Below are 57,671 nucleotides of genomic sequence, written 5' to 3' on the forward strand. Positions count from 1 at the left end.
CCGTCCGGCTCCTGGCCGCGCTCCTGGCACCGGTGCAGGGCAAGTTCGCCGGCGCGGCCGCGGTGGGCACGCTGGCGGCGGTATTCGCCGTCGCCCTGTCCGGACTGTCCGGCTGGCTGATTATCCGGGCCAGCGAGCAGCCGCCCATCCTGTACCTGCTCTCCGCCATCGTGGGGGTCCGGTTCTTCGGCATCGGCCGGGCGGTTTTCCGCTACTGGGAGCGGCTGCTCCTGCACGACGCCGTGTTCGCGGCCCTCACCAGGCTCCGGGGCAGGCTCTGGGAATCGCTGAGCCGGCGGGCCCTGGCACTCCGCCGCCTGCTGCAGGGCGGCAACGTGCTGGGGACGGTGATTGACGACGTCGATACCGTCCGGGACCTGCTTCCCCGCGTGGTCCTGCCGCCGGCGACCGGCGTGGCGGTGTCAGTGCTTGCGCTGGCTGCCACCTGGCTGCTGTTGCCGTCCGCGCTGCCTGCCGTCATCGCTGCCGCCCTTGCCGGCCTGCTGCTCGCGCCGGCGGTTGCCTGTGGGGCGACCGGAAGTCGGCAACGGCTGAGCAGCTCCTGCGCTCCGGCGTGCTGCGCCGGATTTCCGCGGCGCTGGACGCCCGTGCGGAACTGCATGCCAACGGCGTGGCACCCCTGGTCCTTGAGGACCTGCAGCGCCAGGACCGCAACGCCACTGCCGCGTCCAGGCGTTCCGCCTGGGCGGACGGGCTGGGCCACGCCATCACGACGGCCGCCTGCGGCGCCGCTGCCCTCGCGGCCGCCTGGCTCGCCGCCCCGGCAGTGCTGGACGGCCGGATCGAGCCGGCCACTGCGGCGGTGGTGGTCCTGCTCCTCCTCGCGCTGGTGGAACCCTACGCAGCCATGACGACGGCGGTACGCCAGTTCCCGGCGCTGCGGACAGTCCTGGAGCGGGTGGCGGAGTCCGGCGCGCTGGCGGGGCCGGACCCGGCAGCGGACGGGTCCGACGGGCTGCACCCGGTGCCGGCCCGCGCCGGAAACCGCCCCGGCGTCGAACTGGACAACCTTGCCGCCGCGTGGCCGGGCGGCCCGCCGGTGTTCACCGGGCTCACTGCTGTTGCCGAACCGGGGCGCTGGCTTGCCGTGACGGGTTCCTCGGGGTCGGGGAAATCGACCTGCTCTCGGTCCTGCTGGGGTTCCTTCCCGCGGCGGAGGGCCAGGCGCGCGTGACGGGCCGGGCCGCCTGGTGCCCCCAGGAGGCACACCTCTTCGACTCGACCATCCGCGGCAACCTGCTGCTGGGACGCCCCGCTGACCGCGGCGGGGACGGCATGGAGGCGGAGATGGACGCCGTCATCGGGGCCGTGGGTTTGACCAGCCTCATGGAGCGCCTGCCCGACGGCCTGGACACCCGGATCGGCCCGGGCGGCGCGTTCCTCAGCGGGGGAGAGCGCCAGCGCCTTGCCGTGGCGCGGACCCTGATGACGGGGGCCGACGTGATCCTCCTGGACGAACCCACGGCACACCTCGACGCCGCATCGGCACGCCACATGCTGGCGGACCTGCGGGACGGGCTGCGCAGCCGCACGGTGGTGCTGGTGACGCACAACCCGGCGGACATCCAGCCGGAGGATGCCCGGCTCGTGCTTGCTGCCGCGGCCGGCGGCGAAGAAGCCCTGGTGGCCTCCCGGAGGGGAGCAAACGCAGGGAACGCTTAGCCGTCCACGTCGTGGAGGTGATGGATGACGTCGTGCAGGAAGTACCGCGCGAGCGTCAGGACGGTGAACTCGGAGCCGTTGCTGCGCAGCCCCTTCCTGCCCCACTCCGATTCCCGCACGCCGGCGAAGGACTCGGCCACCTGCTTGCCCTCGGCCGTGAGCTCGGCACTGACCACCGCCGGGTCCGCGTTGGCGTAGTCCTTCTCGATGGCGGTCCGGTCCTGGTCCCAGTTCTCGAACCGGGCGTCATCCGTTTCCAGCATCAGGTTCAGCCGCTGGTCGAACAGGCTGAAGACGTCCCGCACGTGGCAGGCGTACTCCAGAGCGGACCAGGTGTGGTCGTCCGGGCGCTCCGCCGCATCCGGCCGGCGGAGGACCGCCCGCCACCGCGGCAGCATGTTTTCAATGGTCCCGGGGACCGTTGACGGCGTGGCGGTGGAGGCGTCGAAGGAGCATTCCGGGCAGGGGCGGGTCAGGACCCAGGTCCAGTCCTTTTCATCAGGAACGATAGGCATGGCAGCAGTCTAGGCGGGATCCGCCCACGCCATCGCCGGACCCACCGCTTCCACCGGCTGGGACAGCGGCACGCCCGAGCCGTCCCGCCGGCCGTGCTCCTGCGGCAGGGACCTGGCCACACCTGCGGCGGAGGATGCCTTTGCCGGGCCATGGCCGGCCCACGCGAGCAGCAGCGTGTCCTCGCCCTTCAGGAAGCGGTGCGCGCGGACGCCGGCGGTGGCACGGCCCTTGACCGGGTATTCCGAGAAGGCCGTCACCTTGGCGGTGCCTGGGGCGGTGCCGGGCAGGGCGCCGTTGCTGCCGGCGATGGTGACCACGACGGCGGCTTCGTCCTTGGGCTGCACGGCGCCGAAGAAGATCACGCGGTCGTCCGCGCCCAGCTTGATGCCGGCCATGCCGCCGGCCGTACGGCCCTGGGGCCGGACGTTGGCTGCCGGGAATTTCAGCAGCTGGGCCTGGCTGGTGAGGAACACCAGTTCGGCATCGTCTGCCCCCGCGGGGGCCACGCCCACCACGTAGTCCTTGTCTTTCAGGGCGATGACTTCCCAGTCCTCGCGGTTCAGGGGGTAGTCGGGCTGGACGCGCTTCACCACGCCCTGGGCGGTGCCGATGGCGAGGACCTCGTCCAGGGGGACGAACGCCACCAGGGTTTCGCCCTTGACCAGGGTGAGGAAGTCCTTGGCCGGCACGCCGCCGGCGAGGTTGGGCAGTCCTGACATGGCCGGGAGGACGGGCATGTCCATCACCTGCAGGCGCAGCATCCGCCCCTGGGAGGTGAGGGCCGCGATCTCCCCGCGGGCCGACGTCTTCACGACGGAGGTGAAGACGTCATGCTTGTTCCGCGGCCCCGCCTCGGCCAGCGGCTCCTGGTTGGTGGTGCGGCCAATCTGGCCGGAGGCGGTGAGGATGGCCCAGCAGGGATCGTCGGCGATTTCCAGGGCCAGCGGTGCGGGCTTGCCCTTTTTGCCGTTGGCGCCGGCCAGTTCGGCGGCCACCGTGGGGGACACGGCCTCCGATTCCAGCAGCACCGTGCGGCGCGGGGTGCCGTGCTGTTCGGCAATTTGGCCCAGTTCGTCGGACACCACACCGCGCAGGAGTTCCTCGGAGCCCAGGATGGCCTCCAGTTCCTCGATCTCGCGGCGCAGTTCCTCCTGCTCCTTCTCCAGCTCGATCCGTGAGTACTTGGTGAGCTGGCGGAGCCGCAGCTCCAGGATGTAGTTCGCCTGGACCTCGGAGAGGTCGTAGATGGACATCAGGCGGGCGCGGGCGGCGGCTGCCTCGTCCGAGGACCGGATGATCTGGATGACCTCATCGATGTCCACGATGGCGATGAGGAGGCCCTCCACCAGGTGCAGGCGGTCCTTCTTCTTGCCCAGCCGGAACACGGTCCGGCGCCGGACCACGTCAATCCGGTGGTTCACGTACACCCGGAGCAGGTCCACCAGGCCGAGGGTCTGCGGCTGGCCGTCCACCAGGGTGACATTGTTGATGCCGAAGGAGTCCTCCATCGGCGAGTAGCGGTACAGCTGCTGCAGGACCGCGTTCGGGTTGAAGCCGTTCTTCAGCTCGATGACCAGGCGCAAACCGTGCTTGCGGTCGGTGAGGTCCACGATGTCGCTGATGCCGGTCAGCTTCTTGGCGTTGACGGCGTCCTTGATCTTCTCGATCACCTTCTCCGGGCCCACCATGTAGGGGAGCTCGGTGACCACCAGTCCGGTGCGGCGCGCGGAGAGCTGTTCCACCTCGACCTTGGCACGGGTCTTGAAGGAGCCGCGTCCGGTGGCGTAGGCGTCGCGGATGCCGTCGAGGCCGACAATCCGGCCGCCGCTGGGCAGGTCCGGCCCCGGCACGAAGCGCATGATGTCATCCAGTGTGGCGTCCGGGTGGGCGATCAGGTGCCGGGCGGCGGAGATGACCTCCACCAGGTTGTGCGGGGCCATGTTGGTGGCCATGCCGACGGCGATGCCGGTGGCGCCGTTGACCAGCAGGTTGGGGAACGCCGCCGGCAGCACATCCGGCTGGGTCAGCTGGTTGTCGTAGTTGGGGACGAAGTCCACCACGTCTTCGTCGAGGTGGTCGGTGAGCGTGAGGGCGGCGGCCGCAAGCCTGGCCTCCGTGTACCGCGGGGCTGCGGGGCCGTCGTCGAGCGAGCCGAAGTTGCCGTGCCCGTCGATCAGCGGCAGCCGGAGCGAGAAGTCCTGCGCCATGCGCACCATGGCGTCGTAGATGGCGGTGTCGCCGTGCGGGTGCAGCTTGCCCATCACCTCGCCCACCACGCGGGCGCTCTTGACGTGGCCGCGGTCCGGGCGCAGGCCCATGTCGCTCATCATGTAGAGGATGCGGCGCTGTACCGGCTTCAGCCCGTCGCGGGCGTCGGGGAGCGCGCGCGAGTAGATGACGGAATAGGCGTACTCCAGGAAGGAACCCTCCATTTCGGAGGTCACATCGATGTCAACGATGTTCTCCGTGTAGGGGGTGGTGTCCACGGGAGGGGCTGAACTTTGGCGGCGGGCCATGGGGTTGGTGAATCCTTCTGGGGGTTACTGAGCAATCGGTCTTTCGGGCGCGGGCGGCGGTGCTCCGGAAGTTTTTGGCTAGGCTAAGCCTATGGTGGATCAGCCCGGGGACGGCGAATATCCGGAACATTGGGAAGCCGATGTCGTCCTGCGTGACGGCGGAACAGCACACCTGCGCCCCATCCATCCCTCGGATGCCGATGCGGTCCAGGCGTTCCATATGCGCCAGTCCCAGGATTCAATTTACATGCGGTTCTTCGCTTTCAAGGCCCGGCTGTCCAGCAAGGAGCTCAAACGCTTCACGGAGGTGGACTACAAGGACCGGGTGGCGTTCGTCATCACCAGCCGCGGGGAAATCATCGGGATCGGCCGCTACGACCGGCTCGATGATCCAGCGGAGGCGGAGGTCGCGTTCAACATCGCCGACGCGCACCAGGGCAGGGGACTGGGCTCCATCCTGCTGGAACACCTCGCCGCCGCCGCGCACGAAAACGGGATCCGCCGGTTCACCGCCGAGGTGCTGCCGGAGAACCGCAAGATGCTGATGGTCTTCTCCGATGCCGGCTATGACGTCAAGCGGCATTTCGACGACGGGGTGGTCAGCCTCGAGTTCAACATCGACCCCACCGAGAAATCCCGGGCCGTCATGGAATCCCGCGAGCACCGCGCGGAGGCGAGGAGCGTGCGCGACCTGCTGACGCCGTCGTCCATTGCCGTCATCGGTGCCAGCCGCAAGTGGGGGACAGTGGGCTACCAGTTGCTCGAACACATCATCGAAGGCAAGTACCCGGGGCCGGTCTACGCCATCAACCCCGAGGCCTTCGAGCTGGCCGGCATGCTGTCCTACGGCAGCCTGTCCGAAGTGCCGGACCCGGTGCACCTGGCCGTCGTGGCAGTGCCCTACGAGGAAGTTCCGGGGGTAGTCGCCGACTGCGCTGCGGCCGGGGTGAAGGGCCTGGTGATTGCCTCGGCAGGCTTCGCGGACGACGGCGAACGCGGCCTCCAGCGGCAGCGGGACCTGGTGCGGCAGGCCCGGGCGAACGGGATGCGCGTCATCGGCCCGGCCTCGCTCGGCATCGTGAACACGCACCCGGACGTCTCCCTCAACGCGTCTATGGCGCCCACACTGGCCCTGCGCGGCAGCCTGGGCCTCTTCAGCCAGTCCGCCGCCATCGGGGTCTCGCTCTACGCCGCGTCCAGCCGGCGCCGGCTGGGCCTGTCCACGTTCCTCTCCGCGGGAAACAGGGCGGACGTCTCCGGCAACGACATGATGCAGTACTGGGAGGACGACGCCGACACCTCCGCCGTCGGCCTCTACCTGGAATCCATCGGCAACCCGCGCAAGTTCTCGCGGCTCGCCCGGCGGCTGGCCCGGACCAAACCGGTGATCGTGGCCAAATCGGACACCATGGGACTGCGGCTGCCCCCGGGGCACGCCGTACGCACCACTCAGGCGCCGGTGGGGGCGCTGGATGCCATGCTGCGCCAGTCCGGCGTCATCCGGGTGGAGACCATCGAGCAGCTGGTGGACGTGGCGCAGGTTGTGTCCGGCCAGCCGCTGCCGGCCGGTCCCGGCATCGCCATCTTCAGCAACTCGCAGGCCCTGGGCAAGGTGGTGGCGGACAGCGCCGCCGACCAGGGGCTCAGCGTCGCGCAGCTCGTGGCCGGGGTGGACCTGGACGCCGGTCGGTCCGTTGCCCTGCCTGCCCTGCGCTCGGAGCTGTTGAAGGCACTGGAATCTGAAGCCGTGCACGCGGCGGTGGCTGCACTCCTGCCCGCGCGGGGACTCACGGTGGACAGTATCGCCGAGGTGCTGGCCGAATGCTCGGCCACTGCCGGGAAACCCGTGGTCGCTGCGTTCACCGGCATACTGGACCCCTCCGTCTATGTCGAGGGCATGGTGGGGTCGCCTGACCACACCGTTCCGTGCTATTCGAACCCCGGCGCAGCGGTGGCCGCGCTCGCGGCCGTGGTGCGGTATGCAGAGTGGGTATCGCGGGACCACGGACATTTCGTCGAACCCGCAGGCTGCGACCCGCAGCAGGCACGCGCCGAGATCGAGGTCCTCCTGCGGGATGTCCGGGGCGAGCAGCTCAAGCAGCTGGACCCGGCGGCGGCGGCGTCCCTGCTGGGCCACTACGGCATCCGGCTGCTCCCGTCCGTGGGCTTCGATACCCCGGAGCAGGCCGTCGAAGCGGCTGACGCGCTGGGCTGGCCAGTCGCTTTGAAGACCACCGCCCCGGCGCTGCGGCACCGGCTCGACCTGGGCGGGGTACGGCTCGACATCCAGGACCCGGAGTCGCTTCGGCAGAACGTCCTCCAGATGCGGCGGGCGCTCGCCGCCTATGGCGACCCGGCGCTGGAGGTTCAATCCATGGCGCCCGTCGGCCAGGCGTGCACGTTCCGGGCCATCGAGGACCCGCTGCTGGGCCCGGTAATTTCGTTCGGCCTGGCCGGTGACGCCACCAGCCTGCTGGATGACTGGGCGCACCGGGTGCCGCCCCTGTCCGCCGCCGACGTGCACGACTTCATCCGCGCTCCACGGGCCGCCCGGAAGCTGTTCGCCTACCAGGGACTTCCGGCGGTGGACGTTGAAGCGCTGGAGGACCTGGCCGGCAGGCTTGCCTGGATGAAGGACAACCACCCGGAAATTGCCCTGGTGGAATTCAACCCGGTGCTGTGCGGCACGTCGGGCGCCACCATCCTCGCCGCGGACGTCCGGATCGGCAACGCCGCGCAGCGGACTGACAGCGCCCGGCGGGCCATGCTGGGCTGAACCGGCCCGTGCCGGACCGGCGCGGTTCGCAATGTGGATGGCCGATCTGTGAAAATGGGGTCATGAGCTCACAGCCTCCCGCGTCGGCGCCCGAAACGCCCGGCAATGACAACCAGGCCGTCCGCCACCACAGCTCACACAGCCACGGTGCCCAGGGCCAGAGCCTGGACGATGCCCTGCAGAAGGCCGGCTTCTACCCCCGCCTGGTGGCCGACGTCGTGGACGATGCCCTGGACGGCCGCGACTGCGTGGCCCACCTGGTGCACCTGGAAACCCACTTCGACCGTGCCGAGGTGCGCCGCCACATTACCGTCCTGGTGCTGACCTCGGACATGCTGGTGATCACGCATGTTGATGACCAGCAGCTGGACGACGCCGGCGAGCAGATCGTCGCCCAGATCTCCACCGAATCGGTACCCGTGGCGCAGATCCGTTCCGTGGTCCTCAGCTACATGTACTCCCAGCCGCAGAACTACAAGCCCTCCGATCCCGTCCGCGAACTCACGCTCTCCATCGCCTGGTCCGGCGGCCAGCGGCTGGACATGGGCCCTGCCAGCTGCGGCGATCCGCAGTGCGAAGCGGACCACGGCTACACCGGCACCATCGCCCAGGAGGACATCGTCCTGCGGATCAGTGCCGAGGCGGACGGCCTGCAGGCGGTCCAGGACGCCAAGCTTTTCGCCCGTGCCCTTCGCGCGGTGAACACCGGCTCCAGCGCCCCGGTACCCCACGTGCAGTCGCTCCCGCCACGCCCGCGCGCCGGTGTCTTCGGCACCCGGCTCAGCCGCGGCCACCAGCAGCGCTGATGCCCGAAGACCGGCACCAGGCTGTCAGCACCCCCCTTGCCCCCGCAGGCCAGGCGCAGGACCTGCCTCCCGCCCCTGCGTACGGCCGGCGCTCCGTCGCGGAAGTCCTCACCAGCGCCGCGGCGAGCATCGGCGTCGGGGGCTTCACGAACACGCTTGGCCTGCCCGACGCCCGGCGCGTCTGCGTGGTCCTGGCGGACGGCCTGGGGCGGAACCTGCTGAAACAGAAAACGGCGCACACCCCCTTCCTGCGGTCGGTGATCCAGGCCGGGCAGGGCGACGTTCCGGTGTGGCTCGATTCTGCCTTCCCCTCCACGACGGCAGCGGCATTGTCGAGCTTCGGGACGGGACTGCCGCCCGGCCAGCACGGCATGGTGGGATACGACGTGCTCGATCCGAAGCAGGACAAGGTGGTCAACCTGCTGGGGAACTGGGACCCGGGGGTGGACCCCGAGGCCTGGCAGCCGTTCCCCACGGTGTTGGAGCGCGCTGCCGCCGAGGTGGACGTCACCACCATCAGCCTGCCGCAGTTCGGTGACTCACCCATGACCCGCGCCGCCCTCCGTGGCGGCCAGTTCGTGTCCGGGACCACCTCCCACGCCCGCACTGCCGCGGCCGCCGAAGCCATGGCCGGCTCCGACCGGTCATTGATGTACTTCTACCTGAACGAACTGGACAAGGCAGGGCACCGCTACGGCTGCGGCTCCGAGCAGTGGGAGCACCAGATCGAGGAACTGGACGCGACCGTCAAGCGGCTGAGCGCCTCCCTGCCCGCCGGCACCACCATCCTCCTCACGGCCGACCACGGCATGCTGGACGTGCCCGAGCAGCACCGCATCGACTATTCCGCGGACCCCCAACTGGTGGACCGTGTCCGGCACACGGCGGGGGAACCGCGGATGGTGCACCTGTACCTCGAAGACGGCGCAGACCGGGACCGCCTGCTGGCAGCCTGGCGTGCCCGCTTCCGCGGCAGGATCTGGGCGTTCACCCGCGAGGACGCACTGTCCGCCGGCCTGTTCGGCCCGGTGCGTCCCGCCGTCGAAGGCAGGATCGGCGACGTCATGATCGCCGCCCGGGACAGCCTGGCCCTGTATGACACGCGGCGCAGCCGCCCCACGGCCATGGAGGTGGTGGGCCAGCACGGCTCGCTGACCAAGGCCGAACGCGAGGTGCCGCTGCTGTGCTTCACCGCCAGCGGCAAGGGCGCGCGCCGTGGCTGAACTCGTCTTTTTCTCCGGCACCATGGACTGCGGCAAGTCCACCCTGGCCCTGCAGATGGACCACAACCACCGCGCCCGCGGGCGGGGCGGGGTCCGGTTCAGCCGCAACGACCGCGCCGGGAAATCCCGCATCTCCAGCCGCCTCGGCCTCCAGACGGATGCGGTGGAGGTCGGGGACGGAACCGACTTCTGGGAGGAAGTCATGCGCCGGCGCACCCAGGGCCAGCGGGTGGACTACCTGATTTGCGACGAAGCGCAGTTCTACTCACCGGAGCAGGTGGAACAGCTCGCCAAGGTGGTCGACGAGATCGACGTCGACGTCTTCGCCTTCGGCATCACGGCCGATTTCCGCACCCGCCTGTTTCCCGGTTCCCAGCGGCTCATCGAACTGGCCGACCGGGTGCAGGTGCTCCAGGTCGAGGCCTTGTGCTGGTGTGGCCGGCGCGCCACGCACAACGCCAGGACGGTCGACGGCGTCATGGTCACCGAGGGTGCCCAGGTGGTGGTGGGCGACGTTGATATGGCCATGGATCCGGCAGCCACTGTGGAGAGCGGGCATGTCCCGGTGGTGGGTTATGAGACCCTGTGCCGGCGGCACTTTATGCGGCGCGTGACAGCCCACGGGGCGAACCTGATGGCGGAACAGGACCAGTTGCTGCCCTTCGAAGTGGATGCCTGCCTCTGGCACGGAACCGGTGGAACGGGCGCTGCGGGGGCTCCGGGCGGGACCGCGATCTAGCCTTCCCGGTTGACGCCACCGCGGGCTGCATCACCCCGCCACTATTTTCCAGATTCATTTTCCCCGCTCGCCCTGAAGGGGCCTGTTTTGTCAGACCCCCTTGGCATGCTGGATTCATGGACGGCACAGCGACGCAGGGCAATGGCAGGGACGCGATTCTCGCTGCCGTTGCGTCGGTGGCCGGGTTTGTCGATGAGCTCGCCGTTGTAGTTGCGGGCCGTTCTGCCGCCGATTCCGCTCATTCCACGGCCGCGGGCAGTTCTGCTGCCCGTTCAGATGACAGTGGTTCCGATGAGGGTGATCCGTTGCGGACGTTCGCGGATGCCTGCCTGGGCGGGTTGGCGTTGATTTCCAAAATAGAGGCATCTACCGCGGCCGCGAAAGCGCGGCTGGTCGCAGGGCATGTGGAGGCCGCCGCTGTGCTGGGGGACCCGGATCCGAGCCCGCTGTGGGCTAAGGGGCAGGAGATGGCCGTGGTGGCCGAGGTTGCCTGCGTCCTGACCATCGGTGAACGGGCCGCGAGTGCCTTGGTTGGTGCCTCGCACGCGCTGACCAGTTCGCTGCCCGCCGCGCTGGATGCCCTGCAGGCCGGGTCGGTGTCGTGGCAGAACGCCCAGGTCATCGTCGACGAGACCACAGGGCTCGACCCAGCTGCCACCGCCAGGCTGGAAGCGCATTTCCTTGGGCTGGACGACACTCCTGACGCCCCCGTTGCCGGCTCTGTGGTTGCCGGTGGTCTGGCGGGGGAGTTGCCGCCGGCGAGGCTGCGGCGGAAGGTCCGGTCCTGGCGGGAACGCCACCACCCCGAATCTATTGAAATCCGCCACGCCCGGGGTGTGGCCCAACGGCGGATGGAGTACACCCCGGACCGGGACGGCATGGGGTGGATCTCGCTCTGCCTGCCCGCGCACCAGGCTAACGCCGCGTGGAACCGTACCCGGGCACTGGCCCGGGGGCTGCAGGGCCCGGACGAGCCCCGCACCCTGGCCCAGCTGATGGCCGATATCGGGGCCGCGGCGCTCCTGGGCGCAGGGAGCGGTGTGGCGCCGGGTGTGGCCCCAAGTGCCGGGGCCGCGGCGCTCCTGGGCGCAGGGAGCGGTGTGGCGCCGGGTGTGACCCCAGGTGCCGGGGCCGCGGGCGGTCTGGCGGAAGTCCCTGCCCCGGGGGCGCAGGTGCTCGTCACAGTACCGGTCTTCTCCCTGCTTGGCCTCACGGATGAACCTGCCGTGCTGGATGGCCATGGTCCGGTCCCGGCGTCGATGGCCCGGCAACTCGTCGCCGAAGGTGCGGCGTCGTTCTACCGGGTACTGGTGGACCCGCGGGACGGGGCGCCGCTGGAGATCGGCCGCAAGAACTACCGGATCCCGGCAGCAATGCGGCGGTGGCTCCGGTTGCGGGACGGGAAGTGCCCGTTCCCGGGGTGCAGCAACGCCGCGCTCGATAACGAGGCAGACCATCTGCTCGCCTGGCACCACGGCGGGACCACCGGGATCAGGAACCTGGGGCAGCTCTGCCCGAAACATCACCGGATGAAACACGCCAGCGGCTGGGAACCCACCCCCGCCAGCAAGGACCGGCCTCCGGGTTGGATCTCTCCGTCGGGCCGCACCTATAGCAGCGAATCCCAGGACTGGGAACCACCACACCTGCCACGAGGACTTCCGGGCGGGCGGGTCCTGCCTGGGGAAGAGCGCTCAGAAGGTCAGTTGCCAGCAGGGATGCCTGTGGGATGGAGTTACCTCGAACACGTGCTGGTGGAGAGCCTGTCCTAGCATCAGAGCCAGTCCCAGTGTGGCCTTTAGTCGCCGCGGGTGCCGAAGACGATCTCGTCCCAGGAGGGCACACTGGACCGTTTCGGCCGGGACGGCTGGCGTTCAGGTGCCTCCGTCTCGGGCAGCTGGCCTGTTGCAGGCGTGCTGTCGTCGTGCCGGGAAACCCGCCGGCGGGGAGCTCCGCCCAGCAGTTCGTTCAGGCCAACGTTCGACGATGCAGCGGCTCCGCTCGTTGCTGAAGATTCCGCATCTTCGCCGGTTTGGTCAGAGCCGGAAGACGTGCCCGGCGTGCTGCCCGAGGGACGCGTGGGGGACGCGACGATGGTGATTTCGCGCGTGTCGGTGCTGACACCGTCGTGCAGGCGCAGGGCCTCCTCCACCGGATCGCGGTGCGGCGGGATGAGGCTGAGCCTGGACATCATCGAGGGGCGGGCGTCGCGCCGGCGGATAAAGGAATCCCCCTTGGCGGCGGGCGCGTCATCCTTGTCGTCCTGCGGTCCGTTCTCCTGCTCCTCCGGTTCCGGGATGACCTCCGACGGGCGGGGGTGGGCAGCCGGAACGCCATGGGTCAACAGGAGTGCAAGGGCGTCGTCGGAATCCTCGTCCACGCCCAGGCGCTGTCCGCGGCGGGAGCGGAGCATGTCCAGCAGCCCGTCAGGGTCCTTGCCAGACCCCTGGGCAGGGCCGGCCTGGTTGCCGGGGCCGGGACGGGAGGTGTCCGCGTCGGCCTCAAAGTCGAAGGGCCTGTCCGAGACGGCCGAGAGCCGCCGCGCTGGGACGGGACCGTCCAGCGGTTCCAGTTCGCTTAGCTGCTGCGCCCACCGGTTGGTGTTCTGCAGGGATTTGCGGACCGGGTTGAACGTCCACAACGCCGGAGGCTCCTCGCCGATGCCGGCTGCGCCGCCGGTTAGGGGTTCGAAGCTGGCGGAGACAGTCCAGGTGCCGTCCTGCCGGCGCCAGGAGTCCCACTCCACTGTTGAAGGATCGATGCCGTGCGCGGACAGCCGGTGGGCGACCATGTCGTCCAGGGTGGCCGGGTTGTCACCGAACGCCGCCCGGTAGACGTCGTGCCCGGGGGAGGGGGTGGCAACTTCCACCTTGCGGGCCTGCTGCGCCACGTACTCGCGCTCCGCCAGGACCGGCCCCTCATAGCGCTCCACTTTGGCAAGCGGCAGCCCGGACAGTTCCGCAACATCGGCGGCCGTGGCACCGGCACGGATCCGGGCCTGGATATCCCGGGGAGACATGGGAATGGCGGGCCGGTCCGCGGGCCGCTTTGCCGCTGACCTGCTTGCCGTCCTCAGGGCTTCATCGATCGGCAGCTGGAACATCTCGCCGCCGGCTCCGCTCAACAGGAGGTGCGTCCCGTCGTCGTGCACGCCCACAAGCCGTAGATCCTGCATCCAAATCCTCCACCCTGGCATTACTATCAATCGAAACTCTGCCACCCGGTGTACGTGTTTTGCCTCAAGGGGCCGGGCGTGCCGCGATTTTCCGCTATATCAGGAGAACCAGGACCGCAACCGTGGACCAAGGGTCGGCGGCAAGGGACTCGGACGCGGTTGCCGCCGGAGCGGGGCCTACCTGCGGGTCAGGGCTGCCGTGAGCTCGGCGGGGTGCCGTGTGGAGGTAAGCCAGTAAGGCGTGTTGTCCGCGGGGTCGGTGATGCCGATCTTCACTACGGGATCGATCCAGCCCCGGATGCAAAGGTAGGCGAGGCCGTTGAGCCGCGTCCCGCGCTCCGCCGTGGCTTCTTCACCGCGGAATTCCTGGACGTCACCCACGAACTTGCGCTCGATTGTCGCACGGCCCACCGTCAGCGTGTCCCCGGTCACCAGGATGGTGGGAGTGGACACCACCAGCAGCACGGCGATGATGACGAAGAGAACCGCCGCCGCCGTAAAACCGGCAGCCGCGCTGATGGGGGCAAACACCAGGATTCCGGCGCCCGAAACACCCGCAGCAATGATCCAGATCCACAGGTTCGGCCAAAGCTTTTCCTTGTAGGTCACCGACGCTCCCATGGAAGAAGAATTGGGCATGGGCGCAGGGGAGCTTGATTCGGGCATACGCCAAGCTTTCCACCTTTGCCCTGCTATTTCATCTTGGCGCCCGGCATCCGGGGGTGCCGCTGGAACGGAGACCAAAGCTGCCCCTGCCCGTGCGTCGGTCGGGGCCGTGATGAGGTGCTGGCAGTAGGTCCGGTGCGGGCGTGCGGGTTAGAGTGAGTGACTGTGACTGATCATCCCGCCACACTCGACACTGCCCCCCACGAAGCACCCGCAGCCCTGGCCGCGGACAACCCGGCACCCACCCTCCAGGTCCAGCTGAAGATGCTGGACCCCGGCCTGGAGGCACCGTCCTACGCGCACCCGGGCGACGCCGGTGCAGACCTTCGGGCGCGGGAAGATGTGGTCCTGCAGCCGGGTGAGCGCAAGCTCGTTCCCACCGGCGTGGCCATCTCGCTTCCCTATGGCTATGTGGCCCTGATCCATCCGCGCTCCGGCCTGGCCACCAAGCACGGCCTCACCATCGTCAACGCCCCCGGTACGGTGGACGCGGGCTACCGCGGCGAAATTTCCGTCACCCTGCTCAACACCGACGCAAGCCAGCCCATCGAACTGCGGCGCGGCGATAGAATTGCGCAGATGGTCATCCAGCGCGTAGAGCACGCGCAGTTCGTCCCCGTCGCAGAATTGAGCGAATCCGTGCGCGGCACCGGAGGGTTCGGGTCAACCGGCGGATTCACCCTTCCCTAACGCCGGTTTCGTGCCGGCGCAGACGCCGGCGGCCGGCACAAGCACGACGGCGGGGCCTCCCCAGGCCGGACCGGAACTTCACAACAAAGGAGACACCCTGATGGTCTTTGGGCTCGGCAGGAAAGCCAAGAAGGAACAGGCGGCCGAACCGGACGAACCGCTGACGCTCGCGGAGCCCGCGGACGTGGAAGCGGGCAGCACCGGACGCCGCGCCAACGGCCCCTTCGATGCATCCGAAATCAGCAGCCGCGACGGCTATGTTGACCTCGGTGCGCTCCTGATCACGCCCAGCGAGGGCCTCCAGCTGCGACTGGAAGTTGAAGAGGCCACACAGCGCGTGGTGGCTGTGACCATGGACCTCAACGGTTCGAGCCTTCAGCTGCAGGCGTTCGCTGCACCCAAGACTGAAGAGCTGTGGGATGAGATCCGCGGCCAGATCGGCCAGTCCGTTGGCGCCCAGGGCGGCCAGGTCGAGGAAGTGGAGGGCGAGTTCGGGACCGAACTCGTTGCCAAGCTTCCCGCCGGCCTGCCCGACGGCAGCCAGGGCTACCGTGTGGCCCGCTTTATCGGCGTCGACGGTCCCCGCTGGTTCCTCCGCGGCGTCCTGGGCGGCGCTGCAGCACTGGACCGCGACGCGGCCGGACCACTCGAAGCACTGTTCAAGAAGGTAGTGGTCATCCGGGGTGACAGCCCCATGCCGCCCCGTGACCTTCTCCAGCTGCGCCTGCCGAAGGACGCCACCGCCACGCCCCCGCCGGCTGCTCCCGGGCTGCAGGAACCGGAGCGTGGCCCCGAAATCACCCAGATTGGCTGATTCCTTGCCGGACGGAGCAGCGCGGGACGGTGGCCGCACCACCCCCCTCAGCCAGTTGCCCGTCAAAGGCCGGGTGCTCTGCCAGGGACGGATTGAGTCCATCACCTACGTCCCCGCGGACCGGACCGCCGCGTTCAGCGCGATTGTCTCCGAGTCCGAGCCCGGCCGGCGGGGACCCGCGGCGGTCCGGCATCCCCGGCTCCGGGTGGTGTGGCTCGGCCGCCGGCGGGTGCCCGGGATCGAAGCCGGCACCGAGCTCCGCCTCGAGGGAATGCTCTCCCAAAGCCAGGGCCTGCCCACCATGTTCAACCCCCGCTACGAGATATTGTCCCGTCAGGAGAACGAATGACTTCGCCCCAGCCCGAACCGTCCTCCGGAGGATCCCGTCCCGGGAGCAACAGCCCGGAGCAGGAGCCGGGGACAGCGCAGGAGCCGGGGACAGCGCAGGATTCTTCGCCCGTGGCCGGCCTCGCGGCCGAATACGCGGCCAAGGCGGGACTGCACAGGACGCATGACGGCAGGGTGGATGTCCTGCGCAGCGCCGGTGGTGTCCAGGGCATCGCCGAAAGCATCATGCCGGGCCTGGTGTTCCTGGTTGCCTTCACCATCACGCAGGACCTCCCGCCGTCGCTGGTTGCCGCACTGGGCACCGCTGCCGTGTTCACGGTGGTCCGCCTTATCCAGCGCCGGCCCCTGACCCAGGCACTCGCCGGCGTTGTCGGCGTCGGAATTTCCGCGTGGCTGGCCAACACCACCGGGAAGGCCGAGGACTTCTACCTTCCGGGGTTCTTCACCAACGCGGCCTACATCATCGCGATGGTGATCTCCATCCTGGTCAAATGGCCGGTGGCAGGGCTGCTGTTCGGGTTCATCCGCAATGAAGGCCTCGACTGGCGGAAGGACCCGGACCGGCTCAAGGCCTACCGGCTGGGGACCTGGATCATCGTGGGAGTCCTGGCGCTCCGGCTTCTCGTCCAGGTGCCGCTGTACCTGATGGGCCCGGACGGCCTTGCCGCACTGGCAACCACCCGTCTGCTGATGGGCGCCCCGCTGTACATCCTGGGCGTCTGGGTGGCCTGGCTGGTAACCCGTCCTGCGCCGGCCAAGGACCTGACGGACGGGGAACCGGCGCCGAAAGCCTGACGGCGCCGGGGTCCGTCAGCCGTCGAAACCGTCGTCCTCAAGGGGCTGCTGTTCCGTGCGGCCTGCCGGCACTCCTTCTTCCTGCTGCTCTTCCTCGTCAGAATCGGCCGCCTCCGCCGCCTCCGGTGACAGCAGTGCCCGCAGTTCATCCTCGGCGGCAATGGTCGTCACGAAGAACAGCTCATCACCCCCGTCAATGACGTCGTCGCGGCTGGGCGTAATGGGGGCGTGGTCGCGCAGGATCGCCACCAGGGTGGAATCCTCCGGCCAGGAGATCTGCCCCACCGTCTGGCCAATCACATGCGAATCGTGCGGGACGGTGAACTCGACCAGGGACGACACGCCGGTTTGAAGGGTCAGGAGCCGGACCAGGTCGCCGATCTCCACGGCTTCTTCCACCAGCGCCGTCATGAGCTGCGGCGTGTTGACGGCCACGTCCACGCCCCAGGAATCATTGAACATCCAGTCGTTCTTCGGGTTGTTCACCCGTCCCACGGTGCGGCCGACGCCGAACTCGGTCTTGGCCAGCAGGGACACCACAAGGTTGACTTTGTCGTCACCGGTGGCGGAAACCACCACGTCCGCCTCTTCCACCTTGGCGCCCTGCAGCGTGCTCAGTTCGCAGGCATCACCCACCAGCCAGTGTGCGCCTCGCAGTCCGCTGCGGCCGATCACTTCCGGCTTCAGGTCGATCAGCAGGATCTCATGCTTGTGGGCCAGCAGTTCCCTGGCGATGGATGACCCGACGCTTCCCGCGCCGACAATAACGACTTTCACTGCATCTCCTTGGCGGGGGCTTTGGCCAGGACCTGGGCAACGTGCGCGCTGCGGTCCACCTGCATCATGGCGTGCACCGTGTCGCCGTCCTGGTAGGCGGTTCCGGCGTCGGGGAGCATGCCCTCGCCGAAGCGCGTGAGGTAGGCCACCCGGACGTCCGCCGCCTTTTCGATGCTGCTGATCCGGTGTCCGATCCAGCCGGCGTCGAGGTCCAGTTCAGCCAGGACCAGGCGTCCGGAAGGCTCACGGAAATCACCCGCCAGGTGCTGCTCCGGGAGGATGCGCCGCAGGACCTGGTCCGCGCTCCAGCGCACCGCGGCCACGGTGGGGATCCCCAGCCGCTGGTAGATTTCCGCCCGGCCGGGATCGTAGATCCGGGCCACCACGTGCGGGACATGGAACGTCTCGCGGGCCACGCGGGTCGCGAGGATATTCGAGTTGTCCCCGCTGGACACGGCGGCGAATGCGTAGGCCTCGGCCACGCCGGCCTGCTTAAGGGTGTCACGGTCAAAGCCGACGCCGGTGACCTTGCGGCCGGTGAACCCCTGGCGCAGCCGGCGGAAGGCGCGGTCGTCCTGGTCGATGATGGCCACGGAATGCCCGGCGTCCTCCAGCGTATGAGCCAGCGTCGCCCCCACCCGGCCACATCCCATGATCACGAAATGCGCCACCGTATCTCCTCTGTAATCCTGTGCAGGTTGTGCAGCTAGAACTCTACCGCCAGCATCCGGCGTTGCCGCTGTCAAGGGACCGTCATGACATCACCCGGGAATCAGACTAGCTTTGTGGGGTGCTGACAATACTGAACGCCGTCAAACGCGTGCTGGTGGGCAGGCCGTTCCGCAACGACCGGATGGCCCACACCCTGCTTCCCAAAAAGATTGCACTGCCGGTTTTCGCTTCGGACGCCCTGTCCTCCGTGGCCTATGCGCCGGACGAGATCCTGCTGACGCTCGCCCTGGCCGGCGTCAGCGCCGTGGCGTTCTCACCCTGGGTGGGGCTCGCCGTGATGGTGGTGCTCCTGACCGTGGTTGCTTCCTACCGGCAAAACGTCCACGCCTACCCCTCCGGCGGCGGGGACTACGAAATCGCCGGCGACAACCTTGGAAAGTACGCGGGCCTGACCGTCGCCTCCGCCCTGCTGGTGGACTACGTGCTGACCGTTGCCGTGTCCATCTCGTCAGCCGCCACGTACCTCACCACGGCCGTTCCGTCACTCCACGGGCAGCAGGCAGCCATCGCGGCGACCGGCGTCGTGATCCTCGCCCTGGTCAACCTCCGCGGCATCAAGGAGGCAGGCAGCGTCTTCGCCATTCCCACGTATATCTTCATGGCGTCAATCCTCGGCATGACGGCGGTGGGCATCTTCCAGGCGGCCACCGGGCAGCTGGGGGAGGCGCCGTCCGCTGATTTCACCATCGTTCCCGCCCCTGGCTTCGACGAGGGGCTGGTGGGGCTCGCCGGTGCCTTCCTGCTGCTTCGGGCCTTCTCCTCGGGTGCCGCCGCGCTCACGGGTGTGGAGGCCATCAGCAACGGCGTACCCAACTTCCGCCCGCCGAAGAGCAAGAACGCGGCCACCACGCTCCTGCTCCTGGGCGTCATCAGCGCCACCATGCTGGCAGGCATCATGTACCTCGCCCAGGCCACCAGGGTCCACATCGTCCTGGACCCTGCCACCGAGTTCCTGGTGAACGGCAATCCGCTGCCCGAGGGCTACATCCAGAACCCCGCCATCAGCCAGATCGCCCAGACCATCTTCGGCCCCGGTCCATCCCGTTCTACATCGTGGTGGCCGCCACCGGCATCATCCTGGTCTTCGCAGCCAACACCGCCTTCAACGGCTTTCCGGTCCTGGGTTCCATCCTGGCCCAGGACGGCTACCTGCCCCGCCAGCTCCGGACCCGCGGCGACCGGCTCGCCTTCAGCAATGGCGTCCTGGCCCTCGCGGCCGGTGCGCTGGTGCTGATCCTGGCGTTCAACGCGGACGTCACCAAGCTCATCCAGCTCTACATCGTGGGCGTCTTCATCTCGTTCACGGCCAGCCAGCTGGGGATGATCCGGCACTGGGGCCGGGAGCTCAAGCTGGCGAAGGACAAGATGGTGCGGCGGCGCATGGTGAAGTCGCGCACCATCAACAGCATCGGTTTCGGCATGACGGCGCTGGTCTTGGTGATCGTGCTGGTCACCAAATTCGAGCAGGGCGCGTGGATCGCGCTGCTGGCCATGTTCGTCCTCTTCCTCGTGATGTGGAGCATCCGCGCGCACTACGACAACGTGGCCAAGGAACTGGCGGTGGACGAGGACGCGTCCCCGCGCGCCCTGCCCACCGGGTGCACGCAGTCCTCCTGGTCTCGCACGTGCGCAAGCCCGTCCTGCGCGCCCTGGCCTACGCCCGGGCGTCACGGCCCTCACGCCTGGACGCGATCACCGTGGACATCGACGCGGAAGAAACCGCGCAGACCGTCGCGGACTGGGAAAAACTTGAGATCCCTGTGCCGCTGACCGTGCTGGCCAGTCCCTACCGCGAAACCGTCAACCCGATCATGGACTACGTCAAGCAGATGCGGCTGGACTCCCCGCGCGACCTTATCGTGGTGTATATCCCCGAATATGTCGTGGGCAAGTGGTGGGAGCAGCTGGTGCACAACCAGACCGCACTGCGCATCAAGACCCGGCTGCACTTCGAACCCGGGGTCATGGTGGCCAGTGTTCCCTGGCAGCTCAAATCATCCGAAGAAGCCAAGAACCTCCAGGACGTCCAATGACCGCCAGAACCTCCACCACCCCCGCCGCCACGCCGGAGGCGGGCGGACACAGCGGCGAGGAAGCCGTCCTCGACGTCGGACCGGTCGCCCATGGCGGGCACTGCGTGGCCCGCCACGAGGGACGGGTCATCTTCGTCCGGCACGCCATCCCCGGCGAAAAAGTCCGGGTGCGCCTGACGGACGCCGAGGACAACGCCAAGTTCTGGCGGGCCGACGTCATTGAAGTGCTGGAAGCCTCGCCTGACCGCGTGGAGCACTTCTGGCGCCCCGCAGATTCAGGCCGCGCCTGGCAGCAGGGCCGCCCACCCGTCGGCGGGGCCGAGTTCGGGCACATCGCGCTCCCGCGGCAGCGCAGCCTCAAGGCCGACGTGCTGGCCGAGCAGCTGCGGCGGCTGGCCGGCGTCGAACTCTCCCCGGCAGTTGAGCCAGTGGGAGCCGGCACAGGCGATGGGGGAGCAGCGCCCGACGGCGGCACGGGCCTCGGGTGGCGGACGCGCGCCAGCTTCTCGGTCACCCCCGGCGGCAAGCTCGGGATGCATGCGCACCGGTCCGGGCACATCGTCCCGGTACGCGAGATGCCGCTGGCCACCGACGCGATCAATGCCCTGCAGCTCTGGAACCTGGACCTGCAGGGGATCGAACGGGTGGAGGTGGCCGCGCCGGCCAACGGGTCACGGCCACTGGTGCTTCTCGCCCCCGCGCCCGGGACAAAGGCGAAGCGGCTGGCCGCCGTGGCAGCGCAGCTGCCCGGGGATGTGTCCGTCGCATCCTTCGATCCCGTCACGGAGGACGTCACACAGCTCCGCGGCCGGACCTGGGTGCAGGAATCGGCTGCCGGCCACGACTACCGCGTCACGGGCGCAGGGTTCTGGCAGATCCACCGCGACGCGCCCGACACACTTGTGGGAGCTGTCACAGATTTCCTGCATGGCGGCGGGTTCCTGCACGCCGGTGCCGTGGTGGCTGACCTCTACGCCGGGGCCGGCCTGTTCACCGCCGTGCTGGCCGACGCCGTGGGGGAGACGGGGTCCGTCCTCTCCGTGGAGGGTGCCCCCGGAACAAGCCGGGACGCCCGCAAGAACCTGCACGCCGCCCCGCAGGTGGAGATCATCCAGGGCCGCGTGGAGCGGGTATTGCGCCAGAAACCGCGGGACTTTGACGCCCTCATCCTGGACCCGCCCCGGGCCGGTGCGGGCAAGGCAGTGGTGGGACAGCTCGTTGCGGCGCACCCGCGCGCCATTGCCTATGTGTCCTGTGATCCGGCGTCGTTCGCCCGTGACGTGGGTTACTTCCGCCAGTCCGGCTGGGACCTGGCCGGCCTGCGGGCGTTCGACCTCTACCCCCACACCCACCACCTTGAAACAGTGGCGCTGCTTGCTCCCCGCCCGTGATGCCGCCGCGGTTATCGACTACGATGGCCGTAGTAGTCCCACGTCGCGCCCGTATTCACGGCCGGCCGTGTGCAATTTCGGGCCCGAAAGTAATTAGGGCGTCCTAACTAGCAGGCGGTCAACCGCGCGACAAAGATGAAACTGTTGCGAGAGGAGTCCTGCGATGAGCACTGTGGACAGCTTCGGTTCAAAAGGCAAACTTAATGTAGCCGGAACCGAGTATGAAATTTTCCGGTTGAACTCCGTTGAAGGTGCAGAAAACCTTCCGTTCAGCCTCAAGGTATTGCTTGAAAACCTGCTGAGGACCGAGGACGGCGCGAATATCACTGCCGATCACGTCCGCGCCTTGGCCGGCTGGGACCCGAATGCCCAGCCTGATACAGAAATCCAGTTCACGCCTGCACGCGTGATCATGCAGGACTTCACCGGCGTTCCCTGCGTGGTTGACCTGGCGACGATGCGCGAAGCGGTCAAGGAACTGGGCGGCGACCCCAAGCGGGTCAACCCGCTGGCACCGGCCGAAATGGTCATCGACCACTCGGTCCAGATCGACGCCTTCGGCAACTCCGGCGCGCTGGAGCGCAACATGGAGATCGAATACCAGCGCAACGGGGAGCGTTACCAGTTCCTGCGCTGGGGCCAGACCGCGTTCGACGACTTCAAGGTTGTCCCGCCGGGAACCGGCATCGTGCACCAGGTCAACATCGAATACCTGGCCCGCACCGTCATGACCCGCGAAGTCGATGGCGCCCTCCGCGCCTACCCCGACACCTGCGTCGGCACCGACTCGCACACCACCATGGTCAACGGCCTGGGCGTGCTCGGCTGGGGCGTCGGCGGCATTGAAGCCGAGGCAGCCATGCTCGGCCAGCCCGTCTCCATGCTGATCCCGCGCGTCGTCGGCTTCAAGCTGAGCGGCAGCATCCCCGCCGGTGCCACCGCCACCGACGTGGTGCTCACCATCACCGAAATGCTGCGCAAGCACGGCGTTGTGGGCAAGTTCGTCGAGTTCTATGGCGAGGGCGTCGCCGCTGTGCCGCTGGCCAACCGCGCCACCATCGGCAACATGAGCCCGGAATTCGGTTCCACCGCCGCCATGTTCCCGATCGACGACGTCACCCTCGACTACCTGCGCCTCACCGGCCGGTCCGAGCAGAACGTTGCCCTCGTCGAGGCCTACTCCAAGGAGCAGGGCCTCTGGCACGACCCGTCCCGCGACATCAAGTTCTCCGAGTACCTGGAACTGGACCTCTCCACCGTTGTTCCGTCCATCGCAGGCCCCAAGCGCCCGCAGGACCGCATCGAGCTCACCGAGGCCAAGGACGAGTTCCGCCACGACCTCAAGAACTACGTCTCCCACGACGCCGATGCCGGCACCCTGGACGAGTCCCTTGAGGAAAGCTTTCCGGCCTCGGACGCCCCGTCCTTCACCACCGGCGGAACCCACGTTTCGGACACCGACCGCGAACCGCCGAAGTACTCGGCAGCACACGGCGGCGCCGGACGCATCTCCAGCCCGGTGCCGGTCAAGATGGCCGACGGTCGCGAGTTCGAGCTGGACCACGGCGCTGTGACCATCGCCTCCATCACGTCCTGCACCAACACCTCCAACCCGTCGGTCATGCTCGCCGCCGCCGTGCTGGCACGCAACGCCGTCGAAAAGGGCCTGACCGCCAAGCCGTGGGTCAAGACTTCGGTCGCCCCGGGCTCGAAGGTTGTCACCGACTACTACGAGAAGTCCGGCCTGACCCCCTACCTGGAGAAGCTCGGCTTCTACATCGTGGGCTACGGCTGCGCCACCTGCATCGGCAACTCCGGTCCGCTGGAAGCCGAAATCTCCGAGGCCGTCCAGGCCAACGACCTCGCCGTCGCGGCAGTGCTCTCGGGCAACCGCAACTTCGAAGGCCGCATCAACCCGGACGTCAAGATGAACTACCTGGCCTCCCCGCCGCTGGTCATCGCCTACGCCCTGGCCGGTTCCATGGACTTCGACTTCGAAACCGATGCGCTGGGCAAGGACACCGACGGCAACGACGTCTTCCTGAAGGACATCTGGCCCAACCCGGTTGAGGTCCAGCAGGTCATCGACTCCTCGATCGACAAGGAAATGTTCGCCAAGGGCTACGAAGGCGTCTTCGACGGCGACGACCGCTGGAAGGCACTGGACACCCCGGCCGGCGACACCTTCGCCTGGGATCCGAACTCCACCTACGTCCGGAAGCCCCCGTACTTCGAGGGCATGCAGGCGCAGCCGGAGCCGGTCAAGGACATCACGGCGCCCGCGTCCTGCTGAAGCTGGGCGACTCGGTCACCACCGACCACATCTCCCCGGCCGGTTCCTTCAAGTCCGACACCCCCGCCGGCCAGTACCTGCTGGCCAACGGCGTGGAGCGCAAGGACTTCAACTCCTACGGTTCCCGCCGCGGCAACCACGAGGTCATGATCCGCGGAACGTTCGCGAACATCCGCATCAAGAACCAGATCCTGGACGGCGTCGAAGGTGGCTACACCCGCGACTTCACCCAGGAAGGCGGCCCGCAGGCGTTCGTCTACGACGCAGCGCAGAACTACCAGGCAGCCGGCACCCCGCTGGTGGTCCTGGCCGGCAAGGAGTACGGTTCCGGCTCCTCCCGTGACTGGGCAGCAAAGGGCACCGCCCTGCTGGGCGTCAAGGCCGTCATCGCCGAGAGCTACGAGCGCATCCACCGCTCCAACCTCATCGGCATGGGCGTCCTGCCCCTGCAGTTCCCGGCCGGCGAGTCCGCGGCGTCGCTGGGCCTGACGGGCACGGAGACGTTCTCCGTTGAGGGCGTCACCGCCCTGAACGAAGGCACCACCCCCAAGACCCTCAAGGTCACGGCAACCGCCGAAGACGGTTCCGCCACCTCGTTCGACGCCGTCCTGCGCATCGACACCCCGGGTGAAGCGGATTACTACCGCAACGGCGGCATCCTGCAGTACGTGCTGCGCCAGATTTCCGCGAACTAGCGGGAACTGCCCAGCAGGCAGCATCTCCGAAGCCCCGGCCGGCCACCGACCTGCCGGGGCTTCGGCTGTGCAGGCGCGTCTGGTACTGCGGTCCGGTCCTTCGGACCGAGGCGTTAGAGTTAAACGGCACGTCTACCACCTGAAGGAGGGGTCATTGGGAATCTTGGACACCATCCGGAATCCGCAGGACCTGAACGAGTTGACCGAAGAGCAGCTCAAGCAGCTGGCTTCGGAGATCAGGGAATTCCTGATCACAAACGTTTCCCAGACGGGCGGTCACCTCGGGCCAAACCTTGGCGTGGTGGAGCTGACCCTCGCCGTGCACCGCATCTTCGATTCGCCGCGCGACAGCATTGTCTTTGACACCGGCCACCAGTCCTATGTCCACAAGCTGCTCACCGGCCGGCAGGACTTCAGCACCCTCCGCCAGGAAGGCGGGCTGTCAGGCTACCCGTCCCGCGCCGAGTCCGAGCATGACATCGTGGAAAGCTCCCATGCGTCCTCCTCACTGTCCTGGGCGGACGGAATCTCCCGTGCGCGCCAGTTGACCGGGGAAGGCGACCGGTACGTCGTCGCCGTCGTCGGTGACGGGGCGCTGACTGGAGGAATGGCCTGGGAGGCCATCAACAACATCGCCGCGGACAAGAAGCGCCGCGTGGTCATCGTCGTCAACGACAACGGCCGGTCCTATGCCCCCACCGTGGGCGGTTTCGCCGATTACCTGGCCTCGCTGCGGCCCACCATCGACTCCTTCCGCACGGCGCCCGCGTATGAGGTGGCGCTGGACTGGTGGAAGAAAAAGCTCCAGAACGGCGGCCCCGTGGGCCAGTTCACTTACAAGAGCCTGCATGCCATGAAGAAGGGCATCAAGGACTGGTGGGCTCCGCAGGGCATGTTCGAGGACCTGGGCATGAAGTACATCGGTCCCGTGGACGGCCACAACCTCCAGGCGATGGAGCACGCCCTCGCCACCGCCAGGCACTACAACGGTCCCGTCATCGTGCATGCCATGACCGAGAAGGGGCACGGCTACGCCCCGGCCCGCGCACACGAAGCGGACCAGTTCCATGCCGTGGGCATCATTGATCCGGAAACCGGCGAACCCACCGGAAAAGCCGGTGCCAAGTCCTGGACCTCGGTGTTCGCCGACGAAATCGCTGCCATCGCTGACGAGCGGCAGGACGTGGTGGGCATCACCGGAGCCATGCTGATTCCGGTGGGGCTGCACAAGTTCGCCGCCAAGCACCCGGACCGCGTCATCGACGTCGGCATCGCCGAGCAGCATGCCCTGACCTCCGCGGCGGGCATGGCCTTCGGCGGCCTGCACCCCGTGGTGGCCGTCTATGCCACCTTCCTCAACCGCGCGTTCGACCAGCTGCTCATGGACGTGGCCCTGCATAAGGCCGGTGTCACCATCGTCCTGGACCGCGCCGGCGTCACCGGCCCGGACGGTGCCAGCCACCACGGCATGTGGGACATGGCCATGGTCCAGGTGGTCCCCGGCCTCCATCTCGCTGCTCCCCGCGACGCCACCCGCCTGCGGGAGGAACTCCGCGAGGCCATCGCCATCAGCGACGCGCCGAGTGTCGTCCGGTTCTCCAAGGGATCTGTCGGAGCCGAGGTTGAAACCCTGGAACGGCTGAGCGACGGCGTGGATATCCTGGCCCGCCGCCCGTCAGGGTCCACCGAGAACGACGTGCTGATTGTCAGCGTCGGCGCCATGGCGGAGCTGGCCCTCGACGTCGCCAACAGGCTCGGCGCGCAGGGCATCAGCACCACTGTGGTGGATCCGCGCTGGGCCCTGCCCGTCCGCCGCTCCATCATTGCCCTCGCCTCGCACCACCGGCTGGTGGTCTGCATCGAGGACGGCGTCCGCGCCGGCGGCGTGGGCTCGCGCATCCGCCAGGAAATGCGTGCAGCCGGGGTGGACACCGCGCTCAACGAGGTGGGTCTTCCGGTCGAGTTCCTGGACCACGGCAGCCGCAGCCAGGTCCTGGAACGCGTGGGGCTTACCGCCCAGCAGATTACGCACGACGTCGTCGCGCAGGTTTTGGGAACAAAGGTTCCGTTCGCCCGCCCGCTGCCGGGACAGCAGCACCCCACCACCGGCAGCCTTCCAATCCAGTGAGGGAAGAGGATGCGCTGAAGATTCCGGGCGCTGCGGGGGAGTCCGGACCCGTCCTTCACACCACCACCACGAGGGTGCCCAGGGGCCTCCAGCCGGGCCAGCTCGTGGTGTCCCGCAACCGGAAATGGAACGGCAAGGCCCACTGGGTGGTGCCGGGACGCTACCTTGGCGAGGACCGGCACGGGTGGTGGATCTTCCAGGGGACCAACGAGTTCTGCTCCCGCCCGGGAGCCGCGTTCTACACCCGGTCCGACGCCGTCCTGCTGGTCCCGCGCCAGGGCGACTGGGTTGCCACCTTCTACGACTCCGCCCATCCGAACGGGGTACGCGTCTATGTGGACCTGGCAGTAGGACATGAATGGACGGACATCCGGCCTGCCGTCACCGAGTTCCACGTCATCGACATGGACCTGGACGTCATCCGCACCGCGGACCGCGGCGTCTTCATCGACGACCAGGATGAGTTTGCCGACCACAGCGTGACCATGAACTACCCCGAACGGCTCATCGGAGACATCCAGGCCGCAGCGGACGAACTATACCGGGCCGTCAAGGCACAACAGGCACCCTTTGACGGCACCGACGTCGAATGGTTCACGGAGGGACGCAAATGAGCGGCATTGTCAGGGTCTACAAGCGCGACGACGAGGGAGTCCTCCACTTCCGCGAGGCCTGGTTCGACGAGGAGTACAGCCAGTTCGTGATGAACTTCGGCGTGGTGGGACACCAGAGCAAGACCGAAGAGACGGACGTCGCGGACGCCGCGGCCGCCGATGCGCTGCTGGACGCCTTCGCCGTGCAGTGCGCCGAAGACGGCTACGCCGAAATTCCGGACGAGGAGCAGTTCTGGGTGGTGGCGCAGTTTGCCCTGAAGACCAAGGAAGGCACCGAACGGGACCGGTACTTGGAGGAGAAGGCGAAGGATGCCCTGGTCAGCCACCTCGCGTGGCGCGGCCTCGGCACTGTGGACCGGTCCGAATTCACGGACTTCAAGCTGAACATCTTCTGCCTCTGCCCGGACGCCAACAAGGCCGCCAACGCCATCAAGGTCTGCGCCCGGGGCGAGGACCTGGACTTCACCAAACTCACCATCGCCGCGGCCCCGTTCAAGGAACCGGAGAACTTCAAGGTGAAGCACTCCGCCAAGTCCGCCACCACGTTCAGCCTCTAGGAGTTTCCGTGACCACCTCCCGCCGTGTTGGAAAATCAGGGCTGACGGTCTCCACGGTCGGCCTGGGCTGCAACAACCTCGGCCGCGCCAACACCGCCACCGAATCCCAGGACGCCACCAACGCCGTGGTCTCCGCTGCGCTCGACGCCGGGATCACCCTGTTCGACGTCGCCGACACCTACGGCCGGGAACCGGGGCTCAGCGAAACAATGCTGGGCAAGGCCCTGGGCAGCCGCCGCGCCGACGTGGTGGTGGCCACCAAGTTCGGCATGGACATGAAGGGCGCCAACGGCCCCGACTTCGGCGCGCGCGGCTCACGGCGCTACATCATCCAGGCTGTGGAGGCTTCGCTGCGACGGCTTGGCACGGACTGGATCGACCTCTACCAGTTCCACACCCCGGACCCGCTGACCCCCATCGACGAGACACTGTCCGCCCTCGATGCGCTGGTCACGGCCGGCAAGGTCCGGTACATCGGCCACTCCAACCGCGCCGGCTGGCAGATCGCGCAGGCCGAGTACGTGGCGCGGGAACTGGGCTGCGCCCGCTTTATCTCCACGCAGAACCACTACAACCTCCTGGACCGGCGGGCGGAGCTGGAAGTGACACCGGCTGCCGGGGAGTTCGGCCTGGGTGTCCTGCCGTATTTCCCGCTGGCGAACGGCCTGCTCACCGGCAAGTACTCGCCCGGGCACGCCCCCGAAGGTTCCCGGCTCAGCCACACCCGGACACACATGGTGCACGACGCCGACTGGGAGCAGCTGGGACGGTTCAGCCGCTTCGCCAAGGAACGCGGGCTCACCGAAATCGACGTCGCCTTCTCCTGGCTTGCCGCGCAGCCGTCCGTGGCCAGCGTCATCGCCGGAGCCACCAGGCCGGAGCAGGTCAGGCAGAACGCTGTGGCAGCCGACTGGATCCCCACTGAAGCCGACCTGCAGGAACTGGACTCGATCTTCCCCGCGGCGCCCAAAGTGGCCCTCTTCTAGAGCTGCGATGCCCGCCTACCTCCTGGACGTCGATACCGGCATCGACGACGCCCTGGCCGTCGCCTACCTCGCCGCCCTGCCGGACACGGAGTTCGTCTCGGTAACGGCAACACCCGGCAACGTCGATGCCGACCAGGTGGCGCGCAACACCCTTGCGCTCCTCGAATTGTGCGGCCGGCGCGGCGTGGAAGTAGCCGTCGGTGCGCGCCAGCCGCTGTCCATTCCGCTGCTGACCACGCCGGAAACCCACGGACCGCAGGGCATCGGCCACGCCGTCCTGCCGGAACCGGAAGGGCGGGTGTCGCCGCGCCACGCCGTCGACCTGTGGATCGAACATGCCAAGGCGCGGCCGGGGGAGCTGACGGCCCTGATTACAGCGCCGCTGACCAACTTCGCGCTGGCACTGCGCAAGGAGCCGGACCTGCCGGAGCTCCTGGCCGGCGTGGTGGTCATGGGCGGCTGCTTCTACTACCAGGGCAACACCACGCCCACCGCGGAATGGAATACCCATGTGGACCCGCACGCCGCGAAGGAGGTCTACGCCGCCTACCGCGGGCGGGCCATGGAGAAGCTTCCCGTGGTGTGCTCGCTGGACACGACAGAGCGCATCGAGATGCGGCCGGAGCATGTCCGGCAGCTGGCGGAAGCGGCCGGCGCCGCCGTCCCCGAGCTGGTGCTCCCGGACCAGCCGGAAGGGCAGCGGAGCACCTCGGACAACGGGATCATCAGGCACCTGTCCGATGCGCTGCGGTTCTATTTCGAGTTCCACCGGCGCTACGACCAGGGCTACCTTGCCCACGTCCATGACTTCTTTGCCGCCGGGGTGGCGGCAGGAACGCTGGAGTACACCGCCCGGCCGGCTACGGTGGACGTTGAGGCGGAATCGCCGCTTTTCGCCGGAACAACGGTTGCCGACTTCCGCGGCCTGTGGGGCATCGGACCCAACGCCAGGATTGTCTCCGGCAACAACCCGGAGCAGGCCTTCCGTGAACTGGTCACCGCCGTCGGCGGCCTCGCAGCCCGGCTGGGCTGAGGGTCCGCGGATAAACCTGCCGGCTACAGCGGGGCGTCCTCCGGAACCTCGACATCCAGTGCGAGCAGGGCATTTTCCACCACTTCCATGAGGGCCGGGTGGATCCAGAAGGGGCCGCGGGCCAGCTGATGCACCGGCACCGAGGTGGCCATGGCCTGGACCAGGGGCTGGATGAGCAGCGAGGCCTCATGCCCCAGGATGTGGGCCCCCAGCAGGCGGCCGGTGCCGCGCTCGGCAACAAGCTTGACCACGCCCTCCGCGTCCTCCATGGCCCAGCCATAGGCGGTGGTGCCATATTCCTGGACGGCAGTCACCACCTCCGTTCCCGCGGCCACCCCGGACCGTGCCTCATCCTCGGTCAGCCCCACTGACGCAATTTGCGGAGTGGAGAAGACGGCGGACGGCACGGCGGTGTAGTCCATGGGCCGGAGCCGGTCCGGGTGCTCGAGGTTATGGGCCACGACGCGCGCTTCCCGGTTGGCCACGTGCTTGAGCTGGTAGGGGTTCGCCACGTCGCCCAGGGCATAGACGCCCTCCAGCGGCTGCCCGCCGGAAAGGATCCGGAGGTGGGGGTCAACGGCGAGTGTGCCGTCGTCGTTGAGGTCGAAGCCAGCGGCCGCGGCATCGAGCCCGTCGGTGTTGGGAACCCGGCCGGTGGCCATCAGGACAATCTCCGCTTCCACCCGCAGCCGGCGCCCGCCGCCGTCGGAAAACACCGCTGTGGCCGTCCCGCCGCCGCTGTCCTCGACCGCTTCGAGCGCCCAGCCCAGCTCCAGCTTCCAACGGTCCGCCGCTGCGGCCGTGAAGCGCCGGGCGATCTCGTCGTCATGCCCCCGCAGCAGGCGCCCGGAACGGTTCACCTGGGTGACCTCGGAGCCGAACCCGGAGAACACGGCAGCAAATTCCGCGGCGATGTAGCCGCCGCCAACAACCACCACCCGGGCCGGCAGCCCGTCGATCCGCATCACGGTGTCCGAGGTGTGGACCTGCGGCAGCCCAACACCCGGGACGTCGGGAAGCGCAGCCCGCGAGCCGGCGGCCACCACCACCTGGTCCGCAGTGATCTCAACCCCCGTGGCGGTCTGCAGTGACCGGGGTCCGGTGAACCGGACGTGGTCCTGGTACAGGTCCACGTTGTCCTGTTCCTCTGCCCGGTAGCGCCGGCCGGACTCGGAAATGGCGTCGATCCGCCCGAAAATCCTGTCCCGGATGCCGTTCCAGTGCACTTTGTCCAGGTTCAGGTCAACGCCCAGTCCTGCGGCTTCGACCGGAACGCCGGCCAGCCCCGACGGATAGACGAACATCTTGGTGGGGATGCAGCCCACGTTCAGGCAGGTCCCGCCGAAGACGCCGCCATCGATCAGCGCCACGCGCCTGCCGTCCCAGAACGGGGTGATCAGCGAATTTCCGGAGCCGGAGCCGATGATGGCCAGGTCATAGTGGGGCATACGGGGCAGTCTATGGCACGGCAGCACCGGTAGAATGGTCCGCGGCCCGCCGGTCCATCCATCCGGCGCGGCTGCTGCCGAGGTGACATAGGCGGCGTCCCGCACGGCCCGGCGTTTTCCGGGCCCTGAAGTGCCGCACCGTGAAGGAACCACATGTCATCGCCCTCCCTGACCTTGCCGTCTCCGGCTCCCGCTGCCGTCCGCAGGCGCAGGCTGCTGGAAATCCTCGGCGCCCTGGCCATCGCCGCCACTTACGTCTACCTGGTGCTCAACCAGCCTGCCGACATCACCGGCGGCCCCGGCAGCGCAGCCGCCCTGGTCGCCCTGTCCGGCTTCCTGGCCGGGGCTGTCCTGCTGATCGTCGCCGTCCTGCCTACCCTTCCGGCCTCGACGGTGGTGCTGATCCCGGTGGCACTGGTCCTGAACATCGTGCTTGGCCAGTTCGTGGGCAGCACCCTGGTCCCGTTCTACCTTGACGCGATCGGCACCGTCCTGATCGCGGTCCTGGCGGGACCGGCGGCCGGTGCCGCCACCGGCGCCCTCAGCAGCATCGTCTGGTCCTTCTTCAACCCCACCGTGCTTCCGTTCGCCGCCGGGGCCGCACTGATCGGCTGCCTGGCCGGGCTGGCCGCCCGTTACGGCCTGTTCCGCCGGTTCTACCTCGCGCCCGTGGCCGGCTTCGCCACCGGGATCATCGGCGGCGTGGTGTCCGCCCCGGTTGCGGCCTTCGTGTTCGGCGGCACCTCAGGGGTGGCCACCGGGGCGATCGTCAGCGCCTTCCGTTCGATGGGTGACACGCTCCTGGCCGCCATCACCAAGCAGGCACTCATCTCGGACCTCATGGACAAGGCCATCGTCTTCACCGTGGTGGCTGTCCTGGTCTACGCGCTGCCGCGCCGTGCCAGCCGGCAGTTCCCGTTCGTCCGCCGGCACCGCGTCCTGGCCGGCAAGGCTGCCGCTCCGGAAGCAACGCGGCCCGACGCGACCGACGCGACCGTGCAGGGGCCGGGCCAGGCGTCCTAGGCAAACCCGTGCGGATTCATCCGCTGACCGGACTGGCAGCCGCCGGCAGCGCAGCAGTGATCACGACGGCGGCGGCGAGCCTTCCGCTGTCCGTCGCCGTGTCCGCCGCTGCCCTGGCGCTTTCGGTGGCGGCAGGCACCGCCCGCCGGATGCTGCCCGCTGCCGCCGCCGTGCTGCTGCCCCTGGGGCTGTCCCTGCTGATAGTCCACGGGCTGTCCTTTCCCGAGGGACTGACAGTCCTGGCCCAGTGGGGTCCGGTCCGCGTCACCGCGGAAGGCCTCTCCTTCGCGCTCGAGCGGGCAGCCCAGGTGTCCGCGGTGGTCCTCATCCTGCTGGCCTGTTCCTTCAGCCTCAGCGTCCCGGACCTGGTGGCGGCCCTGTCCGCGCGCGGCATCCGGGGCCGGTTCGGGTTTGTGCTGGCCTCCACCCTCACGCTGCTGCCGGCCATCGCCGCACGCGCCGAGCGGATCAGGCAGGCCCAGGAGTCCCGCGGACTGGTGATCCGGCGCGGCATCCTGCACCGGGCAGCTGCCTTCCGCCTCCAGGCCGTCCCGCTGGTCCTGTCATTGGTGGAGGACGCCGGAACCCGGGCCGCTGCCCTGGAGGCACGCGGCTTCAGCAGCACCGGCCCCCGCACCAGCTACCGCATCGTGCCGGATTCCCCGGGACAACGCTTCCTGCGCCTTGTCCTGGTGCTCGCCGGCGTGGCTGCTGTTGCCGTGCGGCTGTGGCACTACGCAGGGGGCAGCTGACGTGCACCACCTCCTCCGCCCGGTGCTGGCAGCAGGCATCCGCAGCTTCGCCTACCACGATGGCGACGCGCCCGTGCTGTCCGGCGTGGACCTCGCCCTCGCACCGGGAACACTCACCACAGTCCTAGGTGCTTCCGGCAGCGGCAAAACGACGCTTGGCAGGCTTCTCGCCGGCTGGCTGTCCCCGGGCGCGGGTGGCGTGCTGGCAGGTTTCCTGGAACTGGCCGGGACGCGGCTCGAGTTTGACGGCAGCGCCGCGGACCCGCGGATCGATCCGGCACAGTGGGGCCGGCAGGTGGGTTTCGTTCCGCAGGACGCATCCGCCATCCTGTCCACGGTCAAGGCAACGGTGGCTGAGGAACTCGCGTTCGGCCTGGAAAACGCTGGGATGAGCCCTGCGGACATGCGCGCCACGGTGGAACACACCGCGGGCCTGCTGGGGCTCACTGCACTGCTGGAAAGGGATCCTGCCTGGCTCTCCGGCGGCCAGTTGCGGCGCTGGCCATCGGCTGCGCCATCATCGCCCGTCCGCCGGTGCTTGTCATGGACGAGCCGTTTGCCTCGCTCGATGCCGCCGGCGTCCGCGAAGTGGAGGTGCTGGTGCGCCGCCTCACCGGGGACGGAACCGCCGTCGTCATCCTGAGCCAGGCGCTCGACGCTCCGCTGCTGGACGCCGCAACGTGGATTGTGCTGGCGGAAGGGACCGTCGGCGCCAGCGGACCGCCCGCGAACTTCCAGCAGGGCGGTGCCCTGCCGGCGGGCATCCTCCGGCCGCACGGGCTCCGGCCGCACCAACTCCCGCACCCGGAGACCGCGGTGCCCCGCCGCAGCGGCAGCACGGCCCCCGCCCTGGAACTTCGGAACGTGACCTTCGGCTACCGGCAGGATGGACAGCGGCGCAGGCGGGGCGTCATGCGCCGGGCAGGACAGGCCTCCGCCGCGGGCGGCCTGCCGTGCCCGGTACTGCAGGGGGTCGACCTGGCTGTCCACCCGGGTGAGGTGGTGGCGGTTACGGGCCCCAACGGTGCGGGCAAGTCGACCCTCCTGCGGCACTTCAACGGCCTCCTCAGGCCGGCAAACGGGTCGGTCCTGGTCCAGGGCACCGATATTGCAGAACAGCCCGTGGGCAGCACGGTGGCATCCGTGGGAATGCTCTTCCAGCATCCGCGGGACCAGCTGTTCGAGCGGACCGCCCTGCGCGAAGTCGGCTTCGGCCTGGACCGGCAGGTCGGCAGGGCGGCAGCCATGGACCGCGCGACGGCGGCGCTGGCCGCCGTCGGACTGGAGGGCGAGGCGCAGGCGCATCCCTCGGAGCTGCCCGCATCCCGCCAGCGGCTGCTGGCCCTGGCCACGGTCCTCGCCCGCACGCCGGCCGTCCTGGCCCTTGACGAACCCACGGTGGCGCTCGACGGCAGGAGCCTGGCCGTCCTCGACGCCGCGGTCCGGTCCGCGGCCGAGGAGGGCGCCGCCGTCGTACTCGTCACCCATGACCTCGCCTACGCCCGGCAGGTGGCGCATCGCGTCCTGGTGCTCGACGGCGGCCGGCTGGCGGAGGCCTGACGTGCTGGCTAGGCCGGTACGGAGGGGCCTGAGGCCACGCCTGGCGGCAGGAAGCGCCGGCCGTTGACCCGCTCGGACGCCCCCACCCGGTCCAGGTAGGGGGTGATGCCGCCGAGGAACATCGGCCAGCCGGCACCCAGGATCATGCAGAGGTCGATGTCTTCGGGGCCCGCCACCACGCCCTCGTCGAGCATCAGGCCGATCTCCTCGGCAAGGGCGTCCTGGGTCCGCCGCAGCACCTCTGTGCTTGAGGACGGAGTGGTGCCGAAGGACATCAGTGCCATGGTGGACGCGGGAATAGCGCGGGTTCCGTCCGGCGCCGTTTCCCAGAGGCCCTTGATGCCGTTGTCGATGAGTTTCTGCAGGTTGGCGGAGACCGGGAAGCGGCTGCCGAAAGCGGTGTTCAGGGACTCCTGGACGTGCTGTGCCACCGGCAGCCCCACCATCGCGAGCAGCGTGAAGGGGGTCATTGGCAGGCCCATCGGGCGCAGGGCGTTGTCAGCCACCTCCGCAGGCGTGCCTTCATCGAACGCTGCGGTCACTTCGCCCATCAGCCGGAGCAGGATCCGGTTGACCACGAAGGCGGCAGCATCCTTGACCAGCACACCCGTCTTCTTGAGGGTCCTGGCCAGTTCGAATGCCGTGGCGAGGACCTCGTCACCGGTACGCGGGGCGCGGACGATCTCCAGCAGCGGCATCACTGCCACCGGGTTGAAGAAGTGGAAGCCCACCAGGCGTTCCGGGTGCTGCAGGTCCTCGGCCATGGCGGTGACCGACAGCGAGGACGTGTTGGTGGCCAGGATGCAGTCGGGCCGGACGATGCCCTCCAGCTCGGCGAACACCTGCTTCTTGACGCCGAGTTCCTCGAAGACAGCCTCGATCACGAAGTCGGCATCGGCGAAGGCTTCCTTGGCCACGGAGCCGGTGACCAGCGCCTTGGTCCGTGCGGCGGCATCGGGGCTGATCCGCTCCTTGGCCAGCAGCTTGTCCACCTCGGCGTGGACATAGCCCACACCCTTGTCCACCCGGGTCTGGTCGATGTCCGTCATGACCACGGGAACCTTGAGCTGGCGGGCGAAGAGCAGTGCCAGCTGGCTGGCCATCAGCCCGGCACCCACCACACCCACCTTGGCGACCGGCCGGGCGAGGCTGCGGTCGGGGGCGCCCGCCGGCCGCTTGGAGCGCTTCTGGACGAGGTCCAGGAAGGCGTAGACCGTCGCGCGGAACTCGTCCGTCTGCATCAGCTCCGCCAGGGTTTCGCATTCCAGCGAAGCCGATTCCGCCTGGTCCAGGGTGCGGTTGGCTTCCATGAGGTCCAGCACCTTGCCCGGGGCCGGAGCCGCATCGGACGTCTTTGCGGTGACGAACTTCCGGCCTGCCGCCACCGCCCCAGCCCACCGGGCCGCGGTGTCCGGCGCGGACGGGTCGACGGCGTTGGCACGTTCCGGAACAACGTCCCCAGTGATGACTCCGGCAGCCCACGCCAGGGACTGCTCCAGGAAGTTGTCCGGGCCAAAGAGGGCGTCTGCCATGCCATGTTCGAAGGCCTGGGTTCCGGTCAGCGTCCGGTTGTTGCTGAGCGGGTTTTCGATCATGACCTGGACTGCACGTTCCGGGCCGATCAGGCGGGGGAGGAGGTAGACGCCGCCCCAGCCCGGCACCAGCCCGAGGAATGCTTCCGGCAGGGCCAGCGCCCCCGCGCCCGTCGAGACCGTCCGGTACGTGGACTGCAGGGCGACCTCGAGGCCGCCGCCCAGGGCCGGGCCGTTGACGAACGCGAAACTGGGAACCCCCAGGTTGGCAAGGGTCCGGAACACCTCGTGGCCAAGCTGTGCCATCCACAGTCCGTGTTCGCGCTTCGCCAGGGACTTGACCGCCGAAAGGTCCGCGCCGGCAACGAAGTAGGAGGGCTTGCCCGTGATGCCGACGCCGGCGATCTCACCGTTCGCCGCCCGTGTCCGCAGCTCTTCGAGCACGGTGCCGAGTTCCACCAGGGTGTTCGGCCCCAGGGTTGTGGGCTTGGAGGAGTCCAGGCCGTTGTCCAGGGTGATGAGGGCGAATGTGCCGGCTCCGCCGGGCAGGTCGACGTCCCTGACATTGGAGTGCGTGACGGTCTCGTCGGGGAACAGGCTGGCGAAATCGGTAAAGTCTGCGGCGCTCATGACGGGGCTCCTTAGGACGGGGATGTATCCCAGATGTTACTCACCGGTAACTTTGCCCGCAAGGCCACCGCCGGGCCCTCATTCCCCAGCTGCTGCCACGGCGGCCTTGGGTTCCTTGGGCGGCAGCGGCTGCGGATTGAGGAACGCGCCGGCAATTAGCGGTGCGGCGAGTTCCACCTGCCAGTCCCGCGCACCCAGGGCCCGCAGCTCGGCAGCGACCGATGCCTCGCTGATGTGGGCGGGAGGCCGCCACGCCACGCGCCGCAGGAAATCAGGGGTGAGGAGGTTCTCCAGTGGCAGGTTCAGCTCTTCGGCCTTCTCCTGCAGCAAGGGCCGGGCCGTGGCCAGCCGCGCAGCGGCTTCCGGGTCGCGGTCCGCCCAGACGCGGGGCGGGGGCGGGGCGTTGGTCGCCAGGTGCAGCGGCGGCAGTTCCTCAAGGTCCCGGGCGGCGGCAATGCAGCGCAGCCAGCGCGGAGCCTCCCGCTGCGCCGCCCTGCCATGGAAGCCCTTGGTGCCCAGCAGCTGCGGGACGGTGGCGGGCATGGCCTTCGCGGCCGCCACCAGGGCGGAGTCGGGGATCAGTCGTCCCGGTGCCACGTCCCGTTTCTGTGCCAGCGAGTCGCGTTCCAGCCACAGCTCCCGGACGGCGGCGAGCTGGCGGCGGTCCCGGATCTGGTGCAGGCCGGAGGTCTTCCGCCAGGGATCGACCCGCGGCGGCGCCACGCCGGCGGCGAGGATGGCTGCAAACTCCTGCTCGGCGTAACCGAGCTTCCCGTCGGCTTCCAGGAGTTCCACCAGCTCCTCGCGCAGCTCGCTGAGGACCTCGACGTCCAGGGCGGCATAGCGGAGCCAGGGCTCGGGCAGGGGCCTGGTGGACCAGTCCGCCGCCGAATGCTCCTTGGCGAGGCTGAATCCCAGGAGCTGCTCGATGACTGCGGCCAGGCCAACCCGGGGCAGGCCTGCCAGGCGCGCGGCGAGTTCGGTGTCGAAGAGCTTGTCCGGCCACATGCCCAGCTCCAGCAGGCACGGCAGGTCCTGGGTGGCGGCGTGCAGGATCCATTCGACGCCGCGGAGGGCGTCGTTGATGATGCTGAGGTCCTCGAAGGGTTCGGGATCGATCAGCCAGGTTCCGGCGCCTTCGCGGCGGATCTGGACCAGGAACGCCCGCTGCCCGTAACGGAAACCGGAAGCGCGTTCGGCGTCGACCCCCGCCGGACCGGTGCCGGCGGCAATGGCGGCGGCGCACCGCTCCAGCCCCGCCTGGGTTTCGATGACCAGCGGCACGCCCTCCCGGGGCGCTGCCAGTTCAATGATTTCGGGGATGGGGCTGTCGAAGCCTTCCACCGTGATGTGGGGTGCGGTATCAGCAGCCGGGACGCCGGCCGTGGTGTTTTCCGAAATGTTAGGGGTCATGATGCCCTTAGTTTACCGGGCAGTCCCGGAAAGGCGGCCTGCCTGCGCGCCGGCACCGGTACCCGTGCACTAGTTCCGGCGCCGGTGCGGCAGGGGCGTCACGCCGTCAGGCAGCGGAGGCAGGCCGGCGAACGTGCAGACCATGTCCGACCACGCTTCCAGGTGGGCAGTGACGTCCGGGGACGCCGGGGTCCACGACGCCCGGAGCTCGATGTCGATGGACCCCGGCCGTTCAGCCAGGGTGCCGAAGCTCTCGGAAAGGACCCGCGTGGCCGTGCCGCCCGCCGCCCGGTACGGCGCCTTGTGGTTCTCCAGCGCCTCCACCAGCCAGGTCCAGGCCACTGTTCCGAGCATTTCGTCGTTGCCCATCTCCGGCTCCAACTCGGCCCTGATGTAGGTCACGATCCGGAATTCGCCGTCCCAGACGTCCGAGCCCTCGGGGTCGTGCAGCAGGATGAACCGTCCGGTTGCCAGTTCCGTTTCGGAGTCGTCACCGGATCCCTGGGCGGCGGCCAGGGCCATGGCGGCGGGTCCGTGGAGGGGAGTGGAAGGAGTGGCGGCACCGGGCGCCATGACTTCCGCTCCCAGCGCGACGGCGAAGGGTGCCAGGCGCGCGGGCGCAGGGATTTCCGCGAGGCGGAGTTCCTTGCGGCACCGGGCTTTCCTGAGGGTTCCCAAGGCGTGGAGGAAATCCGGGGGAACCTGGTCAAGTGCGTTCACCTTGGCAGATTACGCAACAGGCCGCGGCAGGGCGGGAAGGCTCGCCGTCACCGGCGGCTAGGTGCCCTGCCCGCTCCGGTAACCGCGGAGTTCGTGGCGGATTGCGGCGGCGAAGGCATCAACATCCTCCTCGGTGGTGTCGAAGGAGCACATCCAGCGGACTTCCCCGGCGGCCTCGTTCCAGTCGTAGAACCGGAAGGACGTGCGCAGCCTGTCCGCCACGCCTGGCGGGAGGATGGCAAAGACACCGTTGGATTCGGTTTTCTGCGTGGGCCGGACACCGTCGATGGTGTCGACGGCGGCGCGCAGGCGGGCAGCCATGGCGTTGGCGTGCGCGGCGGACCGCAGCCAGAGGCCGCCGTCGAGGAGGGCGATGAACTGGGCGGACAGGAAGCGCATCTTGGAGGCCAGCTGCATGTTCATCTTGCGGAGGTAGACCAGCCCGTGCGCGGCCTCCGGGTTGAGCGCCACCACCACCTCGCCGAACAGCAGGCCGTTCTTGGTGCCCCCGAAGGAGAGGATGTCCACCCCGGCGTCGCGGGTGAAATCCCGCAGCGGGACCTGCAGGTGGGCGGCGGCGTTGGCCAGCCGGGCGCCGTCCATGTGCAGCTTCATGCCCCGGGCATGGACGTGGTCCGCAATGGCGCGGACTTCCTGCGGGGTATAGCAGGTGCCAAGCTCGGTGGTCTGGGTGATGGAGACGGCCAGTGGCTGGGCACGGTGTTCGTCGCCCCAGCCCCAGGCCTCGCGGTCGATCAGTTCGGGCGTCAGCTTGCCGTTGGGGGTGGGAACCTGCAGCAGCTTGATGCCGCCGATCCGCTCGGGGGCGCCGTTCTCATCCATGTTGATGTGCGCGGTGGAGGCGCACACCACGGCACCCCAGCGGGGCAGCAGCGACTGCAGGGCAAGGACGTTGGCGCCGGTCCCGTTGAAGACGGGAAAGCATTCGATGCCGGGGCCGAAATGCTCCGCCATCAGTTCCTGCAGCCGTGCCGTGTAGTCATCCTCCCCGTAGGAGACCTGGTGTCCGCCGTTCGCGGCGGCAAGGGCCGCGAGGATCTCGGGATGGACGCCGGAGTAGTTGTCCGAGGCAAAGCCGCGCACGCCGGGATCGTGCAGCCGAGCCGCGTGCCCGGTTTCTGCCGTTGTTGTTGTCATGCTTTTGCTCACGCTTTCAGTCTAGGTACAGTCACTGCGGCGGCTGGCCGGCCAGCCGGAGTCGCGCGCCGTTCAGTTCGTCCGCGGGCGCCTTGAAGAGCCGGACGACGGCGGCTGCCAGCTCCTCCACGTCCGTGGCCCCGGGGAAGGATCGTTCCGGGTTCCTGCGCCGCAGGCCTTCGTCCACCAGGGCCTTCACCACCAGCACGACGGCGGCAGCTGCCCGCCGTCCGCCTTGCGGAAGCCGTCTGCCATCGCCATGGTCCAGGCTTCAGCGGCCGCCTTGGCGGCGACATAGCTGGCCACCCCTGCCGCAGGCTGGTCGAGGGCCGTGGAGGAGACCATGGCGAACCTGCCGTTGGCCGAGGCGGCGATGTCATCGAAGAACACACGGGAGACATTGCGCAGCGTGGTGACCGCGCCCTGGTGCAGGAAGTCCCAGTCTTCGTCGGACTGGTCCGGGATGCCGGTGGCGCCGCGCCAGCCGCCCACCAGGTGGATCACCGCGTCCACCGGCCCGGCGGCTGCGGAAACATCCTCCCGCAGTCGCCGGACGTCGTCGAGCCTGGCAAGGTCGCACACCAGGGGCGTGACGCCGTCGCCCGCCTGCTGTGCCGCTGCCTCGATCCGCTGCCGGTCCGAGCCGACCGTGAAGACCCGGCAACCTGCATGGTTAAGCGCACGGGCCACCGCCACGCCGGAGGCGCCGCTGCCGCCCGTGACCAGGACGTTCAGTGGGGATTCTTCGGCCCGGGGGCTGCTCACAGTGCGGAGCTGCCGGTGATGCCGGCCGTGGACTCGATGACGGGGCGCATTTTCTTCTCCAATGCCTCGTAGAACATGGACAGCGGGAATTCGTCGTCCAGCACCTGGTCGGTGAGGCCGCGCGGCGGACCGGACAGGGGCAGTGCGTCCGGTCCCTTGGCCCAGACCGATGCCGGATTCGGGGTGACCGTTGCGGAGATCAGCTCGTAGGCCGCCAGCCAGTGGGCGGTCTTGGGCCGGTCGATCGAGCGCCAGTACAGCTCATCAATGGCGGTGCCGAGGGCGATGACGGCGTCGGCGACTTCATCCCAGTCGATGGTGAGCCGCGTGTCGGTCCAGTGGAGGACATGGTGCTGGTGCAGCCAGGCGAAGAGGAGCTGTCCGCCGAGGCCGTCGTAGTTGCGGACCCGGCTGCCGGTGATCGCGAAGCGGAAGATGCGGTCGAAGATGATGGCGTACTGCACCAGCTTCGCGTGCCGGCGTGCCTCAGGATCCGCGTCCTCGTCCTGCTCGATCCGCACGGACTCGCGGAAGGCAGTCAGGTCGCAGCGGAGCTCTTCCAGGGAGTACAGGAAGAACGGCATGCGCTGCTTGATCATGAACGGGTCGAAGGGCAGGTCGCCGCGCATGTGGGTGCGGTCGTGGATCAGGTCCCACATCACGAAGGTGGCTTCCGTGAGGTCCTGGTCGGCGAGCATGTCCGCGGCGCCTTCCGGCAGGTCCAGGCAGGTGATTCCGGCGGCCGCCTTCAGGACGCGGCGGAAGCGGGCTGCTTCCCGGTCGGCGAAGATCGCGCCCCAGGTGAAGGTGGGGGTTTCGCTGACTGCGACGGTTTCCGGGAAGAGGACGGCGGAATTGGTGTCGTAGCCGGTGGTGAAGTCCAGGAAGCGGATGGGGACGAACAGCTTGTTGGAGTAGTCCCCGCCTTCCAAACCGGCGATGAATTCAGGCCAGATCACCTCGATGAGGACTGCTTCCACCAGGCGGCTGCTGCTGCCGTTCTGCGTGTACATGGGGAAGATGACCAGGTGCTGCAGGCCGTCCCGGCGCTGTTGCTGCGGCTGGAAGGCGAGCAGGGAGGACAGAAAATCGGGCACTCCGAACCCTCCTGCCTGCCACGCTGCGAAGTCGCTGCAGGCGGCGTCGAGGTATGCGGCGTCGTGCGGGAACGCGGGGGCCAGGGCGCGGACGGCGTCGATGATCGCGTCCACGGAAGCGGAAGCCGCGGCGTGCGCAGCCGTGTCCGGGATTGAACCGTCCTGGGCCTGCAGCGGCTGGAGGGCTGCGGCCGCGGCCTTGAGCCGGAGCCAGTCAGGGTTGGTGGCGGAGATCCCCGTCAGGGCGGTGGTCAGGACTTCAGTCATCGTCGGCTGCCTTTCTGGTTGCTTGCTGTCTACGGGGAGCGTAGCAAGCAATCAGAAGAACTAATCTCAAAAGCGGCCCAGACCAAGAAACACTGTTGCTCGGGGCCGAATCGAAGGGCCTGAGCCCTGCCGGTGCTGGGGGATCAGGCCTCGGGGCTTCCGCCGCTGACCTGCGGTTCTTCCCGCGGAACCAGCTTCAGGGACACCGAGTTGATGCAGTAGCGCTGGTCTGTGGGGGTGCCATAGCCCTCACCCTCGAAGACGTGGCCAAGGTGGGAGTCGCAGGTTCCGCAGCGGACTTCCACGCGGTCCATGCCGAGGGTGCGGTCGTGGATGTAGCGGACCTTCCCCTCAGCCAGCGGAGCCCAGAAGGACGGCCATCCGCAGTGCGAGTCGAACTTCTCGTTGCTGGTGAACAGTTCCGCCCCGCAGGCGCGGCACTGGTAGACGCCCGCGGTGTGGGTGTCCCAGTACTCTCCCGTGAAGGGACGCTCGGTGCCGGCCTGCCGCAGGACGTAGAACTCCTCCGGAGTCAGTTCCTGCCGCCATTCGGCGTCGCTTTTCCGGACGGTACCGGCCCTGTCGCTGGCTTCCGTGGCGGACTCCTCCCGGGCGGTGTCCTGTCCTGCCGCAGGATCCGCGACGGCGTGGGTGGCCCGGTTGCGGAAGATGCTGTTCTCGAAGATGTTCATACGGTTGCCAACGCTCAGGAGTCGCCGATAAATCCCGAACCCGCATACAGGTGCAGCACGGGCACGCCCAGCCGGTCCTGCGCCTTGTTGGCCCAGTCCGTATGGAAGGTGTCTGCCACCGCATGGGGCCGGGTGATCACCACTGCCTGGGACGCGCCGGTCTCGCGGACCTTGGCCACCAGGCCGTCAACAGCTCCGCCCTCAACAACCTCACCCGAAACGCCACTGCCCAGTCCTTCCAGCGCAGCGACCGAAACCGCCAGCGTCTCCGCCGCATGGGCCGCTCGGTACCCGGATCAGGTGCGCCCGCCGTCAGTTCCGGAAGGCCTTGGCAATATCCAGCAGGGAAAGGTTCTCGAGGAAATCCACCAGCAGGTGCCGTTCGGTGTTGGCCGGTACCAGGACAAGGAGCGTGTCTCTGCCCCGTCCACGAGCCGTTCGATGTTCACGCGGTCGTCCGCGCCCAGGGGTTCTTCGGTCAGGATGACGATGGGTTCGCTCATGGCCTTAGCCTAGCCCTGTGCCGGGGGAGCCGCACCCGGCCGGCGGGCGCGTCCGCGGTCCCGGAATGCGGGCTACCGTCCGCGGGCGGTAAGAATAGTGGCATGGCTCTTTTCCAGCGCACCGGCCCGGCCCCCGTACAGTCCGCCAGCGAAACCGGGGGCATGTCACTGCGGACCAAGTGGGCCATCGGCGGCGCGATCGGCGGCGGTGCCCTGGCCGGACTCCTTGCCACCGGCTCCTCGGCCCTGGCGGTCTACTTCGCCCGGCGGGTCATCACCCCCTCCCGGCAGCGGACCGCGGACCAGGAGGTGCTGGCTGTGATCAGGGACGGCCAGAAACAGCAGGTGATCCTTGCCGCCACCGACGACACCACCGTGGACGGTGTGTACGGGTTCTTCTTCGACGGCGGCCAGGGGCACGCGCGGATCGGCCGGATCGTGTCCTATTCCCCATCGGAACGGACGGTGCTGCGCGAGGTGGAAGCCGTGTACGCCGGCGACCTCTCCACCGCACGCTGGGGCTGGTGGAGCGGGGCCGTCCACCCGGACCCGGCCGCCGTCGGGCTTCCCGCGGAGGACGTGCTGATCCCGGTGGACCGCGGCGAGGCACCGGCGTGGCTGGTGCGTGCGGGCGGCAATGCCCGGACGTGGGCGGTGATGGTGCACGGCCGGGGCGCCAGCCGGCAGGAGGCGCTGCGTGCCGTGGGGCCGGCGCTGGAACTTGGCCTGACCAGCCTGCTGGTCTCGTACCGCAACGACGGGCTCGCACCCTCGGCCGGTGACGGGCGGTATGGCCTGGGCTCCACCGAATGGCGGGACATTGAGGCCGCAATCGAGTACGCACTGGCCAACGGCGCCGAGGAGATCGTGCTGTTCGGCTGGTCGATGGGAGGCGCCATCTGCCTGCAGACCGCCGACCTGTCCCGGTACCGGCACCTGGTCCGTGCCATGGTGCTCGATGCCCCGGTGATCGACTGGGTCAACGTCCTGGCGCACCACGCCCAGATCAACCGGATTCCGTCCCTGGTGGGCCGGTACGGGCAGCTGATGCTCGGGCATCCGCTCGGGCGCAGGCTGACCGGGCTCGCCGCGCCCGTGGACCTGAAGGAGATGGACTGGGTGGTCCGTGCCGTGGAACTGCGGACGCCCACGCTGATCATCCACAGCGTTGACGACGAATATGTGCCCTACAAGCCGTCCACGCTGCTGGCCGAACGGAACCCGGAGATGGTCACCTTCGAGCCGTTCCAGCAGGCCCGCCACACGAAGGAGTGGAACGTGGACCCGGAGCGCTGGGAGCGGCTCGTGAAAGCCTGGTTGCGGCAGCAGCTCGCGCCGCGGCTCAATCCCGGGTCCGCTGCCGCGCCGCGCTCGCCGGCCCGGCAAGCGCCGGCGGGGGAATGACGTGGTGGAACGACGGTCCGCCACTGTGATGGACCGCGGCCGCGGACTGGCAGCGGGACTTGAGGGACTGGTGGTGGCAGCACCGGGCGGGCCAAAGCAGGCTTCCTACGCCCCTTTCGACGGCTCCCTGGTGGGCGAGGTTCCCGTCTGCAGCGCTTCCGACGTGCGTGCCGCCGTCGACACCGCGCGTGCGGCGCAACGGCACTGGACATCCATATCCGTGGCCGAACGGCGGGCGGTCATCCGGCGTTTCCGACGGCTGCTGCTGGATCGGGAACAGGACGTCCTGGACCTGGTGCAGGCCGAGAGCGGCAAGGCACGGCTGAGCGCGTTCGAAGAGTTCGCTGACGTGGTCCTGACAGCGGACTACTACGAGCGGACCGCTGAACGGCACCTGCGGCCGCGCCGCCGGAAGGGTGCGGCCCCGGTCCTGACGCGCACCACCGAGTACCGCGTTCCCAAAGGCGTGGTGGGGGTCATCAGTCCCTGGAACTACCCCCTGACCCTCGCTGTCTCCGACGCCCTTCCGGCCCTGCTGGCCGGGAACGGCATCGTCCTGAAGCCGGATGCGCAGACGCCTTTCACGGCCCTGCTGATGCTCAGGCTGCTCCGGGAGGCAGGCCTTCCCGCCGACCTGTTCCAGGTTGTCACGGGGCCTGGCCCGGACATCGGCCCCGTCCTGATCGACCAGGTGGACTTCCTGATGTTCACCGGATCCTCGAAGACCGGCAAGACCGTGGCACGGCAGTGCGGTGAGCGGCTGATCGGCTTTTCCGCCGAACTCGGCGGAAAGAACCCAATGCTGGTGCTCGCTGATGCCGATGTTGGCAAGGCCGCCGCCGGCGCCGTTCACGCCTGCTTTTCCAACTCCGGGCAACTCTGCGTCAGCATTGAGCGGATTTACGTGCACACCGACGTGTACCAGCCGTTCCTGGCAGCGTTCACCGCCGGGGTGAGGGGCATCCGCGTGGGCCCCGGACCGGACTGGGACATCGGCATGGGCTCGCTCATCAGTGCCGCCCAGGTGGAACGGGTGGACCGGCATGTCCAGGATGCCCTGGCAAAAGGCGCGCAGCTGCTCGCGGGCGGACGCCGCAGGCCGGACCTGGGACCGTTGTTCTACGAACCCACCGTCCTGGCCGGGGTCACGCAGGACATGCTCCTGGCCCGGGAGGAGACGTTCGGTCCGGTGGTTGCCGTCTACCGGGCGGTGGACGATGACGAAGCCGTGGCCCTGGCGAACGACTCCGACTTCGGCCTGAACGCCAGCGTCTGGTCCGCCCGGCGGGGGGAGGTGGTGGGCCGGCGGCTCCTCACGGGCACAGTCAATGTCAATGAAGGCTATGCCGCCACCTGGGCGTCCCACGACGCCCCGATCGGCGGGATGAAGGACTCCGGCGCCGGACGCCGCCATGGCAGGGAGGGCATCCTGAAATACACCGAGCCGCAGACCGTCGCCGTGCAGCACCTGCTGAGGGTGGCGCCCACACCCGGCATGTCCAACAGGACCTACGCCCACATCATGAAAGGGGCCATCACCCTGATGGGCAGATTGCCCCGCACCCGGTAAGGACCATTGCCTGCCGCCCACCTACCAGGAGAACTGACATGGCCAGAGGAACCCGCCTTTCCGGTGCAACACTGCTCATCACGGGAGGGGGCAGCGGGCTGGGCCGCCGTGTGGCGCTTGGCGCCGCAGGGCGCGGAAGCCGGGTAGTCATCTGGGACGTGGACGCCGCCCGGGGTTCCGGGGTGCGCGACGAAATCCTGGCTGCCGGCGGGCAGGCCGAAGCGCACGCCGTCGACGTCACAGACCGGGAGTCGGTCCGGTCCGCGGCTGCTGCTGCAGGGCAGGTGGATATCCTGGTCAACAACGCCGGCGTGGTGAGTGGCCGGAAACTCCTTGAGGCCACGGACGAGGACATCGAACGCACCATGAAGGTCAACGTCATGGCCCTCTACTGGGTTACCCGGGCCTTCCTGGGCGGAATGGCACATCGCCGGCGGGGCACCGTAGTCACGGTAGCCAGCGCTGCGGGCCTGGTGGGCGTCGCCCGGCAGACGGATTACTCCGCCAGCAAGTTCGCCGCCTTCGGTTTCAACGAGTCACTGCGCGCCGAGCTCCGCACGGCGCATCCGGGCGTCAATACGCTGGTGGTCTGCCCCTACTACATCGATACCGGCATGTTCCACGGCGTCCGAACCAGGTGGCCGCTGCTCCTTCCCATCCTCCAGGAAGAGCAGGTGGCTGCCCGGATCCTCGACGCCATCGAGACCGGCCGCCGCAAGGTGGTCCTGCCGCCCATAGTGAACCTGCTTCCGGTCCTGCGGATCCTTCCCGTCAGCACCTTTGACCGGCTCATGGACGTGCTGGGAGTCAACCGGACCATGGACCACTTCACCGGCCGCCCGCGCTAGGTTCCGCTTACCAGCGCCGCGTGCTTCATTCGCCTTTATCCGAAGGGGACCCTTGGCCCTACCGTGGCGCCCGTGATCTTTCTACCGTTGCTGTTCAAGGGGGAACCGCCGGCGAAGAAATGGAGCCCCAAACATGCGCATCACAAGACGTCAATTGCTTCAGGCCGGTGCGGTGGCCGGCGCGGGCCTGCTCGTGTCGCCCCGCCACGTTGCCGTCGGGGCGCCCCCGGCGGCGCCGGTAACCCTGTTTACCGAGCAGCTGCCCGCGCTCGCCGAACTTGGCGTCCTCGATATGCAGGGCGGCGGCAGTACGTCCCTGTCCATGATCAACGCCAGCCACTTTTTCCATCAGCAAATGGGCAGGACGCCCACGCTGGCATACCGGCAGGCCGGCTCATCACAGACGTACCTGGGGCCCGTGATCATCGCCCGGAAAGGTACCCCCTTCGACCTGACGGTCCACAATGGCATTCAAGACGGGCATCCCCTTGGCTTCGCCGTGGACGGTGAACTGGTTCCGGCAGGCAGCGACGATGCCAATGCCCCGCGGACGTCCCTCCACCTCCACGGCGGCAACACCAGTCCCGGGTCCGACGGCGGACCGCTGCAGGTATTCAGGCCCGGCGCCTCCTACACGTACCACTACAGCAACAACCAGGATGCGGCCGGGCTGTGGTACCACGACCATGCGCTGGGCATTACCCGGCTGAATGTCTATGCGGGACTGGCCGGCGGCTACCTGCTCCGGGACACACCCGGGCCAGGGGGAACAGGGATCGACACGGGGGACGGCACGCACCTGCCGCCGCCGCCCTACGAGGTCCCGCTCATCATCCAGGACCGCATGTTCAATCCTGATGGCTCGTTGGCCTACCCGCCGAATCCCGACCTCCTGGGGGCTGACGGGAACCCGCGGCCGTGGGCGCCGAGTTCTTTGGCGACGTGGCCACGGTCAACGGCAAATGCTGGCCCGACCTGGAGGTGGCCCGCGGCAAATACCGCTTCCGGGTCTTCAACGGCTCCAACGCCCGGTTCTACGACCTCAAGTTCGTCGCCGGCGGGTCTGCGCTGGTCTTCCACCAGATCGGTTCCGACGGCGGGCTCCTTAACGCCCCCGTCCGGCTCAACAGGCTGGTCATCGGTCCCGGTGAACGGGCGGACATCGTGCTGGACTTCGCAGGCCTGCCGGCCGGGTCCCGGATTGTCCTGCGCAACAGTGCCCCCGTTCCGTATCCTGACGGGCCGGTATCGGTGCGGCGGGGCGGCGTCCCCCTTCCGGACATCATGCAGTTCACCGTCGCTTCACAGACCGGCTACACGGTACCCCTGCCTGCCAGCCTGAGGCCCCAGCCCATCACCAGCCTGCGGGACAAACCCACGGCGGCCACCAGGAGTATGACCCTGGTGGAGGTGGTGGATGCCAACGGCATTCCCGTCATGGCGCTGCTGAACAACAGGATGTTCGGCAGCCCGGACATCACTGCGGTGAAAAGCGACACCCTGGAGCAGTGGGAGCTCATCAACACCACCGTGGACGCCCATCCCATCCACCTGCACTTCACGCAGTTCCAGGTCCTCAACCGGCAGCGGTTCGATGCCGGCGCCTACCTGGCGGCCACCGGCTATACGGACCCCGTGTCAGGCCTCGTGGTACCGGGCCAGGGGAATGCGGTCCCGGTGGATCCATTCCTGATTGGCCGTCCGAAGAACGCCCCCGCCGGCGAGCAAGGGTGGAAGGACACTGTGGTGGCGCTGCCGGGCGAAGTGACGCGCATCCGCGTTCCCTTCGGTGCTGAGGCTGCAGGCGGGGCACCACTGGCTATCGGTGAGTCCTTCAAGGGCGAGTACGTCTGGCACTGCCATGTCCTGGAGCACGAGGACAACGACATGATGCAGCGCTACGTCATTGAGTAGCAGCCGGAGAGCTTCTAGGCCAGGGAACTGATGGGTGCAGTGGCGGCGCTGGTCAGCCGGACCAGGTCCGCCGGGGCGAGCTCGATATCGAGGCCACGCTTCCCGCCGGAGACAAGCAGGGTTTCCAGCGTGAGGGCGCTGGAGTCCAGCACCGTGGGGAGGGCAGCCGCTGGCCAAGCGGGGAGATGCCGCCCAGGACATAGCCGGTGCGGCGCTGGGCCGCCGTCGGGTCCGCCATCGCCGCCTTCTTCGCCCCCATGGCGGCGGCGAAGGCCTTCAGGTCGAGGCTGCCGCTGACGGGCACGATCCCCACCGCCAGCTTTCCCTCCACCTCGACCATCAACGTCTTAAATACCCGGGCCGGATCAATGCCCAGGACTTCCGCGGCTTCGGCCCCGTAGCTGGCCGCCGAGGGATCGTGCGCATAGGGGTGCAGCACAAAGGGAACCCCGGCCGCGGTCAGTGCCGCTGTGGCCGGGGTTCCCGTTGAGGCGCTCTTGCGTGCCACCGGTGCTGGCGGATCAGGCGCGGACGCCGCTTGCAGCAGCGACCTTGCGCTTGATCCTTCCCAGCATTGCCGTCATGCCGCGCATGCGCAGCGGCGTGATGGCCCGGGTAAGGCCGAGAAGTTCGGGCATGTCATCCGGCACCGAGAGGATTTCTTCGGGCGACAACCCGTCGAGTCCCTCATGCAGGACGCCGGCGAACCCGCGCGTGGTGGGGGCCTCGGCCGGGGCCTTGAAGTACAGGCGCACGGCAGGCGCCTGCCCGCCGTCGTTCTTCTCCGTCTCAATGGTGAGGAACAGCGGCGACTGGCACTCCACCACCTGCTCCAGGAGCTCGGGGTGGTCGTTCAGCCGCTCCGGAAGCGCCGGCAGTCCCTCGGAGAACTCCAGCAGCAGCTGCAGCCGCTCGGGTTCGCTGAGGGCCTGGAAGTCGTCGACGATGGCCGCCAGGGCGGACGGCAAGGCTTGAGTAGTCATCAGTCCAAGTTTACGCGGGGCGGTGCCCGCGTCAGACTCCTGCCGGGACGGAAACGGAACCGCGCCCGGCACCCTTGACGATCGGGACGCGGACAGCGTTGCCCCATTCGGTCCAGGAGCCGTCGTAGTTGCGCACGGACTCGAAGCCGAGGAGGTACTTGAGGGCGAACCAGGTGTGGCTGGAACGCTCGCCGATGCGGCAGTAGGCCACGACGTCGTCGCCGGCGGTGAGGCCTGCCTCGCCCAGGTAGATGGCCTCAAGTTCCTCGCGGCTGCGGTAGGTGCCGTCAGCTGCGGCGGCGCGGGCCCAGGGGACGGACGCGGCGGTGGGGATGTGGCCGCCGCGCAGGGCGCCTTCCTCCGGGTAGGCGGGCATGTGCGTGCGCTGGCCGGTGTACTCCTCGGGGGAGCGGACGTCGATCAGCGGCCCCGTGCCGAGGTGCGCCAGGACGTCTTCCTTGAACGCCCGGATGGGGGCGTCATCGCGCTCCACCACGGGGTAGTTGCCGGGGGCGGGTGCGGGCTTGTCCTTGGTCAGTTCCCGGCCTTCGGCAATCCACTTGTCCCGGCCGCCGTCGAGCAGCCGGACGTCCTGGTGGCCGAAGAGGGTGAAGACCCACAGGGCGTAGGCGGCCCACCAGTTGGACTTGTCGCCGTAGATGACCACAGTGGTGTCCCGGGAAATGCCCTTCGACGCCGCGAGCTTGGCGAAGGCGGCGCCGTCCACGTAGTCCCGGGTCACTTCGTCGTTCAGGTCCGTGTGCCAGTCGATCTTCACGGCGCCGGGGATATGGCCTGTTTCGTAGAGGAGCACGTCCTCGTCAGACTCCACGACCACGAGGTTGCCGTTCGCCACGGCACCGTCCGCGAGGGCTGCGGCCAGCCATTCGGTGGAGACCAGGCGCTCGGGGTGGGCGTAGGCGGCGAACTTCTCGTTCTGCTCAACGGGGTAGGGCATTGGTGATGGCCTTTCATTAGAGACACGGGAGGACCGCTGGACCTGGAGTGGCACCGGCGTCGGGACCTGCTCCCACACTAGCCAGCGTCCCGCGCGTTGTCCGTATTCCGTTAACAGGACGAAATGTTGCCTTCGTCACTGCGGCGCCGGCAGCAGGCCCTGGCACCAGGCGCAGCACCGCATTGCCGGTATCCTTTCTGGGGACCTCCTACCAGCAGAACGGACCACCTTGGTACAGATCGAACAGCTTGCCGCCCGCACCCCGGCAGTTTCGGTGGATGAACTCCTCCAGGGCTTCTATCCCTCGCCGCGGTTCGGCCAGGTGTCATTCGCCAGCTACCGTCCGGACCCCAAGCAGCCGAGCCAGGCCGCCGCAGTCCGGGCACTCCAGGGTTTCGCCGACGGCGTGGGATCGGCCAACGGCGGCGGCCTGTTCAAGAAGCTGTTCGGCAAGAAGGACGAGTCCCGCGCAGGGATCTACCTGGACGGCGGCTTCGGCGTGGGCAAGACCCACCTGCTGGCCTCCCTCTGGCACGCCTCCCCGGGCCCCAAGGCTTTCGGCACGTTCGTTGAGTACACCAACCTGGTGGGCGCCCTGTCCTTCCGGAAGACCGTGGATGCGCTCAGCAGCTACAAGCTGGTCTGCATTGACGAGTTCGAGCTGGACGATCCGGGCGACACCGTCCTGATGTCCCGGCTGATGCGTGAACTGGCCGACGCCGGCGTCAAGCTCGCGGCCACGTCCAACACCCTGCCGGGTTCCCTGGGCGACGGCCGGTTCGCCGCGGTGGACTTCCAGCGCGAGATCCAGGTGCTGGCGGACCAGTTCGACGTCATCCGGATCGACGGCGAGGACTTCCGGCACCGCGGGCTGCCCGCAGCACCGGCCCCGCTGAAGAACAGCGAGCTCTCCTCCCACATGAAGGCGGAGTTCGACGGCAAGACGGTGGCCCAGGACGAATTCTCCACGCTGATCCACCACCTCGCGGGCGTGCACCCCAGCCGGTACCGGCAGCTGATCGACGGCATCGACGGCGTGGTGTGGCGCAACGTGGACACCATCACCGAGCAGGCCGTGGCACTGAGGTTCGTGGTGCTCGCCGACCGCCTCTACGACAAGGACGTCCCCATCCTTGCCAGCGGCGTCCCGTTCGACAAGCTCTTCACCGAGGAAATGATGACGGGCGGCTACATGAAGAAGTACTTCCGTGCCGTATCGCGCCTCACCGCCCTGGCCCGCGAGGGCCAGAACCACGAACCCTCCTAGCTTCTAGCCGGCAGCCCGGGGGAGGCGGGGCTTCAGGACGGCCCGGACCAGCAGGCCGGCAGCCAGTGCCCAGAAGGCCGATCCGATGCCCAGGAACGACAGGCCGGACGCCGCTGCCAGGAAGGTGACGGACGGGGCAATCCTGTCCTCGGGATCCGCCAGTGCAGCGGAGACCGCGGCGGCCAGGGTCCCCAGCAGCGCCAGCCCGGCCACGGCTTCCAGCATCCCTGCCGGCGCGGCGTTGACCAGGGTCACGAGGGCCGCCGAGAAGGCAGCCAGGACCAGGTACGCAAGGCCGGAAGTGAAACCGGCAACCCACCGGCGGCTCCGGTCATGGCCTGCCTCTTCACCCGCGGCAAGCGCGGCGCTCAGCGCGGCAAGGTTGATGGCATGGCCACCGAAGGACGCTCCAAGGGCAGTTCCCGCGCCGGTCACCAGCATGGCCGGCCGCCACGGCGTGCCGTACCCGAAGGAGCGCAGGACTGCCACACCGGGCACGTTCTGCGAGGCCATGGTCACTACGAACAGCGGCAGGGCTATGCCCACCATCGCGTGCAGGCTGAACGACGGGGTGGTCCAGGCCAGCGTGGGCAGCAAAGTTGTGTGCGGGAGGGCGGTCCCGTTGGCCGCCAATGCAATGACGATCACTCCGAGGGCCACCAGCAGGGCACCCGGCACGGCCCAGCGGGGAGCGAACCTCATCAGCAGCAGCCAGCAGATGATGACCGGACCCACGAACAGGGGGACGGTGCCCAGGGCCTTGAAGGGCGCAAGGCACAGCTGCAGGAGCACACCGGCGAGCATTGCCTGTGCCAGCGACGTCGGGATCCGCGCCATCAGCCGGCCCAGCGCCGGCACCAGGCCGGTCAGGGCGATCAGTACCCCGGTGCCAAGGAACGCCCCGACGGCGGCCGGCCACCCGCCGTCGGCCGCTCCGGATGCGGCGAGCAGCGCCGCCCCGGGTGTGGACCACGCGAGGGTGACCGGGACCCTGGAACGCCAGGCCAGCAGCACAACACCGAGGCCCACGGCCAGCGTGAGTGCCAGCAGGCCGGAGGCTGCCTGGGCGGGATCGGCGCCCACGGCCTTCAGGCCGGCCAGGACAACGGCGAACGATGAGGTGAAGCCCACCAGGGCAGTGACGATGCCCGCGACAATGGGCCGCGAATCCAGCCTGGATGCTGCGCCGGCCGGATGCGGTTTGAGGGATGCGGGGGACTTCGCCATATCCGCAGGTTACCGGTGCCGGACGGCGTGGCAGGAATTCGGACAGCCCGGGCCCCATCAGGGCGCGGAGGGGGCCGGTTAAACGCCAAAGGCGCGGGTGCCGCCTCCCGGCGGGACCCGCGCCCCGTTGACGTACTAGGGCAAAGCCCTGGCCAAATCCTTTACGGAGTCCTATCAGCCGGCGGAACCGGGTTGACGGGAGGCACCGGAGGAACCTGCCCGGCGGCAGGTGCCTGTCCCGGGGTTCCGTTCTTGTCAATGAGCTTGGAAGCGCCATTCTGGATCTTGTCGACGTGGCCCGAGTACTTGCCTCCGGTCTTGGTATCGACGAAATCACCGGCCTTGTTGATGCCGTTCTTGATGGCCTGCTCGTTGCCACGGATGAGACCCTGAGCTTTGCCCTTTAGATCGTCAAATAGTCCCACGAGCACCTCCCTTCAATCGCGGAGCCAGGTCGCTCCTCGCGCATTCGATCCTAGACCTGCCGGAAAGGCCTGCCAAGGACATCGGGAGCTTTGGCCGTTCGCCGGCAGCGCAATCCCGGGGAAGGAGGGTCACGGACAACAAAAAAGCAGCTCCGGAGAGCTGCTGCAATGTGTGGGCGATACTGGGATCGAACCAGTGACCTCTTCCGTGTCAGGGAAGCGCGCTACCGCTGCGCCAATCGCCCGGAACCGGAAGACCGGCATATGGGTTGTGTAAAAGGTAAGAGAGCGGACGACGAGATTCGAACTCGCGACATCCACCTTGGCAAGGTGGTGCTCTACCAGCTGAGCTACGTCCGCATGTGCGTTCCGGCCGAAACCGGACTGCGTTGTGGCAAGTGACCTTGCCGAGTGGGCGATACTGGGATCGAACCAGTGACCTCTTCCGTGTCAGGGAAGCGCGCTACCGCTGCGCCAATCGCCCATTGCACCGGATTGGATCCGGAAACCATGGTTTTCACCGAGGTGGGTACGGGATTCGAACCCGTGTATACGGCTTTGCAGGCCGCTGCCTCGCCTCTCGGCCAACCCACCGTGTAAGCGCTGATTCCGGGGAACCGTTGCTGTGACAGTGTCCTGCGAGCGGACGACGAGATTCGAACTCGCGACATCCACCTTGGCAAGGTGGTGCTCTACCAGCTGAGCTACGTCCGCATTTTTGGAGGGTGATTCGTTGCCGTTCCCGGCATTTCCTCGCGTTCCAACGAGTAAAAACAATATAGGAGGTTCCGGGAATCTCCAAATCGGGGGTTCCGTGGGCGGCGGCAATGCGCCTGCTTCCCTGTAATGGCGCGGAAGTGGCCGAGTTACAGCTGTGTAATTCCCGACGGTGGCGGGCCGGGGTTCTCCTATAGGGGGCACCTTCCTGCGGGCTTCCCAGTGTCCATCCAGGAAAAGCCGATGCCCGCCGGCCGCCGATTTTTGAAATGGCGGAAACGTGGGCTAGCATTCAAATGCATCAGGGCGATTGGCGCAGTGGTAGCGCGCTTCGTTCACACCGAAGAGGTCACTGGTTCGAACCCAGTATCGCCCACCAAAGATTGGTCCGTTTCCGCTCATTGAGCAGGGGAAGCGGACCTTTTTTGTGCCCGGACCATCGCCCGGAGACTTTGTCGGCCCCCTGTGAAAGAGTCTTTTCATGACTGATCCGCTTCTTGCCCACGCCACGGAATACGGCCGGATGTACGCCCGGTCCACGTCGGAGCAGTTTTCCGTGCCGTCCATTACCACCGTCATCAGCCAGCAGCCCCATGGCATGGACGGGTGGTTCGGATACATGGGGGCCAGCAGCCTGGCGAAAGATCCCCTGCTGGCGGACTGCCTGGGAAGCCCGGCCAAAATCAAGCAGGCCATCAACCGGGCGGCCAAGGCTGCAGAAACCTACAGGGATGAGGCAGCCCGGCGCGGGGACCGGGTGCATTACTACTGTGAACAGGTTGCCCTCCGGGCACTCGGCCGGCCCCACGCCATGAAGGAAGCCCGGGAAGCCCTGGCGGCCAACGGTGAAGAGGCGTTCGCCGTCCGGTTCGACGAATGGTGGGAGCTCTTCCGGGTGGAACCCATCGCCCCGGAAATCACCGTATGGAACAACTCCGTGGGGTACGCCGGAACGCTGGACCTTGTTGCCCGTATCAACGGCCGCGTCTGCCTGATCGACTACAAGACCAAGGGCACAACCCGTGACGGCACGGTAAAACCGCTGGATGACAAGGTGGTCATGCAGCTGGTGGCGGGGATGAAGGCAGAGGAAAGCCTGGTGGACCCGGTCGCGGGAACCTGGGAGCCCTGGAAATACGGTGACAACCCCGTACTGCTGGCAGTGGCCATCGGCGAAACAGAAGTCCGTCCCGTGCGGGCCAACCCCGAGGTCCTCAAGCACCACTGGTGGAAGTTCTGCGCCCTTCGCCGCGTGTGGGAGCTGTCGGCGGACACGATCAGCGCCGGAACAGCGCTGCTGCCCATCGCCCCGCCGCCCCTGGTGCCTGCCCGGACGGCCTGACGGCGGTTACTGCACCTAAACTGTATTGGTCCCCTTTGCCGCAACCGTGAGGAAAAACAGCGCATGGCTATCCTGAATATCCGCATCATTGGCGATCCCGTGCTGCGCACAGTCGCCGAGCCCGTGACGGAATTCGGACCCGAGCTTGCCAAACTTGTCGCCGACATGACCGAAACCATGGAGGACGTGGACGGCGCAGGCCTTGCCGCGCCCCAGGTGGGCGTCAGCCAGCGCGTCTTCACGTACCGTATCGGCGGCGTTGAAGGGCATATCGTCAACCCGGTGCTGGAAAACAGCACCGACTACCAGGAGGACGAGGTGGAAGGCTGCCTCTCCATTCCAGGCCTCGGCTTCCCGGTGCGGCGGTTCCGGGCAACCCGCGTGACCGGCGTGGACATCCACGGCAACCCGGTGTCCGTCGACGCCGAAGGGATGCTGGCACGCTGCTTCCAGCATGAAAACGACCACCTGGACGGCATCCTCTATACCGACCGGCTGGAGGGGGAGGACCGGAAGGCCGCCCTGCGCTCCATCCGCAACGCCAATTACGACGCCGTGACGGAACGGACCACGGCCAAACGCGCCAAGACCGTCGGCTCAAGCTTCGGCGGCGCGAGCTTTGGCGGCTCCAGCTTCGGACCCGGCGCCGCCGGCAGCGCCGGGTGAGGGTCCTTTTCGCGGGCACTCCCGCCGTTGCCGTCCCCTCCCTGAACGCCCTGGTGGAGGCCGGCTTCGACGTCGTTGCCGTGCTGACCCGCCCGGACGCCCCCATCGGGCGTAAACGCGTGCTGACGCCGTCGCCGGTTGCCGCGCGGGCCGCGGAACTGGGCATCGACGTGATCCGGGCGTCCCGCGTCGACGCCGAAGCCACGGCCAGGATCGCGGAAGCCGCACCGGATGTCGCGGCCATCGTCGCCTATGGGGGCCTCGTTCCGCCTGCCGCCCTCGGCATACCCCGGCACGGCTGGGTCAACCTGCATTTCTCCCTGCTGCCCGCCTGGCGCGGCGCAGCGCCCGTGCAGCGCGCCGTGATGGCCGGGGACGATATCACCGGGGCTGTCACGTTCCAGCTCGAGGAAGGGCTGGATACCGGTCCCGTTTTCGGCACCCTCACCGAGACAGTGGGACAGGAGGACACCGCCGGGGAACTGCTGGAGCGGCTCTCCCGCAGCGGCGCTGTCCTCCTGGCGCAAACCCTTTCGGCCATCCAGGCAGGAAAGGCGTCCGCCGTCCCTCAGTCCGGCGACGTTTCCTTGGCGCCGAAACTCACGCTTGAGGACGGCCGCCTCAACTGGACCCACCCTGCCCTCGCCATCTCCCGGCAGGCCCGCGGTGTTACTCCGGAGCCGGGCGCCTGGACAATCCTGGGCGGCCAGCGCGTGAAACTGGAACCGGTCCGGCTTCGGTCCGACGTGGACGGGCTGGCGCCCGGCGCCGTATCCCTGCACGGCAAGAGCGTCCTGGTAGGCA

Annotated in this window: 47 protein-coding genes, 6 tRNA genes and 6 pseudogenes (1 of these 59 running past the window's edge); 32 read left to right on the top strand and 27 right to left on the bottom strand. The window is 68.2% G+C overall.

The window, feature by feature from the left end; genetic code table 11:
* Positions 1–1,683: pseudogene (gene cydC, locus G205_RS10615) on the top strand (thiol reductant ABC exporter subunit CydC); the annotation flags it as partial.
* Here the strand turns inward: cydC and G205_RS10620 are convergent.
* Positions 1,680–2,198: a DinB family protein gene (locus G205_RS10620; RefSeq protein WP_009357953.1), complete on the bottom strand. Its 519-nt coding sequence runs from the start codon at positions 2,196–2,198 to the stop codon at positions 1,680–1,682. The pseudogene cydC and the gene G205_RS10620 overlap by 4 nt on opposite strands.
* A gap of 9 nt (positions 2,199–2,207) precedes the next feature.
* Positions 2,208–4,715, bottom strand: a complete 2,508-nt coding sequence (locus G205_RS10625; RefSeq protein WP_009357954.1) for a DNA gyrase/topoisomerase IV subunit A — start codon at positions 4,713–4,715, stop codon at positions 2,208–2,210.
* 91 nt (positions 4,716–4,806) lie between these two features.
* Here G205_RS10625 and G205_RS10630 point away from each other — a divergent pair, with 91 nt between their 5' ends.
* The 5 genes from G205_RS10630 (at position 4,807) to G205_RS10650 (ending at position 12,031) form a co-directional block, all read left to right on the top strand.
* Entirely contained in the window at positions 4,807–7,491 is a 2,685-nt protein-coding gene (locus G205_RS10630) for a bifunctional acetate--CoA ligase family protein/GNAT family N-acetyltransferase (RefSeq protein WP_009357955.1), read from the top strand.
* Positions 7,492–7,553: 62 nt separating this feature from the next.
* On the top strand, positions 7,554–8,297 hold the full coding sequence (locus G205_RS10635; RefSeq protein WP_009357956.1) for a DUF5998 family protein: 744 nt from the start codon (positions 7,554–7,556) through the stop codon (positions 8,295–8,297).
* Positions 8,297–9,520: an alkaline phosphatase family protein gene (locus tag G205_RS10640; RefSeq protein WP_009357957.1), complete on the top strand. Its 1,224-nt coding sequence runs from the start codon at positions 8,297–8,299 to the stop codon at positions 9,518–9,520. The genes G205_RS10635 and G205_RS10640 overlap by 1 nt, the downstream gene beginning before the upstream one ends.
* Positions 9,513–10,259, top strand: a complete 747-nt coding sequence (locus G205_RS10645) for a thymidine kinase (RefSeq protein ID WP_009357958.1) — start codon at positions 9,513–9,515, stop codon at positions 10,257–10,259. The genes G205_RS10640 and G205_RS10645 overlap by 8 nt, the downstream gene beginning before the upstream one ends.
* A 116-nt stretch (positions 10,260–10,375) precedes the next feature.
* Complete coding sequence (locus G205_RS10650; protein ID WP_083875045.1) at positions 10,376–12,031, top strand: HNH endonuclease signature motif containing protein; 1,656 nt, start codon at positions 10,376–10,378, stop codon at positions 12,029–12,031.
* Positions 12,032–12,057: 26 nt separating this feature from the next.
* Here the strand turns inward: G205_RS10650 and sepH are convergent, their stop codons facing one another.
* Positions 12,058–13,434 (bottom strand): septation protein SepH, encoded by a 1,377-nt coding sequence (sepH, locus tag G205_RS10655; RefSeq protein WP_035752749.1) that lies wholly within the window; start codon positions 13,432–13,434, stop codon positions 12,058–12,060.
* A gap of 177 nt (positions 13,435–13,611) precedes the next feature.
* Positions 13,612–14,100 carry a DUF3093 domain-containing protein gene (locus tag G205_RS10660; protein ID WP_035752751.1) on the bottom strand — a complete coding sequence of 163 codons (489 nt, stop codon included), beginning with the start codon at positions 14,098–14,100 and terminating at the stop codon, positions 13,612–13,614.
* A gap of 165 nt (positions 14,101–14,265) precedes the next feature.
* Between G205_RS10660 and dut the strand changes: the two genes are divergently transcribed.
* From dut to G205_RS10680, 4 genes are all read left to right on the top strand, one after another.
* A complete protein-coding gene (gene dut, locus G205_RS10665; RefSeq protein ID WP_009357962.1) occupies positions 14,266–14,790 on the top strand; it encodes a dUTP diphosphatase in 525 nt (174 codons plus the stop codon).
* Positions 14,791–14,890: 100 nt separating this feature from the next.
* Positions 14,891–15,604 carry a DUF3710 domain-containing protein gene (locus G205_RS10670; protein WP_009357963.1) on the top strand — a complete coding sequence of 238 codons (714 nt, stop codon included), beginning with the start codon at positions 14,891–14,893 and terminating at the stop codon, positions 15,602–15,604.
* Positions 15,605–15,608: 4 nt separating this feature from the next.
* Positions 15,609–15,953: a single stranded DNA-binding domain-containing protein gene (locus G205_RS10675; protein WP_133350966.1), complete on the top strand. Its 345-nt coding sequence runs from the start codon at positions 15,609–15,611 to the stop codon at positions 15,951–15,953.
* On the top strand, positions 15,950–16,747 hold the full coding sequence (locus tag G205_RS10680; RefSeq protein WP_035752754.1) for a DUF3159 domain-containing protein: 798 nt from the start codon (positions 15,950–15,952) through the stop codon (positions 16,745–16,747). Before G205_RS10675 ends, G205_RS10680 begins: the two co-directional genes overlap by 4 nt.
* A gap of 15 nt (positions 16,748–16,762) precedes the next feature.
* Here the strand turns inward: G205_RS10680 and G205_RS10685 are convergent, their stop codons facing one another.
* Positions 16,763–17,524: a potassium channel family protein gene (locus G205_RS10685; protein WP_009357966.1), complete on the bottom strand. Its 762-nt coding sequence runs from the start codon at positions 17,522–17,524 to the stop codon at positions 16,763–16,765.
* Positions 17,521–18,195 (bottom strand): potassium channel family protein, encoded by a 675-nt coding sequence (locus G205_RS10690; protein ID WP_009357967.1) that lies wholly within the window; start codon positions 18,193–18,195, stop codon positions 17,521–17,523. Before G205_RS10690 ends, G205_RS10685 begins: the two co-directional genes overlap by 4 nt.
* 119 nt (positions 18,196–18,314) lie before the next feature.
* Here G205_RS10690 and G205_RS10695 point away from each other — a divergent pair.
* The 8 genes and pseudogenes from G205_RS10695 to G205_RS10730 all read left to right on the top strand — a co-directional run bounded on the left by G205_RS10695 (position 18,315) and on the right by G205_RS10730 (position 29,986).
* Positions 18,315–20,289 (top strand): annotated as a pseudogene (locus G205_RS10695) (APC family permease).
* Positions 20,286–21,680 (top strand): class I SAM-dependent RNA methyltransferase, encoded by a 1,395-nt coding sequence (locus tag G205_RS10700; protein WP_009357968.1) that lies wholly within the window; start codon positions 20,286–20,288, stop codon positions 21,678–21,680. The pseudogene G205_RS10695 and the gene G205_RS10700 overlap by 4 nt, the downstream one beginning before the upstream one ends.
* 163 nt (positions 21,681–21,843) lie before the next feature.
* A pseudogene (locus tag G205_RS10705) lies at positions 21,844–24,668 on the top strand (aconitate hydratase).
* A 154-nt stretch (positions 24,669–24,822) separates the two neighbouring features.
* Positions 24,823–26,796 (top strand): 1-deoxy-D-xylulose-5-phosphate synthase, encoded by a 1,974-nt coding sequence (gene dxs / locus G205_RS10710; protein WP_009357969.1) that lies wholly within the window; start codon positions 24,823–24,825, stop codon positions 26,794–26,796.
* Positions 26,793–27,410 carry a DUF402 domain-containing protein gene (locus tag G205_RS10715; protein WP_009357970.1) on the top strand — a complete coding sequence of 206 codons (618 nt, stop codon included), beginning with the start codon at positions 26,793–26,795 and terminating at the stop codon, positions 27,408–27,410. Before dxs ends, G205_RS10715 begins: the two co-directional genes overlap by 4 nt.
* Positions 27,407–27,967, top strand: a complete 561-nt coding sequence (locus G205_RS10720; protein ID WP_009357971.1) for a hypothetical protein — start codon at positions 27,407–27,409, stop codon at positions 27,965–27,967. Before G205_RS10715 ends, G205_RS10720 begins: the two co-directional genes overlap by 4 nt.
* An 8-nt stretch (positions 27,968–27,975) precedes the next feature.
* On the top strand, positions 27,976–28,953 hold the full coding sequence (locus G205_RS10725) for an aldo/keto reductase (protein WP_009357972.1): 978 nt from the start codon (positions 27,976–27,978) through the stop codon (positions 28,951–28,953).
* A 7-nt stretch (positions 28,954–28,960) separates the two neighbouring features.
* A complete protein-coding gene (locus G205_RS10730; RefSeq protein ID WP_009357973.1) occupies positions 28,961–29,986 on the top strand; it encodes a nucleoside hydrolase in 1,026 nt (341 codons plus the stop codon).
* Positions 29,987–30,009: 23 nt separating this feature from the next.
* Here G205_RS10730 and G205_RS10735 read toward each other — a convergent pair whose 3' ends face one another.
* Positions 30,010–31,434 (bottom strand): mycothione reductase, encoded by a 1,425-nt coding sequence (locus tag G205_RS10735; RefSeq protein ID WP_009357974.1) that lies wholly within the window; start codon positions 31,432–31,434, stop codon positions 30,010–30,012.
* A 153-nt stretch (positions 31,435–31,587) separates the two neighbouring features.
* On the opposite strand from G205_RS10735, the gene G205_RS10740 reads away from it, so the two are divergent.
* Genes G205_RS10740 through G205_RS10750 form a run of 4 tightly spaced genes read left to right on the top strand, consistent with a single transcriptional unit; the run spans position 31,588 to position 34,769 of the window.
* Positions 31,588–32,457 carry a hypothetical protein gene (locus tag G205_RS10740; protein ID WP_009357975.1) on the top strand — a complete coding sequence of 290 codons (870 nt, stop codon included), beginning with the start codon at positions 31,588–31,590 and terminating at the stop codon, positions 32,455–32,457.
* An 8-nt stretch (positions 32,458–32,465) separates the two neighbouring features.
* Positions 32,466–33,209, top strand: a complete 744-nt coding sequence (locus G205_RS10745; protein WP_009357976.1) for an energy-coupling factor transporter transmembrane component T — start codon at positions 32,466–32,468, stop codon at positions 33,207–33,209.
* 1 nt (position 33,210) lies between these two features.
* Entirely contained in the window at positions 33,211–33,852 is a 642-nt protein-coding gene (locus G205_RS23780) for an ATP-binding cassette domain-containing protein (RefSeq protein WP_338058412.1), read from the top strand.
* On the top strand, positions 33,753–34,769 hold the full coding sequence (locus tag G205_RS10750) for an ATP-binding cassette domain-containing protein (protein WP_338058413.1): 1,017 nt from the start codon (positions 33,753–33,755) through the stop codon (positions 34,767–34,769). The genes G205_RS23780 and G205_RS10750 overlap by 100 nt, the downstream gene beginning before the upstream one ends.
* Positions 34,770–34,777: 8 nt before the next feature.
* Here the strand turns inward: G205_RS10750 and G205_RS10755 are convergent, their stop codons facing one another.
* From G205_RS10755 to G205_RS24030, 8 genes and pseudogenes are all read right to left on the bottom strand, one after another.
* Complete coding sequence (locus G205_RS10755; protein ID WP_009357977.1) at positions 34,778–36,931, bottom strand: 3-hydroxyacyl-CoA dehydrogenase NAD-binding domain-containing protein; 2,154 nt, start codon at positions 36,929–36,931, stop codon at positions 34,778–34,780.
* Between the two features lie 78 nt (positions 36,932–37,009).
* Positions 37,010–38,344, bottom strand: coding sequence for an HRDC domain-containing protein (locus tag G205_RS10760; protein WP_009357978.1), 1,335 nt, complete (start codon positions 38,342–38,344; stop codon positions 37,010–37,012).
* Positions 38,345–38,413: 69 nt separating this feature from the next.
* Positions 38,414–39,064, bottom strand: a complete 651-nt coding sequence (locus tag G205_RS10765; protein ID WP_009357979.1) for a DUF3000 domain-containing protein — start codon at positions 39,062–39,064, stop codon at positions 38,414–38,416.
* Positions 39,065–39,121: 57 nt separating this feature from the next.
* A complete protein-coding gene (locus G205_RS10770; RefSeq protein WP_009357980.1) occupies positions 39,122–40,222 on the bottom strand; it encodes a threonine aldolase family protein in 1,101 nt (366 codons plus the stop codon).
* A gap of 31 nt (positions 40,223–40,253) precedes the next feature.
* Positions 40,254–40,957: pseudogene (locus G205_RS10775) on the bottom strand (SDR family NAD(P)-dependent oxidoreductase).
* Positions 40,958–40,983: 26 nt separating this feature from the next.
* Positions 40,984–42,351 carry a DUF6421 family protein gene (locus G205_RS10780; RefSeq protein ID WP_009357981.1) on the bottom strand — a complete coding sequence of 456 codons (1,368 nt, stop codon included), beginning with the start codon at positions 42,349–42,351 and terminating at the stop codon, positions 40,984–40,986.
* A gap of 143 nt (positions 42,352–42,494) precedes the next feature.
* Positions 42,495–43,043 (bottom strand): peptide-methionine (R)-S-oxide reductase MsrB, encoded by a 549-nt coding sequence (gene msrB / locus G205_RS10785; RefSeq protein WP_009357982.1) that lies wholly within the window; start codon positions 43,041–43,043, stop codon positions 42,495–42,497.
* Positions 43,044–43,057: 14 nt separating this feature from the next.
* Positions 43,058–43,546, bottom strand: a pseudogene (locus G205_RS24030) (hypothetical protein).
* Between the two features lie 102 nt (positions 43,547–43,648).
* On the opposite strand from G205_RS24030, the gene G205_RS10795 reads away from it, so the two are divergent.
* The 3 genes from G205_RS10795 to G205_RS10805 are packed head-to-tail and all read left to right on the top strand — an operon-like array spanning position 43,649 to position 47,368.
* Positions 43,649–44,950: an alpha/beta hydrolase family protein gene (locus tag G205_RS10795; protein WP_009357984.1), complete on the top strand. Its 1,302-nt coding sequence runs from the start codon at positions 43,649–43,651 to the stop codon at positions 44,948–44,950.
* A 28-nt stretch (positions 44,951–44,978) separates the two neighbouring features.
* The gene (locus G205_RS10800; protein WP_009357985.1) at positions 44,979–46,520 is read left to right on the top strand and encodes a succinic semialdehyde dehydrogenase; all 1,542 of its coding nucleotides are present in this window, start codon (positions 44,979–44,981) and stop codon (positions 46,518–46,520) included.
* A gap of 38 nt (positions 46,521–46,558) precedes the next feature.
* Positions 46,559–47,368 carry an SDR family oxidoreductase gene (locus G205_RS10805; protein WP_009357986.1) on the top strand — a complete coding sequence of 270 codons (810 nt, stop codon included), beginning with the start codon at positions 46,559–46,561 and terminating at the stop codon, positions 47,366–47,368.
* Positions 47,369–47,462: 94 nt separating this feature from the next.
* Here the strand turns inward: G205_RS10805 and G205_RS22765 are convergent, their stop codons facing one another.
* Positions 47,463–47,723 carry a hypothetical protein gene (locus G205_RS22765; protein WP_235046866.1) on the bottom strand — a complete coding sequence of 87 codons (261 nt, stop codon included), beginning with the start codon at positions 47,721–47,723 and terminating at the stop codon, positions 47,463–47,465.
* Positions 47,724–47,765: 42 nt separating this feature from the next.
* Positions 47,766–48,056, bottom strand: coding sequence for a hypothetical protein (locus tag G205_RS22770; RefSeq protein WP_009357987.1), 291 nt, complete (start codon positions 48,054–48,056; stop codon positions 47,766–47,768).
* On the opposite strand from G205_RS22770, the gene G205_RS22775 reads away from it, so the two are divergent.
* Positions 47,973–48,710 carry a multicopper oxidase domain-containing protein gene (locus G205_RS22775; protein WP_235046864.1) on the top strand — a complete coding sequence of 246 codons (738 nt, stop codon included), beginning with the start codon at positions 47,973–47,975 and terminating at the stop codon, positions 48,708–48,710. The two genes, G205_RS22770 and G205_RS22775, sit on opposite strands and share 84 nt — an antisense overlap.
* Before the next feature lie 116 nt (positions 48,711–48,826).
* Positions 48,827–49,282, top strand: a complete 456-nt coding sequence (locus G205_RS22780; RefSeq protein WP_235046865.1) for a multicopper oxidase domain-containing protein — start codon at positions 48,827–48,829, stop codon at positions 49,280–49,282.
* 14 nt (positions 49,283–49,296) lie between these two features.
* Here G205_RS22780 and ybaK read toward each other — a convergent pair.
* From ybaK to G205_RS10825, 3 genes and pseudogenes are all read right to left on the bottom strand, one after another.
* Positions 49,297–49,790 (bottom strand): annotated as a pseudogene (gene ybaK / locus G205_RS10815) (Cys-tRNA(Pro) deacylase).
* Positions 49,791–49,803: 13 nt separating this feature from the next.
* Positions 49,804–50,265, bottom strand: a complete 462-nt coding sequence (locus G205_RS10820) for a SufE family protein (protein ID WP_035752766.1) — start codon at positions 50,263–50,265, stop codon at positions 49,804–49,806.
* Between the two features lie 31 nt (positions 50,266–50,296).
* Complete coding sequence (locus G205_RS10825; RefSeq protein ID WP_009357992.1) at positions 50,297–51,223, bottom strand: sulfurtransferase; 927 nt, start codon at positions 51,221–51,223, stop codon at positions 50,297–50,299.
* Between the two features lie 229 nt (positions 51,224–51,452).
* Here G205_RS10825 and zapE point away from each other — a divergent pair, with 229 nt between their 5' ends.
* Positions 51,453–52,490: a cell division protein ZapE gene (gene zapE, locus G205_RS10830; protein ID WP_009357993.1), complete on the top strand. Its 1,038-nt coding sequence runs from the start codon at positions 51,453–51,455 to the stop codon at positions 52,488–52,490.
* 3 nt (positions 52,491–52,493) lie between these two features.
* Here zapE and G205_RS10835 read toward each other — a convergent pair whose 3' ends face one another.
* The 7 genes from G205_RS10835 to G205_RS10865 all read right to left on the bottom strand — a co-directional run bounded on the left by G205_RS10835 (position 52,494) and on the right by G205_RS10865 (position 54,856).
* Entirely contained in the window at positions 52,494–53,717 is a 1,224-nt protein-coding gene (locus G205_RS10835) for a benzoate/H(+) symporter BenE family transporter (RefSeq protein WP_009357994.1), read from the bottom strand.
* A 161-nt stretch (positions 53,718–53,878) separates the two neighbouring features.
* On the bottom strand, positions 53,879–54,142 hold the full coding sequence (locus tag G205_RS10840; RefSeq protein ID WP_009357995.1) for an antitoxin: 264 nt from the start codon (positions 54,140–54,142) through the stop codon (positions 53,879–53,881).
* Positions 54,143–54,315: 173 nt separating this feature from the next.
* Positions 54,316–54,387, bottom strand: a tRNA-Val gene (locus tag G205_RS10845).
* A gap of 42 nt (positions 54,388–54,429) precedes the next feature.
* Positions 54,430–54,502 (bottom strand) — tRNA-Gly (locus G205_RS10850).
* Positions 54,503–54,554: 52 nt separating this feature from the next.
* Positions 54,555–54,626: transfer RNA gene (locus tag G205_RS10855), tRNA-Val, on the bottom strand.
* Between the two features lie 39 nt (positions 54,627–54,665).
* Positions 54,666–54,736 (bottom strand) — tRNA-Cys (locus G205_RS10860).
* Between the two features lie 47 nt (positions 54,737–54,783).
* Positions 54,784–54,856: transfer RNA gene (locus G205_RS10865), tRNA-Gly, on the bottom strand.
* 307 nt (positions 54,857–55,163) lie between these two features.
* On the opposite strand from G205_RS10865, the gene G205_RS10870 reads away from it, so the two are divergent.
* The 4 genes from G205_RS10870 to fmt form a co-directional block, all read left to right on the top strand.
* Positions 55,164–55,238: transfer RNA gene (locus G205_RS10870), tRNA-Val, on the top strand.
* Between the two features lie 102 nt (positions 55,239–55,340).
* Positions 55,341–56,201 carry a hypothetical protein gene (locus G205_RS10875; RefSeq protein ID WP_009357996.1) on the top strand — a complete coding sequence of 287 codons (861 nt, stop codon included), beginning with the start codon at positions 55,341–55,343 and terminating at the stop codon, positions 56,199–56,201.
* A 63-nt stretch (positions 56,202–56,264) separates the two neighbouring features.
* Positions 56,265–56,867: a peptide deformylase gene (def, locus tag G205_RS10880; protein WP_009357997.1), complete on the top strand. Its 603-nt coding sequence runs from the start codon at positions 56,265–56,267 to the stop codon at positions 56,865–56,867.
* Positions 56,864–57,671, top strand: the 5' portion of a protein-coding gene (gene fmt / locus G205_RS10885) for a methionyl-tRNA formyltransferase (RefSeq protein WP_009357998.1). The gene runs 113 nt beyond the window's last position; the window shows 808 of its 921 coding nt (coding positions 1–808); the start codon lies at positions 56,864–56,866; its stop codon lies off the right edge, out of view. The genes def and fmt overlap by 4 nt, the downstream gene beginning before the upstream one ends.

This window comes from Arthrobacter nitrophenolicus (assembly GCF_000332815.1).
Taxonomy (GTDB): domain Bacteria; phylum Actinomycetota; class Actinomycetes; order Actinomycetales; family Micrococcaceae; genus Arthrobacter; species Arthrobacter nitrophenolicus.

Bases quoted from the DNA above. Each gene is read 5' to 3' on its own strand.
- G205_RS10620 (WP_009357953.1), bottom strand. From the start codon at position 2,198: ATGCCTATCGTTCCTGATGAAAAGGACTGGACCTGGGTCCTGACCCGC.
- G205_RS10625 (WP_009357954.1), bottom strand. From the start codon at position 4,715: ATGGCCCGCCGCCAAAGTTCAGCCCCTCCCGTGGACACCACCCCCTAC.
- G205_RS10630 (WP_009357955.1), top strand. From the start codon at position 4,807: ATGGTGGATCAGCCCGGGGACGGCGAATATCCGGAACATTGGGAAGCC.
- G205_RS10635 (WP_009357956.1), top strand. From the start codon at position 7,554: ATGAGCTCACAGCCTCCCGCGTCGGCGCCCGAAACGCCCGGCAATGAC.
- G205_RS10640 (WP_009357957.1), top strand. From the start codon at position 8,297: ATGCCCGAAGACCGGCACCAGGCTGTCAGCACCCCCCTTGCCCCCGCA.
- G205_RS10650 (WP_083875045.1), top strand. From the start codon at position 10,376: ATGGACGGCACAGCGACGCAGGGCAATGGCAGGGACGCGATTCTCGCT.
- sepH (WP_035752749.1), bottom strand. From the start codon at position 13,434: ATGCAGGATCTACGGCTTGTGGGCGTGCACGACGACGGGACGCACCTC.
- G205_RS10660 (WP_035752751.1), bottom strand. From the start codon at position 14,100: ATGCCCGAATCAAGCTCCCCTGCGCCCATGCCCAATTCTTCTTCCATG.
- G205_RS10670 (WP_009357963.1), top strand. From the start codon at position 14,891: ATGGTCTTTGGGCTCGGCAGGAAAGCCAAGAAGGAACAGGCGGCCGAA.
- G205_RS10680 (WP_035752754.1), top strand. From the start codon at position 15,950: ATGACTTCGCCCCAGCCCGAACCGTCCTCCGGAGGATCCCGTCCCGGG.
- G205_RS10700 (WP_009357968.1), top strand. From the start codon at position 20,286: ATGACCGCCAGAACCTCCACCACCCCCGCCGCCACGCCGGAGGCGGGC.
- G205_RS10720 (WP_009357971.1), top strand. From the start codon at position 27,407: ATGAGCGGCATTGTCAGGGTCTACAAGCGCGACGACGAGGGAGTCCTC.
- G205_RS10730 (WP_009357973.1), top strand. From the start codon at position 28,961: ATGCCCGCCTACCTCCTGGACGTCGATACCGGCATCGACGACGCCCTG.
- G205_RS10735 (WP_009357974.1), bottom strand. From the start codon at position 31,434: ATGCCCCACTATGACCTGGCCATCATCGGCTCCGGCTCCGGAAATTCG.
- G205_RS10740 (WP_009357975.1), top strand. From the start codon at position 31,588: ATGTCATCGCCCTCCCTGACCTTGCCGTCTCCGGCTCCCGCTGCCGTC.
- G205_RS10750 (WP_338058413.1), top strand. From the start codon at position 33,753: ATGGACGAGCCGTTTGCCTCGCTCGATGCCGCCGGCGTCCGCGAAGTG.
- G205_RS10755 (WP_009357977.1), bottom strand. From the start codon at position 36,931: ATGAGCGCCGCAGACTTTACCGATTTCGCCAGCCTGTTCCCCGACGAG.
- G205_RS10760 (WP_009357978.1), bottom strand. From the start codon at position 38,344: ATGACCCCTAACATTTCGGAAAACACCACGGCCGGCGTCCCGGCTGCT.
- G205_RS10770 (WP_009357980.1), bottom strand. From the start codon at position 40,222: ATGACAACAACAACGGCAGAAACCGGGCACGCGGCTCGGCTGCACGAT.
- G205_RS10780 (WP_009357981.1), bottom strand. From the start codon at position 42,351: ATGACTGAAGTCCTGACCACCGCCCTGACGGGGATCTCCGCCACCAAC.
- msrB (WP_009357982.1), bottom strand. From the start codon at position 43,043: ATGAACATCTTCGAGAACAGCATCTTCCGCAACCGGGCCACCCACGCC.
- G205_RS10795 (WP_009357984.1), top strand. From the start codon at position 43,649: ATGGCTCTTTTCCAGCGCACCGGCCCGGCCCCCGTACAGTCCGCCAGC.
- G205_RS10800 (WP_009357985.1), top strand. From the start codon at position 44,979: ATGGACCGCGGCCGCGGACTGGCAGCGGGACTTGAGGGACTGGTGGTG.
- G205_RS10805 (WP_009357986.1), top strand. From the start codon at position 46,559: ATGGCCAGAGGAACCCGCCTTTCCGGTGCAACACTGCTCATCACGGGA.
- G205_RS22770 (WP_009357987.1), bottom strand. From the start codon at position 48,056: ATGGTCGTGGTACCACAGCCCGGCCGCATCCTGGTTGTTGCTGTAGTG.
- G205_RS22780 (WP_235046865.1), top strand. From the start codon at position 48,827: ATGTTCGGCAGCCCGGACATCACTGCGGTGAAAAGCGACACCCTGGAG.
- G205_RS10820 (WP_035752766.1), bottom strand. From the start codon at position 50,265: ATGACTACTCAAGCCTTGCCGTCCGCCCTGGCGGCCATCGTCGACGAC.
- G205_RS10825 (WP_009357992.1), bottom strand. From the start codon at position 51,223: ATGCCCTACCCCGTTGAGCAGAACGAGAAGTTCGCCGCCTACGCCCAC.
- G205_RS10835 (WP_009357994.1), bottom strand. From the start codon at position 53,717: ATGGCGAAGTCCCCCGCATCCCTCAAACCGCATCCGGCCGGCGCAGCA.
- G205_RS10875 (WP_009357996.1), top strand. From the start codon at position 55,341: ATGACTGATCCGCTTCTTGCCCACGCCACGGAATACGGCCGGATGTAC.
- def (WP_009357997.1), top strand. From the start codon at position 56,265: ATGGCTATCCTGAATATCCGCATCATTGGCGATCCCGTGCTGCGCACA.